This window comes from Coleofasciculus sp. B1-GNL1-01 (assembly GCF_040220235.1).
Classification (GTDB): domain Bacteria; phylum Cyanobacteriota; class Cyanobacteriia; order Cyanobacteriales; family Coleofasciculaceae; genus Coleofasciculus.
On sequence record NZ_JAVJTO010000134.1, the window covers coordinates 1 to 54,392 of the forward strand.

Here is a 54,392-nt window from a genome sequence, read left to right on the forward strand (position 1 = left end):
TTGAGCAACCGTCAGCTACTGCACAGACATTGCCACGACCAAAAAACTGCTATGGATGCCTTGAGGCAAAAGAGGCAGTTGGCACATGAAGAGTTAGCGAGGTATTTGGATGATAACCCGTTCTAACCGCCTAACCCTAACTGAGGGAAGAGGTGCCCATGACAAGGGTCAAGTCACTGAGGAGCCGTGTGACGGGAAACTGTCACGCACGGTTTTGAAAGGGAGACGGGAGGTAGCAATATCTCCCGCCGACCCAAACTATTGGCAGATTGAACAGTTAGAACAAGCTGGCTACACCGTCCACACCCAAGAGGGATGGCACACCTCAACCCTAAGACAGTACCTTGGCTTGCCCAAGTCCAAGAACAAGGCTGAAGAGTCACCTGCCGCCCATGCTGTTGATGGTATTTGCCTCGCCGCTTCCCAGTTCTTATGGTATCGCCAAATCAAAGGGAGAAGTGGCACCTTCAATGGTGGAATAGCGGTAACACCCTGTCAATTTGCGGTAATCAGCCGCCCCCCAATTTGCCGCCGCCAACTACACCTAATGATTCCCAGCAAGGGAGGGCGGCGGCGAAACTATGGTGGCACGGTTACTCGCCACAGTGGGTTAAGGAAGGGCGATTATGTCAAGGCTGAAAAAGCAGGCATCACCTACTACGGTTACGTTTCCGGTGACACCAAAACCAAAGTTTCGGTGAGTGACGCTAACTGGAAACGGTTGGGACAGTTCACTGCCAAAAAAGTCCAATTGTTGCAGCGAAATACCGGACTGGTATCAACAGTTGGATTGTCAAACCTCACCACACTGAGCGAAGTCGAAGTGAGTGGCACGGTTTGACCTCTATCCCTCCCCAACCTGCTTCGCTGAGGTTGGGGTCTCACGAGGTAAAGCGATGAGCGAAAACCAGTATAAAGCGGTCATTTTAGATCTCGATGGCGTCATTACCCAGACGGCGCGTTTACACGCTAAAGCTTGGAAGCAGATGTTTGATGATTATCTGCACCAACGTTCCCAACGCCAAGGAGATGATTACACGCCGTTTGATATTGATGCGGATTACCATGAATACGTGGATGGGAAGCCCCGTTACGATGGGGTAAAAAGTTTCTTAGCCTCCTGTGGGATTGAATTACCCCAGGGAAATCCTGATGATTCCACTGATCAGGAAACCATCTGTGGGCTGGGGAACCGCAAGAATCAGCTTTTTCTGGATGTAATGGAACAGGAAGGCGTGGAAACCTATTCTGATACAGTCGAACAGATTCATCACTGGCGAAAGCAAGGTGTGAAAACGGCGGTTGTTTCCTCCAGTCGCAACTGTGCAGCGATTTTGGATAAGGCTGGGTTAATGGATCTGTTCGATACGAAGGTGGATGGCGTTGATTCTGCACAACTAAACCTCAATGGGAAACCCGCACCCGATATCTTTTTACAAGCCGCCCGTGAACTTTCTGTGGAACCGGAAAATGCGATCGCAGTCGAAGATGCGATATCTGGTGTGAAAGCGGGAAAAGCGGGACAATTTGGGTTAGTTGTCGGTGTGGTGCGCGATGGCGGTGGTGACGCCTTACGCCACCATGGTGCGGATGTTGTGGTTCGCGATTTACGGGATATCTCGGTAACGCCAGAGAAAACGACTCAATCCCTCCCCTCGGCGCTGGAACAAATTAGCACTATTGAAACTCGGCTGCGCGATCGCCAATTGGCATTATTTACCGATTATGATGGGACACTGACGCCGATTGTACAACGCCCGGAAGCCGCCATCCTGTCTCAGGAAATGCGATCGCTACTCCTACAGTTATCTGATCAAGTGATTGTGGCGGTAATTAGTGGACGGGACTTGGCGGATGTACAAAACATGGTAGGTATCGATAAACTCTACTATGCAGGTAGCCACGGTTTTGATGTCGCTGGGGGTGGTATCCAGATGCAGCAGCAACAAGCCCAAGCCAGTCTCCCGGAATTAGATGAGGCGGAACACCAGCTACGGGAACAGCTTAAACCCATTGCTGGGGCGAAAGTGGAACGGAAACGGTTTGCGATCGCACTTCATTATCGAGAAGTGGCTGAGTCAGATGTGGAACGGATTCAAGCCATTGTCGATCAGGTGGTTCAAAACCATCCACAGCTACGCCAAAGCCGTGGCAAAAAGATATTTGAACTACAGCCAGACGTAGCCTGGGATAAAGGGCGTGCTATCTGTTGGTTGCTGGATAAACTTGACATCAACACCCCAGATGTGCTGCCGATGTATTTAGGCGACGATACCACAGACGAAGATGCCTTCCAAGCGCTGCGCGATCGCGGAATTGGTATTCGTGTGGGTATGCCAGACGAACCAACCCAGGCTAATTATTATCTGCAAAACCCCGACGAGGTGAAGCAGTTTTTCCAAGCATTATTGAAGACATTAGACGAAAGGAATTAGCATCGTGGCTGAACGGAAAACGCACGATTGGCAACTGATCTACCCCAACTGGGAACCCCAACAACAGGGATTACGGGAAGCACTCTGTACATTGGGAAATGGCTACATTGCCACACGCGGCGCTTTCGAGGAGGTGAATGCTGGGGGTTCTCATTATCCCGGTACTTACTTAGCAGGCGGGTATAATCGGCTGGAAACCAATATAGCGGGTCGTGTCCTGGAAAGCGAAGATCTGGTTAATTTTCCCAATTGGCTTCCTCTGAACTTTCGCCCCAAAGATGGTGACTGGTTTGATATTGATGCGGTTGACGTATTGGATTTTTCCTATCGTTTAGACGTACACTGTGGCGTGCTGGAACGGATGGTACGTTTCCGTGACGCCAACGAGCGCGAGTTTACTCTCACCAGCCGACGCCTAGTTCATCAAGACAACCCCCATTTAGCCGCGATTGAGTGGCGGCTAATTGCCCACAATTGGTCAGGAGAAATCGAGATTCGTTCCGCACTGGATGGGACTGTATCCAATCAAAACGTTGAGCGCTACCGACAGCTTAATAGTAAACACTTAGACATCCTGGATACAGGTTATGAGGGCGAAGACGCTATTTTTCTGAGTGTTTGCACCAATCAATCTCATATCAGCATGACTCAAGCGGCGCGAACCCAAGTCTTCGAGGGTGATGTGGTGGTGCCAACGCAGCGAGAACGTCGGGATGAGAATGGACGGATTGCCCAGCACTTAGTTGTACCCTGTCAGCAACAGAAGGAACTGCGGGTTGAGAAGATTGTCGCGATTTATACATCAAGAGACTTTGCCATCAGTGAACCTGGACTAGAAGCTAGGAAGACTGTGCGCCGAGCGTCAGGCTTTGCGGATTTATTGCGATCGCACCAACGGAAATGGCGTCATCTCTGGAGTATTGCTGATATTAACCTGGAAAACGGTGATATCGACACCCAGTTTATTTTGCGGTTACATATCTTCCATCTGCTGCAATCCACTTCACCGAATACCATTGATCGGGATGTGGGCGTACCGTCGCGAGGATGGCATGGAGAAGCCTATCGCGGACACATTCTCTGGGATGAGTTATTCATTTTTCCCTTCCTGAATCTGCGCCTACCCGAATTGACCCGTTCTCTGCTAATGTACCGTTACCGCCGCCTCACCGAAGCGCGGCATTTGGCTTGTACAGCCGGATACCAGGGCGCAATGTTTCCCTGGCAAAGTGGCAGTGATGGACGCGAGGAAAGCCAGGAATTGCACTTGAATCCTCGTTCTGGACGTTGGATTCCAGATAACTCCAATTTTCAGCGACACGTCAATGCGGCAATTGCCTATAACGTTTGGCGGTACTACCAAGCGACGAATGATATCGAGTTTCTCTCCTACTACGGTGCAGAACTATTGCTGGAACTCGCCCGATTTTGGGCAAGTATTACGGTATATAATGCAGAGCGCGATCGCTATGAGATCCGTAACGTTATGGGTCCGGATGAATTCCACACCCATTATCCCGATACGGAGACGCCGGGATTAAATAATAACGCTTACACCAACGTGATGGCAGCATGGGTATTACGTTGTGCCAGTGGCGTGTTACAGTTACTCGACGAAAAGCGCCGCGAAGAATTGACCGAGGTTCTGGATATCGAGGACGAAGAACTGGTTCGCTGGGAGGAAATCAGTCGCAAAATGTTTGTTCCGTTCCACGATAAGGGAATAATTAGCCAGTTTGAGGGGTATGAGAATCTCAAGGAGTTTGACTGGGAAGGTTATCGAGAAAAATACGGCGATATCCAGCGCCTTGATCGCATCTTAGAGGCGGAAGATGAGGATGCGAACGGTTACAAAGCCAGCAAGCAGGCGGATGTACTGATGCTGTTCTATCTGTTCTCATCAGAGACGTTGCAGGATCTATTTGAATATATGGGCTACCCCTTCGATGCGGAAACCATCCCCCGCAATATCAACTATTACATGCAGCGCACCTCTCATGGTTCCACCCTCAGCCGGATGGTGCATTCCTGGGTATTATCCCGATCAGATCGAGAAAAAGCGTGGAAATTCTTTAAAGAGGCTCTCCATAGCGACATTGATGACATTCAGGGAGGTACAACGCCTGAAGGCATCCACTTAGGGGCGATGGCGGGAACGGTGGATCTGATGCAACGCTGTTATACCGGGTTGGACATTCGCGATCAGGTCTTGTGGTTAAATCCGTGTCTGCCTAGTGAATTATCCGATATACGCCTGCGATTGCGCTACCGAGGACATTGGCTATCACTGCGGTTGACTGATGAAAATCTCACCGTTTCCTTTGATCGCGGCTGGTCACAACCGGCTTGCATTGGCTTCCAAGGTGAGGTCTATGAGATGGTTGAGGGAGAGACAAGGGAGTTTAAATTGGCTTGAGGGAGATGGGGGAGAGGATTACCAATGAACCATGAACCATAAACAATCAACAAATGACGAATGACAAATCACCACCTCTCCCTTGCCAGCAATGTAGTTTACTCCAATTTAACCTTAATCTGCTATCAATAGAAGTAGACAGAATTGAAATTGTCCTAGGGCAAGTCAATCACCCCGCCCATCAACAATATGGACGAGGCTAACATTAACCCGTACAGGGGAGATGCTTTAAACCATGAGGCAATTGGGTAGAAAGTATACTTCTTTTTACCCACCGCTTTGTATAAGTAAATTGAGTTAGGAGGTGTGGCTTTCCTCCCCGATCCTACGACCTAGTAGGCAGGAGGGAGGTGTTCAGCCACAAAGTAGGATGAGGTGAGTCTATCTTCTGCAAACCGCCCTTGCGATCGCAATCACTTTAAACGCGCCCTTAACCGCTTAGAGCAGGATGTGCTGCGGATGGGCGCATTGGTGGAAAATTCTTTCCGCCTCGGTCATCAAGCTCTATTTTATCAAAATCTGGAGGCAATCCAGGAAATCACCTCCATTGAGAAACGAATTGATCGCTACTACCGCCATATAGAAATAGAGTGTGCCTCTCTGCTCACACTTCAATCGCCAGTGGCACAAGATCTACGTCTGGTTAGTGCGTTTATGCAATTAATCCGGGATTTGGAACGTATTGGTGATTATGCTGAGGATTTAACAGAAATTGCGGTAAAATTATTCGCTTATCCGCCTCATCCTTGTATGTCCCAGATTGAAGAAATGTCCCACCATGCCCAAGCGATGCTAGCGTCGAGTTTAGCCTCATTAGCGGACTTAGATGCGACGGCTGGACAAGCGGTTAAAGTACTAGATGATAAAGTCGATAATGCCTACGACAAGTTGTATCACACGTTAGCTTTTCAGCGAGATATTCCAGGCGTAGTGGAGCCAATTGTCCTCTTGGTCTTGGCAATTCGTCATATCGAACGCATGGCTGATCATGCGACCAACATCGGTCAACGGGTGACTTATATTGTTACAGGTCATCGTTCCTAGAAAAGAAAGCAGAAGGCAGAAGATTGTAGAGGCAGGTTTAGAAACTGTAGGGGCGGGTTTAGGAACTAGCGCTAGCTTTTTACTAATAACTGAAAAACAAAACCCGCCCTGCCTCACCAATAACTGAAAAACAAAATCTACCCTGCCTCACCAATAACTGAAAAACAAAACCCACCCTGCCTCACCAATAACTGAAAAACAAAACCCGCTCTTATTCATTATCATTTCAGCCCAGCTTAACCTAACGATTACCAATACCTTACCTTTTTCTAACCTGCAAGATTTAAAGTAATATCGCATCTAGGGTATTCCTATCACGAAACCCGAAACTGAAAGGGTAAGGCAAAACTATGGCTCTCAAACGTCGTCATTTTCTGCTATTTCTGGGAGCTAGTGCAGGAACAGTAGCGCTGGGGTCTTGTAGTTCTCCGAGTCAGAAGGGTTCAGGTTCATTAACCCAAATTAACCCGAATACAGATAATCTGAGTTTTAAACCCGTTAAAGGTCCCCTACCGTTAGAAAGCGATCGCGTGCCATCAACGAAACAAATCGAAGCCTACAGCCGTTATGAAGTGGTGGATGATTTGGTACTACCCGAAGGTTTTACCTACGATGTGATCGGCGCTTGGGGAGATCCGGTGGGGGATTCTCGCTTTGGTTATAACAATGATTATTTATCATTTATAGAAACAGGTCAGGATGAAGGATACCTGACCATTAATTTTGAATATATTAGCGGTGGCACCTGGATGCAAACCTACTCTCAGGTTATCGGTGAGTCATTACCATTTGAAGAAGTTAAAGCGGTGGCGGCGAAGAGTGATGGTAAAATTAATGCCTTTGCTTTACCCGATGCTGATCCGCTAAAAGCCAAAATTCGCCAGATTTCCCAAGCGGGTTTGATTGATCAGGGATTGGGTGTGATTTCACTGCGTCGAACAGCCGATGGAACCTGGATGCGAACGAATTCTGGTGCTGATCGACGGATTACCGGAATCTCTGGATTAGCAGACGATCGCTATCTCAAAGCCACGGGACCTGCTGTCGCGGTTTTCCGCAAGACTCAAGCACAAGGATACCAGGATGGCTTAGGCGATCGCATTATTGGGACATTCCAAAATTGTGCGGGTGGAACCACCCCTTGGGGAACAGTATTCAGTGCAGAGGAAAATTTTCAAGACCAAGTGCCAGAAGCCGTTTACGCTGATGGTACGTCCTTTGACCCCGCTGCGCTTCCCTTTGTGATTAACGATTACTTTGTCGATGGACGAGGGAATGTCTTGGGTTTAGCTGGGAATAAATATGGCTGGATGGTAGAAGTTGATCCGGCTAATGCCAATGATTATGGGACAAAACACACTTGGCTGGGTCGATTTCGTCATGAAGCCGTGGCGTTTAAGGTTGTATCTGGGAAACCCTTAGCGGTATATTCGGGATGCGATCGCCGAGGCGGTCATCTGTATAAGTTTGTCAGTAAAGACACCGTTAGTGATCCAACCGATAAAACCAATTCCCGTTTAATGGCAGAGGGAATGCTTTACGCGGCGGTGTTTGCACCTGATGGCACAGGACGCTGGATGGCATTAACACCCAGTACCCCCGTTAACCCTGTGTTACCCAGTACCGTTGAAGGCAGCTTAGTCCCCTTACCCAAACGTCCCCAGGGGGGAATTGTGGAGGTGACAACCGATGCGGAAGCCTTGGCGTTTAAACAGCAGTTTGCCACACTGGGGGACTTATACCAAGGGAATGATATCGAAAAACAAGGAGCAATTTTAATCGACGCCCATTTTGCCGCCAATGCTGCTGGTGCAACCACCACCGCCCGTCCGGAAGATACAGATATGGCAGCGGATGGTTCGCTGTATATCGCCTTTACCTCTGGTAGTCCAGGGGGAGATGGCGGACCCGACAAGCGCGTTTTCCAGGGACCCAAGGGAGAAACGCCCTGGGAATATGGTTGGATTCTGCGTCTAGTAGAAAACCAAGATAATCCCGCCGCAATGACATTTCGCTGGGACTCCTTTGCCATGGGGGGCGAACCCGCTGAAGGGGGTGCCGGATTTTCTAATCCCGATAATTTAGAATTTGACAACAATGGTAATGTTTGGATGGTGACGGATATATCTACCTCCAAACACAATCAGCCCGTAACCAGTCGGGTCAATGACCAAGGTGAATCCATAAGTCAAACTGATATCCAGGGCATTTTTGGCAATAATTCGATCTGGTGTCTGCCCACATCAGGGGAAATGGCAGGGAATGCTTACTTATTTGGCATTGGACCGATGGAATGTGAAACCACCGGACCCTTTTTTAGTCCTGATCAAAAAACCCTATTCCTCGCCGTACAACACCCAGGGGAAAAATACGGTATCCGCAAGGATAACCAGACTGAGACTCGTAAGTTTGTGATAAAAACTACTACCGGAGAAGAATTTCTGCAAGAACGTCAAGTCCCCCTGGGTTCCAACTGGCCCCGTAAAGGCACAAGCGATCCACCCCAGCCAGCCGTGGTCGCGATTCGGCGATTGGATAACCAACCGATTACTATGGCATAAAATACTCTTAATAGAGATGTAATATGCTATATCTCCACATTTCTACATTAATTGATTCAGATAAATAATTCTAATCTTTTCGTGGTATCCAGCTCAACAGCTTTGATTTAGAATCTATTTCTTAGAGGATAAAAACGTGTAACAGTTAAAGCGTAAAATTAGTGATATGTTTTGAGTAAACGCAAAAAAGCTATTGCTCATTCAGTCCAATTGGTTTACAGTTTTGGCATGGAAGTAGGTGTGAGGATTGTTTATGATTATGTCAACTCTATTCTGGAAAACGGTAAAGGCAAGTCCCGTCCTGTTGGTTGCCTCTTTATTCGTCGCTAGTGGTGCATCGGCGGCTGAGTCAAATTCCCATCAGACGGCTGCTGATCTGTCTACAGCCGCGATAAATTTGGACGCTGAACCGACAGCCTCAATCAGTCCCACGTTGGATGATGCAGCACTGACTGAAGCCATCCCAGCAACGGATACGCCCAAACCCACCGTAACCGTTAGTCCCACGTTCCAACTGGCAGATAGTACCTTCCCTGAACCTGTTCCGGCGGCTGGAGATAGCTCGGTTAACTCTAATCAGGAAATTTTGCAGCAAATCCAGCGCTATGGCAACGAAGGATCTGCCTCTCTTGACCAAGTAACCAGCGTGGGTCAGTTGCGAGACGTTTCTCCGGGTGACTGGGCGTATGAAGCGCTGCGTAGTTTAGTTGAGCGCTACGGTTGTATTGCCGGGTATCCAGATGGTACCTATCGGGGCAATCGCGCCTTGACCCGTTACGAATTTGCGGCTGGTTTGAATGCCTGTTTACAGCAAATTGAACGTTTAATTGGGGATGGCGGAGAAATTCCTGATTTAGAAACCCTGCGCCGATTAATTCAGGAGTTTGAAGCAGAATTGGCAACCCTGGGTGCGCGGGTGGATAACCTGGAAGGGCGCGTAGCGTTCTTGGAAGACAATCAGTTCTCAACAACGACTAAGTTGAGAGGGGAAGTCATCTTTGGTCTGGCTGATACTTTCGGCGATACGATTGCTACTGGGGATGATGACACGAATACAGTCTTGGGTGATCGGGTACGTCTGAACTTTGAAACCAGCTTTACGGGACGCGATCGCTTGCGTACTCGTTTGGAAGCCATAAACATGGCTGAATTTGATAGTGGTGTTACTGGCACTAACATGACCCGCTTGGGGTTTGATGGAGCCGACGGTAACGACGTTGCCGTTGATGAACTTTGGTATCGCTTCCCCTTCGGTGACAACCTCCTTGTCCAAATTGATGCGGCTAACGGTGAGTTTCAGGACACCATTATCGATGTAGTTAACCCTTTCTTTGACAGTAGTGGTAGTGGTTCTATTTCCCGCTTTGGTCGCTTCAATCCGATTTATCGGACAGGAGGCGGTGCTGGTGGAACCTTAACTTATAGCTTGGGAGATGCCTTAGAGTTGTCAGCGAGTTACTTTGCTGACGAAGGATCAGATCCAGGTGAGGACAGGGGACTCTTTAACGGCAATTTCGCTGCCTTGGGTCAGATAACGTTCAAGCCGACTGAAAATATTAGCATAGCTGGAACTTATGTGCGTTCCTACTACCGGGGAGAAGACTTAAACGATGCAGACGGGAATGTGAATGTTACTGGGTCTACAGGTAGCCTTTTAGCACGCCGACCTTTTACCAATAATGTAGCAACTTCAGCCGATTCTTTCGGGTTGCAAGCGAATGCAACATTTGGTAAGTTTTCTGTTGGCGGTTGGGTCGGTTATCAAGATGTTCAAGCTGAAGATGATTTCGGCTTCAATCCATTGTTCCCAATGTTGGGTTCCGAATCCCTTGTGAAAGAAGGTGATGATGCTGAAATCTGGAATTGGGCGGTTAACTTAGCATTGCTCGATTTGGGTGGTGAAGGCAATAAGCTAGGTGTCGTGTTCGGTCAGCCACCTAAAGTTACCGATAATGATGCAGAGAATTTGGTTGTCGATGCTGATGGTAACCAAATCTTATCTGGGCGCGACGATGATGATACCTCCTACCATTTAGAGGTGTTCTACCGCTATCAACTGACCGACAATATCGCGATTACTCCTGGCGCTTTTGTCATCTTTAACCCAGAACACGAGGATGACAATGATGACATCTGGGTAGGAACTATCCGCACTGTCTTCAGTTTCTAAGCCTGTCTCGGCTATCGTTGACAATTGAATCATTTGGTGTAGGGGTACAGCATTGCTGTACCCCTATTAATCCTAACCTTATATTAATAAGCGCGATCGCTTGCGTAATTGCCTATGCTAAGGTCTAAATATATGCTGGATTAAAGCTCATGACTGCATCAACTCAAAAGATTCTTCAGACCTTTGATCAGTTGCCTGATTCAGAGCAACTTGAGATTTCCGTAGAAATCTTGAAGCGGCTCATCCATTTTGACTTTCCACCATTGGCAGATGAAGATTTTGTCTTCAATGCTGAAGAGTTATTCTTGACACTAGACCAACAAGAAGCGGATTATGAGTAGTCCTGATCGTGGTGAAGTCTGGCTTGTCGATCTGGGCTATGCGGCAAAAGTTAGACCATGCTTAGTAGTCAGTATTCCTACTCTCAACCAAGATCGTGCGCTAGTTACTCTAGTGGCGTGGCACAGCTTATTTAATGAATTAACCATTAGCCGCGAAACCGTAGGGGCGCAAAGACTTGCGCCCGATTCAATGGTAAAATCTCTTCCACAATTTTAGCTGTGCCGAGCCAATAGTTAGCGTTAACGCCCGTTTTGGATAAGAATGAGCCAATAAGCATTTTAAGTTTATTCGGTGTGAGGAAAGTGAATCGATGAAATCAACCCTAGTCTGGAAGACGCTGAAACTCAGTCCAGCCCTACTTGGACTGTCTCTATTCGCCGTCAGCCACGCTGATGCGGCGATTCCTGACCAAACAGCAAATACCAGCAAATCTACAGTAGAACTCAATCGCCAGTTATCGGAAACTTCAATAGAAATTGATCCTCTACAAATCGCTTCCGATGTCCCCCCAAGCTTGAATCCCACCAACATGACGGCTGATTCTAATCGGGAACTATTAGAACAAATCCAACGCTACAGTGGTGAAAATGATGCCGAATCCCTCAACCAAGTAACCAGCGTGGGTCAACTGCGAGATGTTTCTCCGGGAGATTGGGCGTATGAAGCGCTGCGAAGCTTAGTAGAACGCTATGGCTGTATTGCAGGGTATCCGGATGGCACCTATCGCGGTAATCGCGCCCTGACTCGTTACGAATTTGCCGCAGGTTTAAATGCCTGTTTAAACCAAATTGAACGTTTGATTGGTACGGGTGGTTTTGACGAGACTGAGTTAGAAACTCTGCGGCGGTTAATTCAGGAATTTGAAGCGGAATTGGCAACTTTAGGCGCACGAGTCGATAACCTAGAAAGGCGTGTGGCATTCTTAGAAGACAACCAGTTCTCTACCACCACCAAACTGAAAGGGGAAGTTATTTTTAACCTAGGTGGTGCATTTAGTGATGAAGACTTAAGGATTGATGGTGAAGACGACGATGACGATGGTGACGTTGATGCGTTTGGTGATAACCTCACCTTTAGTCACCGGACTCGTTTAAACTTTGACACCAGTTTCATGGGAGAAGACCGCCTGAGAGTTCGCTTACAAGCGGGAAATATTCCCGAATTCGATGAGGCGACAGGTACAGAAATGGCTCGCTTAGGGTATGAAGCAGCAACAGATAACGATATCGTGATTGATGACTTGATCTATGAATTTCCCTTGGGCGATAAAATCATGATTGCCATTGGTGCTAATGACTTTGATTTTAATGAAATAGCTAACCTACACAATCCCTATCTAGAAAGTAGCGGTACGGGAGCCTTAAATCGCTTTTATCGCCGCAATCCTTTTGTCTTCCGAAATAATGCTGAACAAGGCGTAGGCGCTAATATTATGTTCAGTGATTCCCTGAGTTTAGATGTGGCGTATGTGACGGGTGAAAGTGAAAGTCCAGCCGATAAGGATGGAGTATTCAATGGTGATTTTACTGCCATTTCTCAGTTAAATCTAGCCTTAGCAGACACCTTAGATTTAGGCTTTGCGTTTGGTTATTCTTACTATCCCGGTGAAGATGTCAACCTTTCTGGTAGTACAGGGAGTCCACGGGCAAAAGAACCCTTTGGCGAAATTGCGACTTCCGCCTTGCGCTTTGGCATCCAAGGAAACTGGCGAGTTACGCCGACAATAAACCTAGCGGGTTGGGGGGGTTACATTGATGCAGAAGCTGAAGCGGGTGACCGAGAAGGAGATGATGCTGACCTATGGACGTGGATGGCAAGTGTATCTTTCCTGGACTTAGGGAAAGAGGGGGCTATTTTTTCAGTGGCTGGAGGAATGCCACCCAAGTTAACGGATGTTGATGGCGGTGATGAGGATGATGATACTTCTTTCTTAATCGAGGCGCAGTACAAATATCCAATTACCGATAATATCCTGATTACACCGGGAGCTTATGTCATTTTAAATCCCAATCATGATGATGGGAATGATGATATTTGGGTCGGCACAATTCGCACAACCTTTAGCTTCTAATCACCTTTAATGAGATCCCCGACTTCTTCAAGAAGTCGGGGATCTGGTAGACTTTCCTTAACAAATGACCAATGACGAATGACAAATGACCAATGACAAATGACGAATAGCCTACCTTACCGCCATATCCTTAATAAACCATTGACCCTCCTGACGCACCAACTCATACTGAACCCGCAAGTTCTCATCGTATGAAAGTGCCTGATTAATTTCACCATTTTGATAGAAACGGGCTTGTTCTTTAACCGCCGCGTCCACCTTCGCTTGGTCAGAATTAGCCGGATTCGTTTGCACAGATGTTACTTTAACCTGGTGATCATACTGGGCATAAATATTCCGTTGCTGATTCGCTTGCGCCCGCCGCTGCCAAACTGACAAAACTGGATCAACTAGAATTTGATCCAATCGATCAATTTGATAATCGGGTCCGAACACTTGCGATTTCGTCGAAAGCCAGGTTTGAATCACTTGCTGGGCGGTATCTTGGGTCAGCGGACCTCCGGGTGCGATTAACTGACTATCGGCTTCAGGAATCGGAATCGGAGGCTGAGCCAGTTCCACCATGGGTTGTTCACCTTCTAAGGCTGGCGCAGAGGAACCTTGGCGGAGGTTTTGTATCCAAGCGATTAACAACCACCCGATTAATCCGATACCCACGACTCCAGCAATAACCAGCAAGATAGAGCGTCGGTTTTTAGCTGCCTTGCGGCGTTCCGGTAGTCGTTGCAGACGTCCTGGAGCTGACTGATCTAGATGTCCGGGTTCAGAGGAGCCAGTAGCCGATGTCGGTGTAGTCCGAACTCGACCAGCCGCTTCTGCTTGTGATCGGGTTTTTGGTTGACGCCCTGAGTCTGGTGATTTGACAGCCGTGTTTGTTGGCGAATCCCCAGAAGAATTAATGGCTTGAGTTGTGGGTTCTGCCACCCGACTCGTTGCTGAAGCAACCCGTTGGCTGGCGGGTAACGTCGAGACACCGGATACCGAGGCGCGATCGCTCCCCCCTGCAAAACTTGCTGTCTGAGCTGCCCGATCGCGCTCTCTGCTGCTATATGAACCCACAACGGCTGGTTCGCGATCGCGGGAATGACCATTACTCCGACCTGCGGATGCGCCTGTTGTCGTGTAGGCTTTTTTCTGAGCCGTCACTGACCATTCATTATTAGCCGTTGGCGTCGATTCCGGAAGCTGTTCTAAATAGGCTTGTACCTGCTCATCGGCAAAATAGTCTTTCAGCGAGGCGGTTTGTTCTGCCAAGTCGCGGAAATGGGGAAAGACGGAATTTTGCAGCCAGCGTTCTCCATACAGACATAATCCCGGTAACAAATCTGGAGCGCCTTGAGACTGTTCCCGAATAAAGGCTAACGGTTCGTATTCATGACTCAGTTCTAAAGCGTGGCTGGCTTCTTCCGTTTGACCCAACAGCAGCGCACAGACGGCTTGTTCTAAATGCACATCCTGACGCCGCCCCAACCGCATTAGCATTTGTTTCGCCCGGGCAATTAAAGCGGGTTGGCGCTGGGCAAATCCTCTAGCAATCAAGGCATAAACCGCCAGATAGGTGGCGACGGCGGAAGGGCGACGGGCTTCTGCCTCAAATAGGGTTTGTTGTTGCGCCGCTGTTAAGTAACCCCGTAACTGCTGGATAAACCGCAAAAAATCATCAATACTCAGCCCCGACTGGTCATCCCCGTTGCCATCAATTCCTTGGCGCTCCTGTAGCATATCTTGCAACAGTTGTAAACCCTTACGCCGTTCAGCAATCTGTTCATCGGGTAATGCCAGCAATTCCAGAATCCGGTAGGGACGCAGCTTATAGAGATCCGCTTGAATTTCGCCCCGCACCGTAGGAAATAAACCCTCACTCAGCAGTAATTCTTGACCCGTTTCCAGGGACAAGGCGGCATTTTCGTACCGACCTTGCTGCCATTGTTCCCGCCCCAGTTCCAAACACGCCAGCGCCAGGGTCAGGAAAATATCGGGTCGCACCAGTTGCGGGTCACCTAAGTGACCTTTATCCAAACTGATGCTGTCACGACTGTGTAAGTAAGGTCGTCCTAAGTCCAAGACGAGTTCATATTCCCCAAGTTCTTGCAGAATCAGCAAAGCGCCAACAAATTGTTCCTTGCTGATGTCTAAGCTGGGACTACTTGGATCAATCGCCTCCGTAGCTGTGGTTTCAGCCGTCGCCGTTGATTCCAACGGTAAAGAAGGGCTAGACTCTGGGTCGTAGGTTTTCTCCAGAAAACTAGCATCATAACTTGAGCGCTGTTCCGGGTCAGAGAGAACCGCATACGCCTCATCCAGCAACTCCTTGCGAGATGCGATCGCCACTTCCGAATATTCCCGACGTGGAAGTTGGAGAGTGCGATCGCGATAGGCGACTTGAAGCTGTTCTGGTGTTGCCTGGATCGGCAATCCTAATATTCGGTAGTAATCGAGCGGAATTCGCACGGTTCACTTCCCCAGCGCTGCAACAACTGAATTCATGTATGTTAACTCATAGAATCCCCAATGTAGTAGTCATTCTACCAAGACTCACCTATCCTAGCTGAAAAATAGGTTTGAGTTTTGAGAACAAAATACCAGTATAGTATTGCTGCAAGGATACTCGATTCGCCATGGTTCAGGAACGGACGTTACCCAAGTTTCAAGTTGAAGACGGTCAAATTAGTAGAGACGAAGGATTGCTGCTCTACGAAGATATGGTTTTAGGGCGCTTGTTTGAGGACAAGTGTGCTGAGATGTATTACCGGGGCAAAATGTTTGGCTTTGTTCACCTCTACAACGGTCAAGAAGCCGTGTCCACGGGGGTGATTCGGGCAATGCGCCGGGATTATGATTATGTATGCAGCACCTATCGCGATCATGTCCATGCTTTGAGCGCAGGTGTTCCCCCACGGGAGGTGATGGCGGAGTTATTTGGCAAAGCCACTGGATGCTCTAAAGGACGCGGGGGTTCGATGCATATATTTTCAGAACCCCATCATCTTTTGGGGGGGTTTGCCTTTGTCGCGGAGGGGATTCCCGTTGCTACAGGCGCGGCATTTACGTCAAAATATCACCGTGACGCTTTGGGTGATCCGAATGCTGATCAGGTGACAGCCTGCTTTTTTGGCGATGGTGCCTGCAATAACGGTCAGTTTTTTGAATGCTTAAACATGGCAGCCTTATGGAAATTGCCGATTATTTATGTTGTGGAAAATAACAAATGGGCAATTGGCATGGCGCACGAACGAGCAACCTCCCAGCCAGAAATTTACAAAAAAGCCAGTGTTTTTGGCATGCCGGGAATCGAAGTCGATGGCATGGATGTTCTGGCAGTACACTCCGTCGCCCAAGAAGCCGTTGCCCGGGCGCGGGCGGGTGAAGGTCCCACCTTAATTGAAGCCCTTACCTACCGCTTCCGAGGTCACTCCCTTGCTGATCCTGATGAACTTCGTACCTCCGAAGAGAAGGATTTTTGGATGACTCGCGATCCGATTAAAAGGCTAGCCGCCTACCTAAGTGAGCAAAATCTTGCTGACGAGGAAGAACTCAAGGCGATCGACAAACGCATTCAAGAGGTTCTCAATGACGCGGTACAGTTTGCTCAAACCAGTCCAGAACCTGACAAGAGTGAATTACATCGTTACATTTTTGCCGAAGATTGAGGTATAGTATTTCAACTTGGCATCGGTAAACGCCAGAGGCAAGAGGGCTTAATTTTCACCATCTCATTGAACCTCTCGCCTCGCGTTACCTGAAGTCTTGCCTTAAGACAAGGAAACGGTGATGTTCCAAACACTCTGACTTTTAACCAATCACTTCAATCGATTCGCGCTCAGAGTGAATTGGCGATCGCGCTGGAGTGTAACGAACCTCAGCAGACGGTTGAATTTGGTATTTGACCAGATCCGCTAAGTCCTGAAGTTGGCTAATCGCTTCAGCGCCTTCGAGCTTCATCAGTTCGCGATCATCGCGCATTTCCGTCCAAGTGATCCCGTAATCGGAGACCAAAAAACGAATCAGGTGACTATCGCCCAGACTAACCATGAATGAGGCACTATTCATTTGATTGCCGCAGGTATAGCATGATGCCAAATAGCCTCGGTTTTCTAGCACGATCGCCAAAGCCTGAAGATTCATGACTAAATCTCGTACAAATTGACGATGTTGCTCTGCAAGTCTTATGAACACGTTAATCCTCCAAACACCTTTCCTACGAATATTAGATTTTATACTTTCTTAAGGATTTAAGACTCTATTGTGGGAGGGGTCAGTGCAAAACATGAAAAAGCCTTGTCTTCGGCTGATTCCTCAAATTGACTAACAGAGTTAGGGATTTGAGCAATTCCAGCTTGATGATTTGGCTCCACGATTCTAGCCCACTTCAGACGAGTTGCTCTTTAGGTAGCTCAAGTCATTGGGGCAATCCTCAAGTTATCCGATACAAATTCCTAATGAGTTGTATCAGCCGTCACAATGGCGATACTCAATCTGATACCATTGCCGCCTAGTCCATCGGTGGGAATTGGCTAATTGATTTGCCACCAACCGAATGTTGGTCCAATAAAGCGCACGGTTAGCCACCAGACTACGAGGAAGCCGATGCCAATCCAAGCGCCCTTAGTCGTTAGTTTGACGAACTGCTCACCCTGACTTTTACTAATTGGGAGCCAGGGGAAGAGTCGCGCCTCTTGACCGTACTTGTCTCCAAGTGCAGTTTTACGACGTTTTGCTTCACCCATTCCTTGCATTCCTCAACTAAATGAATTCGATCTTAGCGTTATTCCTGAGATTTGGTTGGCATAAGTTTACGAAATGACAAGTAATTCTGACAATTTCTCCGGGATCGGGGATCGTTAGATTAGAAATCCTGAGCCAATTGGCAACTCAACCCTACTTAAGTTAATAATTATTTTTCATCGATAGTCTATCGGGAAACCGCCGAGAAACCCCGTACTTCAAGGCGAGAAGGGACAGGAGTGTCAGTCGAGGATACTTGGGTTGGATGCTTTCAGGTTAAGAAGGGGTTAAGAAAATTCTGGACTCTCTGTCTTTGTATAGATATTTGACGACTCCTCAGCTTACAGCGCTTTTGGTAGTAAGTGAGGTACACAGACAGATCTTACCCTGACAGATAGTCCTGTTCCTCTAGGAAGACTCTCGCCAGTCAAGCTATCGGACATCGAAGGAAGGCGATCGGTAAAACCCGCCCTTAATGACCTGAACATAAATTTTGTTAACTAGGTTAAGAATTGTCAACGTCCTCAATTCCTTGTTCCTGTTTCCTGTTTCCCGTTCCCTTTTCTTTTTCTCCAAAAGGAAACTTACCTTTGATTAAGGAATAAAAAACTAATTGACAGTTGCCTCTTCTTTCTAGCTACAATCGAGGGCGAGTGTGGTTTTTGTGAGGAGTTATAAAACCATGACGACTTATGGACGTTTGGGAAAAACGGCGTCTTCAGCCTTGATATTCGCTACCTTAGGTTGCTGGGTGACCAGCTTCTCTGCCGCGCAAGCAACGCCTGTTGAATCTTCAGAGCAACAGCCAACAGATTTGGCTCGGCGGACTGAAACGTCAGGAGTAGACCCAGGATTGTTTCTGTCAACTGAAACGGGACGGGTGAATTCTCCGGTTGAGATAGCTTTTCCAGGCACTGAAGCAGAGATCACCACTGAACTAGAGGTATCCACCACCAGTGAAGTCGGAATGATCACGTCAACGGATTCCCTAATCGAGTCCGAAGACACCTTTGTGGAAACCCAAGTTCAAGACTTAGCCCAAGCCTTACCAGAAATGGAAGACAGCAGTGATCCCACTGTCCCTGATCCGCTGTTCGTTGATCCCCTAGACGCCGTAGAGGAATCTGACCCGATGGGTCAAGTGACCAATGTGTCTCAACTAAGAGATGTTTCGCCTGGAGACTGGGCGTATGAGGCACTGCGGAGTCTGGTGGAACGGTATGGTTGTATTGCCGGATATCCAGATGGCACGTTTCGGGGGAATCGAGCGATGACCCGGTATGAATTTGCCGCTGGGTTGAATGCTTGTATGCAGCAAATTGAGCGGTTGATTGCAGGGCGTTCTGACTTTCCCACGGGGGATTTAGAGACGCTGCGGCGGTTGGTGCTGGAGTTTGAGGCAGAAATCGCGACCCTAGGGGCACGGGTGGATAATTTGGAAGATCGAACTGCCTTTTTGGAGGATAATCAGTTCTCGACAACGACAAAACTGTTTGGACAGGCGATTTTTGGGGTTCAGGGGCGCAGCGAGGATAATGAATATGAATTAGCCACTAACCAATTAACGGATCAAGACACCAATGTCACGTTCATTAACAATGTGCAGTTGAGCTTGTTTACTCAATTGAGTCCTCGCAGTCTGTTGTTAACCAGTTTCCAGGCGGGTAACGGTAGCACAACTACGGCTGCAACAAGATTTGCCTTAAGTAACTACGTAAGCTTGGGCTATGAGGGTGACAATGATAATGACTTAGAGATTACTGACCTCAATTATCGTCAGCTAATCGGCAGGAATGTTGCTGTAATTGTCGGACCTGAAGGTGTGAACCCAGTTAACGTTTTCCGGGGAGTCAACCGGATTGAAAGTGCAGGTTCAGGTCCTCTATCTCGCTTCGCTCAACGTAACCCAGTTATTAATGTAGGCAATGGCAGTGGTGGTATTGGTTTTGACTGGCAAATTGCGACTCGCCTGAGTTTGCAGGGGGTCTATTCAGCCAGCACACCAGCAGATACAGATAATGGGGGTATCTTTGGCGGAGATAGTGGAGAAACCTCAGCCGGTGCACAGTTAGTCGTCTCTCCTACGGATAATATCGATGTTTCTTTCCAGTACATTAATGCCTATTCTCCTTTTGGTCGATTAGGCACTGGTGTTGGGGATGATCAGGTAGTGATTGATTTATTTGACGATAATCTCAGAGCACCAATTAACACCAATGCCTTCGGTGCTGGTTTAGAATGGCGAGTTACGCCTCGTATTACCTTTGGGGGATGGGCAGGTTATACCGATTCAGATTTTGAAAGCGGTTCAGGAGATGTGCAGACGTTTAACTGGATGGCGTTCCTGAATTTTCCTGACTTATTTGGTGAAGGTAATATGGGGGGTATTTATGTGGGTCAGCCTCCTAAAATCACGGACAGTAATGTTACAGACAGCCAAGGTATGGGTAGAAATTTTCCTGGCTTGATTAATGAAGGAGGCAACCTAGATGATGATGGTGGTCAACCGGACACGACCACCCATGTCGAAGCGTTCTATCGCTGGCAAGTGGCAGACAATATCAGCATTACGCCGGGAGTGATTGTGATTTTTAATCCCTTGCATAACGACGACAACGACACAATCACGATTGGTGCAATTCGCACAACGTTTACCTTCTAGCTAGGAAGAGATATTCGGGTCAAGAGTTAGGAGTCAGTGATTTAGGACAGTGGGATTTCAAGTTTGATACGTCTCGCTGGAAAAGACTGACTCCTGGTTCCACAACTGATTACAGAAAACTCGGATAGTTGATGCTAAACGGTAGAGAGCATGGAGCGTGAAAGCCCACACTATCAAAGCTAACCCGATCAGTTGGGTTACTCTTCGAGAAGGCTTCGCCTACGTTGCTTAACCCAACCTACCAAGTTGACATGCATCCAAACGGTATGCCAAGTCTGGATTCTAGGTTATGTATAAAGCTTCTGTAAAGATGCCCCTGTGGGGGAACTGCACTAATTTGGAGGCGTCTTGAAAAGGAAAGGCTGAAAAAATAACCAGTAACCTGCATTGTGTAATCGACGGATACACTGACCTGGCAAAGCAGTCTTGGGGTACTTTTTCCCCTCTTCTAACCTCTACTACTTCGTGAACTGACTCTGGTCAGGATTAAATCAAGACAAGCCTAATAGTGGAGGTTGAATATCGAAGCCAGGAAAATACCTCAGTTCATTTAGTTCATTCACGGATGGAGTCTTAAGATGATTGTAAAATCACTTCGCTACATTGTTGGTTTAGGTATCGTTGGTGGCTTGGCTGTTTTACTGTCCCCGGCAGCTGAAGCGCAAATTGAAGTCACCGGGGGTAATGTAAAAGGTGAAGCGGCATTTTTTGTACCAACTACAGATGCCAACGGGAATGTTACGCTGTTTGATGCCACGGTTCAACAACTCCGCATCGAAAGTCCCAATGGTGTCACTACGAATTCTCAATTTGTACCCAATGCTGCCAGTTTCACAGATAACGGCGATGGTATGCCGAATGCAGGTGACACCGGTGTGCTTCAAGGTAGACTCTCAGGTATTGCCTTTACCCAAAATGGTGGTTTGGTGACCTTTTCAGGACGGGATACCCTGTTAAACTTTACCCTCGATTCGTTTACTGAAAGCCTGAACGTGACGGGTTCGCTGATTTCACCTGAGATGGTTGGTGATGCGCCACCCATCTTTTTACCCGGTCTTGAAGATGTTACTGTTTCTACAAGTGGTTTTGCGGCTGCTGATGGAGAATTGCAAGTTGGTGACTTTGAAGCCGGTCTAGACAGTGGTCTGATTGACCTGCCACCGACTTTAGAGTTCCGGGGAGGTGGCAGTAGCATGCCCCCAGATTCTGATCAAAGTACTCTGGTTCGGCGGATTAAGTTTAAGTTTGAAGGGCAGGATTTAGAGGCGGGTAACTACGTCTTTGATAGCACTACTGACGAAATTAGCTTTGTTGGTAACGCCAACCAGAAATTTGAAATTCAGACCGTTGGCTCTTCCGGCACAACCCAAGAATTTAAATTTAAGATTGAAGGTGAAGGCGGTATTGTCGATGCGAGGCTCTCAGATTTAGAGAGTTTAAAGCTTGAAGGGTCAGGTATCGATACTGAGGTTGCTTTAGACAGCTTCGAGATTAAAGGGAAAGACGAAGGAGAAGTTTCTGGTATTGCTTCAGTATTTAGTGCTGATGGATTAGCCTTCGCCAGCACAGGCGATAGTGACAAAACTAAGTTCAAATTTGAGCAAGAAGGCGCTAAAGTCGAAGGTGAAGCTAGAAGTATAAGTTTCCGCGCTTTTGGTGGAGTCAGCAATATCGATGATGTCGATACAGATTTCGACGGAGATATTGATGACGATGACATGATGGATATGGATGATGATGCCGGCTTTGAATATGATGATGACTTTGGTGATGGAACTAACATTGATTTAGTCTGTGTGATTTGTGACAGTGCCACACTGAATGTTAGTAACATCACATTCGGCGGCAGCACCATTTCGATTGAGAATAACAACGAAATTAATTTCCGCAGTGGTGACACCCTCATCGTTTTCACAGGAGATGGTTCGGGACAATCCCAAGTCTCATCGACTGCTTCGGCTTCAGCTACCGCCTCTGCTACAGCATCAGCAAGTACTACAACCACAGCAGCAGGTGCTAGCTCGGCGAATACTAACCTGATTGCTTTCTCTAACACTTCCAGTACGGCGGAAAGTCAGTACGAAATCTCCAACTCTATCCGCTTTACCAGCGCCAGTGCTGCTCAAGGGCGAGTAAGAGTTAACTATACAGAACGTGGCGGTAATCGTTACCTTGTCGCCACTCGCCGCAGTCGCGGTGTAGCTTTAGGTCGCCAAGGCTACAAGATGGTTGGTCCGAGCAGTCGTTGCTTCCCAGGGTTGGTTGGTTTGCGCCAGATTTCTGATGAGGAACTCGACACCATTGTCGATGAAGATGATACTGCGATGGATATGGACGATCAGGATACTAGCGTCGATGAGGATACCGACGATGAGATGGATCTAGACATGGACGATGACGATGATGACGATGATGACGATGATGACGATGACGATGATGACGATGACGATGATGACGACGATGACGATGATGACGACGATGACGATGATGACGACGATGACGATGATGACTAAGCTTGGAGTCAGATAAATCGTCACTACGGGGTTGGCAAGGATTCAGAAGGGGGAATCCCAGTAACTTCCAACCCCATGGAGATAACCATCTAGTCATCCAGTCAATCGTTCAGGGCGGTTAAAGAATAAGTGTCTTCTGAGATAGGTTTAGGGGTAGCAATACCCCTACCTATGTCGTTTAAGTCAAAAAACACAGCCTTGGGTTTAAACCCAAGGCTAAAAGTTCTAGTCGTCTTTAGACGACTACAAAAGAATTCCAGTCGATTTCAATCGACTTGCGCTATAAGCCAAGAACTTGAGTTCTTGGCGGCTGTCGGCGCTGACTAAAAATGGTGCAAGCTATCAGTTTTAACTGACGCGGATCATATCTCTATGACTGCGCCCATTCGGTATGGAAAACCCCTTCCTTGTCGGTTCGCTGATACGTGTGAGCGCCAAAGTAGTCGCGCTGTGCTTGGGTCAGGTTTTGCGGTAAGCGATCGCGCCGATAGCTGTCGAAGTAATCCAACGACGCACTAAACGCTGGAACCGGGATTCCTAACTGGTTAGAAGCCACCAGCACCTCCCGCCATGCATCTTGGCGATCCAGAATGGTTTGCTTAAACTCTGGCGCTAATAATAAATTCGGCAATTTTGGATTCTCATTGAAGGCATTTTTAATCTTATCCAGGAATCCTGCCCGAATAATACAACCCCCTTTCCAAATCCGGGCAGTTTCTGCCAAATTCAGGTTGTAATTAAACTCCTCCGAAGCCTTACCCAACAATGCCATGCCCTGAGCATAGGAACACATTTTGGAGCAATAAAGCGCATCACGGACTTTATTGATAAACGCTTGGCTATCTCCCTCATAGTTGCCCGTCGTCCCGATTAGCTCCTTCGCCGCCGCGACTCGTTCCTGTTTATAAGACGAAATCACCCGCGCATTCACCGCCGCATAAATCGTGGGAATCGGTACACCCAATTCCAGAGAACTAACCACCGTCCAGCGTCCAGTTCCCTTTTGTCCAGCAGAATCCAGAATTAAATCAACCAGAGGCTGATTCGTATCCGGATCAATGTACTTAAAGATATCCGCCGTAATTTCAATTAAAAAGGAATTTAGCTCATCAGTCGTGTTCCATTCGGAAAACACCTGATGAAGCTGCTTGTGATCCAGTCCTAAACCATGTTTGAGCAAATCATAAGCTTCGGCAATGAGCTGCATATCGCCATACTCAATCCCGTTATGCACCATCTTCACATAATGACCTGCACCCCCAGGACCAATATAGGTGACACAGGGTCCATCATCCACCTGAGCGGCGATTTTGGTCAAAATTGGTTCTAACTCTTGATACGCCGTATCCGTGCCTCCCGGCATCAAGCTAGGACCATGGAGCGCTCCTTCTTCGCCACCACTGACCCCCATCCCAACAAAACCGAGTCCGGTGGCTTCTAAGTCTTTAGTGCGGCGTTCGGTTTCTTCGTAGAGGGAGTTCCCGCCATCGATAATCATATCGCCCGGTTCGAGCAGGGGTTTGAGTTGATCGATAACAATATCAACAGGTTTCCCAGCTTTAACCATAACCAGGATTTTGCGGGGACGTGCCAAGGTTTTGACAAACTCTTCCAGAGAATAGGCGGCGGTAACATTTTTATCCGAAGCCCGCTTTGCCATAAACTCTTCCGTTTTTGAGCTAGTCCGGTTATACACCGCCACCGGAAACCCGCGACTTTCCACATTGAGCGCCAGGTTTTCCCCCATCACTGCTAAACCGATGACTCCGAAGCTTGGTTGTGTCATATATCTCTCGTCAGAATGTAGTTGAACGTGTACTCGTGTTTATTTCCCCTACAGGGTAGCCTGCTCTGCGGCGGAATCTTGTAAACTTTGCATTACGAGTATGCCCCAACTAGGATACATAAAACCTCAAACCGGATAATCTCGCTAGAGGTGGAAACAAGGCAGAAGGCAGGATTTTTGTAGGGGCTGGCGCATTCTTGCCAAAAATTAAGTACAAAGCCCAGAAGCTTTATCTAAGAATGTGTCGCCCAGCGCTCAGCACCAAAGCGACAAAATCGATTAATTCGAGGGTGAAGTTTGAGGAGTCGCAGACGGTTGAACTCCAGGCGGGGATACGGTAGGGGAGGGTTGGGTGACGGGTGATGTTTCCACGGGAGATGGTGTAACCGCAGGAGATTCTTCCACCAAAGGTACAGGTTGAACCACAGGAGATGACTCGGCTGGGGGAGGAGGTTCAGTCGGAAGAATTTCTTTTTTGGGAACCTCTTGTTTGTGAACCGCTCGTTTGACACAATCACCAAACTCAACGGCTGTATCTTTGAACCGAGTGGCGTCTTTGACGTTAAATTGAAAGGCTGTACAACCAGAACGATGCAAGAACTGGTACAACACGATACTGTTAACTGTGATTACAGTAATCGATGTGAGGATTTGCAGTAAAAGGATGATTCGCTTCACGCTGATGTCTTCCGAAGAGACTCCCGTTCTTATATGTTAAACGGTGGCGAGGGAGACAGGGAGTTAGAGTATCGGTTCCGTATCGCATCGTTCTTTGAGCGCTTCAATTTGCCCATAGTCTTGACTCAGTAGTTGTTGATAGCGTCTTAAGGATTTTTCAGGGGTAAGCTTTTCTCGTTTACTAGGCAAATACTAAGTAGGTGGACACAATAAAAGCTAACGGTGGAGAACTCGCTTTCGTGAGAAGCAAGCTACGTCATTCGTCATTTTTAAGGGTTTGAGGCTTGTTTACAAAACTTAGTACGGTGTTGTTTTCTTTTGTACGACTACTTAGAGGCGTTGTGGTAGAACGTCTGGAAAAAAATTAAATTAGAGCTTATCCGAGCAGTCTTGGGTTAACTCCTGACTATTGAGCTTACCCGAAAGTATGAGCCGGATGGGGGAAGTTAAATTCCTGGAGAAACAGATAGCCTCATAATCAAATCATTCTTCTTATACTCAAATTGAATCTGACATTAGTTTGCCCTGAGTTCAGTTGAGTCCAGATGGAGAATTATTAGTAGTCGTTGCGCCAACGACGAAGATTTGGCGACATTAAACCTTTTACCCGGTTCGAGTATGAATAAGTCTATTGTTTTGATAATTAGTCTGTGCAGCATTCTCTTTTGTGGATGCTCTCAAGCCGATACAGTGTCTAGTCAAGGGGAAACAGTACCACCAAAAACCATAACTCAAGTTCCCGACGCTCAAACGGCTAAACCCCTAACACCCGCAGACGCTGATGTGTTAATTGCTGCCACAATTCAGGCAATTAATCAGGAAAATGTTAACTTCTTTATGCCCTACTTGATGGAACGCGATCGCGCCACCGAAAATGTGCAAGCGGCACTCAACCATTATCAGACTTATTTTCAAGGGGAAGAGATAACTGATTTTGAGCGTCTGGGTGTTGAACAACTGGGTGAAACAGGCAATCAAACCCCGATTCAACGCTTTAATTACCGCATCGCTAACAATGGTGGGATTAGTAAACAGATTGCTGTTTATCAAGACCAAACCATTCGGTTAGATGATCCATTTTTGCTCTATTCTGTTTACGCTAACCGTTTAGTAGAACGGTATATAGATGCCATTCAAAACCAAGACATTGAGAAGCTAAGCCGAGTTTTGAATAGTGAGGAAACCTTGTTTAGTCAAGACGAGTTGAGGGTAATCATATCACAATACAAGGATTTATTCTCTTTAGACTCACTCAATTATCAGTTTATTGGTTTAGAGTCTGAGCGTCAGCAGTTTCTTTATACTATTTCTGGACAAAATGGACGTGAGCATGAAATCAAAGTTATCTATGGTGACGGGTTAGTCAGTCTCCATGATAATTTTATTCCTCTAAATAGATAACCGATTACTTCTATTGACTGCCCTAGAACTCGGTTGACAGATTCTTAGGGGCGGGAAGAGGGGCAACCCTCAACCCCTCACCCCCAGCCCCTCACCCCCAGCCCCTCTCCCAAGCTTGGGAGAGGGGAGCAAGAGGGGAGTAAGAGAATTCGGTTCCCCTTCTCCCATGCAACAAAAGCGAAGCATCCTCTGTCATCCCTCCTCGCTTTCTACCTTAAGTTGACACCAATGCCCTCAACCCTTACCCACCCTTCTTTTTCGGTGACGCTGAGGATGAACGAGACCCAGATCCGCCAATCCCGTCTTTATCTTGCGGTTGTCCGGGTGGTACATCCTGGTAAAGTTGCTGACGCCCATTGCGAATTACCCTCAGCATGTCAGTAAGCTGTTGCTCGATACTATTGAGTACAGAATCAGCATAATCATCCGCACCGTTTTGAATGTCTTCGCATTCTTCGAGTGCGAGTTGGCGCAGTTGTGCCAATTCCTGCTGGGCTTGTCGGCGCATCTGTTCAATGTCAGTCCGGGTTTGTTCTTGCAGCGTTTCACACTCTTGCTGAACCCGTTGCCGGATTTGCTTGGCTTCCAGTTCTGCTTGTTGCACAATCCCCATGTCATCCAGAATCTGTTGAGCTTGTCGTTCAGCGGCTTCTAGGATTTCTTGGGCATAGTCTTCCGCTTGTAGGAGAATATCTTCCCCTTGCTGAACAATCTTTTGAGATTTTTCAAATGCCTCTGGTAGACTCGCCCGCACTACATCCAATTGGGTTAAGAACGCTTCTTCATCAATCAAAGTGTACTTGGTTAAAGGGATGTGTGGGCTATCAAACAGCATCTCCTCTAGCTTAGTCAGTTCTCGCTGAATATCTACATCGGGGGTTCCAGAGGAAAGGGGTTTCTCTGGGGGGTTGGGTTCTGAGAGTTGGTTGGGTTCGATGCGGGATGACTCTGGGCGTAACATCGGCAAATATCTAGGGCAACCTGCGGGGGAACAAGATGGTTAACAGATCCGCCAAATTTGGCAATCTCTTTCACTACGCTACTACTTAAAAAACTGTACTCGTTAGACGTGGCGAGAAAAACGGTTTCTATTTCATCCCAGAGGGTTTGATTGGTATGCGCCATCTGGAGTTCTTTCTCAAAGTCTGAAAGCACCCGTAGTCCCCGCAGTAAGACTTGAGCATTTTTGAGTTTGGCATAGTCCACAGTCAAACCTGTGAAGCTATCGATTTCGACATTCGAGAGATGTTGGGTACAGCCGCGAATCTGTTGTACTCGCTCTTGTATTGTAAACAATGGCGATTTACTCGGGTTGCGGAGTACGGCAACAATGACGGTCTCAAAGAGCTTACAGCTACGCTCAATGATATCGAGGTGTCCTAGAGTGATCGGATCGAAGCTGCCTGGATAAATTGCAATCACGACAGAGACATCTGGAGGGGTACTGAGGAATTATAAGCTGTTATGTATTTAATTTGATCGTTGAGGCTTTATAGCAGGAGGCAGAAGGCTCCAGGGCAGAGGGCAAAGGAGACAGAAGCTGGATGGCAGATTAAGTAGGGGCTGCTGCAGGGAGTGTTGTGGTGAGGGGGAGCGGGGGAAGCTGGGGAAGCTGGGGAAGCTGGGGAAGATGGGGAAGCTGGGGAAGATGGGGAAGCTGGGGGAGCTGGGGAAGCTGGGGAAGATGGGGAAGTTAACTCGAAATTCTACCTTACCTGTTCCCTGTTCCCTGTTCCCTGTTCCCTGTTCCCTGTTCCCTGTTCCCTGTTCCCTGTTCCCTGTTCCCTGTTCCCTGTTCCCTAATCTCAACCGTTAACTTTAATTGTCCCCACCTAGTCTACTCCCACTCTCGCCATTGATCGATCCAATCTTGAAAAAGGTCAAGAATTGGCTCACGTTGCTTGACAATGTTAGCGGTTATGCTGATAAAAATAATGCCAGCAATTATGAGCATAATCCACTTAGAGAATGGGTAGCGAAAACCAAAATAGACTAACTGGTAAAATACTGTAAAAATAAATGTGATCGTTCCAACCATTAAAAATGCCCGGACTTGCAGTCCTAATCCAGCACCAATAGCAACCAGACTAATAATTCCCGGAATGAGTCCAACGTCTTGATGAAACCCTAACGCTACCCAACAGATTATGCCGCTACCCAGTAAGCGGATGTAGTGACGCCAATTCCGTTTTTGCGGTAATCTTAATTCTGGATCAATTTGGGCGATGTAGAGGAAAAAATAACCAATCACGGCAGCATAGGCTAAGGGTTCATTAACCTGCTGACTTTGCAAAACACGCCAAATTGCCCAATCGATGAAAAATAAACTTAAGTAAGTCCAACGTAAATTAGATTGGCGATTGGTGACCCAGGCATAAAAACCTGCAAGAACCAATAAATTAAAAGAAGAGAGGGTTTGAGGATTGATTAGAATGCTCAAAAGAGGCAATATCGTGGCGTATCTTTGCCAAGGTTGCTCATTCCATCCCCACCGCCACCAGGACGTTTGATAAACAGCGATCGCGAATAGACTTGCAATAATGGCTCGCCACGGATCAAATAGGCTTAACGGTGTCCATATCAAACGCGCATAAATCCCAATGGCGACAACCTCGGTTAATCCGGCGTATATCCAGATGTGAGACTCTGGGAAAAATGGGGAAGATGAGAGAAATGGGGAAGATGAGGGAAATGAGGGAGAAAACTGGCGTTGTTGAATTCGTAAATTTCCTTGGAAAAACGCATAACTAGCAAGGATCAAACTGAGAACAAGTCCAACAAATCCCATCAGGTTAGGGGGGGTTCCCACAGACATCCCAGCCGCTATAACCATCAAGACACTACCCATTGCCCAATGAATGTGGGCGGTAATTTCGATTTGGGTGACGCTGATATGGAAAAATGTAGCCTGATCGCGCGACCGCAAAAACCAGGCGAGTGAACGATAAATACAGCAGAGTACAGCCGTGACTAACGCTAAAATAATCAAGCCATCCCCAGGATTTCCCCCATCGCTTTGCAGTATCTGATAAATTACCAGTTCATACCAAGCCAGTGAAATACCTGCCAGAGAAAGATAGATAATACCTTTGGCTTGAGTACGGTGATACGCTACGCTGATACCGATTAAAGCTGCACCTAGGGTGAGCAACCCCGTATAAGGGGTGAAATAAAAAAAGCGTAAACTAATGCCAATCAGAGAATAAATTACCAATTCGTACCAGGCAAGGGAAATACCTGCCAGGAAAAGATAGGTGATACCTTTGGCTTGAGTACGGCGACGCCCTAGAATAATGCCCGTTAAAGCCGCACCTAGGGTGAGCAATCCTGTATAGGGAGTGAAATAAGAAAAGCGCAAGTTAATGCCAATCATGGCATAGACTAAGGATAAAGATTCCAGTATCTCTTGCCAATTTTCTCTCCACTTTCCAGACGTGCCATGGTACGTCTCTAAATGCTCCCTGTCTTCCCTACCCAAAGGGGCAAACCACCAACGGTTGAGAATTAGTGTTATAAATGCCAGGATAATGTTCGCAGCACCGAGGATTAAGGATGAACCATTAAGCAGTACAATAGCATTAGCGATTGTCAATTCTATTGCCCAACTAATGCCATAAATACTGAATTTGGGAAAAGAATGCCAATATCGGTAAAGAATAGCACCACCAATGAGCATTGATGCAGTCAGGTACTGCCAACTGGATGGAATGAATTCTAGATACATATTGGCGCTTTGCAGCGTCAGTAGTCCTAGTTCCGTAGTAGACAAAGCAATTGCCCAGCGATCGCAGGCTTGAGCGTACAATTGAGCTAGCTTGCTAGACTGGGGCGTTAAGCCAGCCCGTAGCAGCCATAATCCGAAAATGGCGATCGCGCCCACCCAATACCAATCAGCAGAAGACACTGGGGATAATCCGGCAATGCCTTGTGCCAGATACACTGCACCAAAACTTAGGCTAAATCCAATCGCGATCGCGGCGGCTAAGGGTTGCTTGAGATAGCAGCTATTGATGAACATCACGAAAGTGGCGACACCCAAACCGATGAGACTGATATCCGGTTGGAATAGGGTTAGCCCTTGGACGAGAAATAAGGCGATCGCACTCCACCAAAATACTTGGATTTGCTTTGAGTTTAGCTCCTGATCAGAAGTAGTATCCGAGTCTAACTCAGCATCTTCTACCGATGACCAAAGACTCATTTGAGAATCCCTCAACGATGCTCTGAGAAAGGAATTAGCCTCTTTGTTCCCTTGGCGCGATCGCGTACTTCGGCTGGCAATGTCAGTTAAACTTAACGGGGTTAACAGCCATAAGAGTCCCCAAGGTGGCATAGAAGCGGGAACAAAAAATAGGTCAATAAAGATCTCATCGGCTAGCAAGACATAACTGAGTCCGGCTAGCACAAAACCCAAATGCCAGCAACTGCGATACCAAATTTGTTTAATGCTAGGGAATGGGGGATTCGGCTCAACAGTTTGCCCTTTGCTCAGATTCCATTCTGCCACCATCAGCGCCAAGAATAGAGTCGCCCAGAGGGGTTCCCTGAGAGTCGGTATCCATCTGTGAATCAAGAAACAGATGGTCAACAATCCACCAATATGGGTGAGGTAGACGAGAACAACTCGCACAAAATTAATCCGTTGACCGGGTGGCTGATATTTTTTATTGTGACTTAACTTGTCACGCCAGACTACGATAACGGGTTTATCCTGCGCGAATACATTGAGATAGCGATGGTTATTCAGCCGCACTGATCAAGCCATCTTTTAAACCATAGACTACCTGCTGCTGTTCGGAGAAGGACAATTCTGGAAATATAGGTAGAGACAAAACTTGGTGACACACTTGCTCAACAACTGGAAAATCACCCACTTGATACCCTAAGCTCTGATAAACCGACTGCAAGTGCAACGGTAGAGGGTAATAAACCATCGAAATAATGCCCATCTGTTGCAGATTTTGGCGGACGTGATCTCGATAGTCACTGCTGCGACTGTTTTTAGTTAGACGAATCGTGTACTGATTCCAGACAGCATGGCTTCCTAGAGTTTCTTGAGGTAAGGCGATTTCTGGAACAGGTTGTAATAACTGATGATACCGATTAGCAATCTGAGAGCGTGCTTGATTCCATTGATCGAGATAACCGAGTTTGATTTGTAAAATGGTCGCTTGTAGGGCATCTAAACGGCTATTGATCCCTGTCGCTTCGTGATGGTAGCGATCGCGCATTCCATGTTCCCGCAACATTCTGATTGTAGCTGCCAAGGTTGGGTCATTGGTAATCACAGCACCACCATCCCCACAAGCCCCAAGATTCTTGGTGGGAAAGAAGCTAAAACAGCCAATATGTCCAATACTACCCACCTTTTGTCCTGCCCATTCCGCGCCCGTTGCTTGAGCGCAGTCTTCAATCACCGCTAAACCCTGCGCTTGGGCGATGTCCATAATCGCCGTCATATCCACAGGCTGTCCAAACAAATGAACGGGTAGAATCGCCTTTGTTTTCGGAGTAATCGTCGCCGCAATCTGATTAACGTCAAGATTAAAGGTTTGGGGATCAATGTCCACAAAAATAGGTGTCGCCCCCACCCGGGTAATCACTTCCGCCGTAGCGATAAACGTGAAGGGCGTGGTAATCACCTCGTCCCCTTGTCCAATTTGTAAGGCTCGCAGCGCCAGATACAAGGCGTCTGTGCCAGAGTTACAGGCGACGCATTCGCTGGTATTCATATACGCCGCAAATTGCTCCTCAAAGCCTTGAACCGGAAGCCCACCCACGTAACGTCCAGAGGTGAGTATCTCCTGAACAGCCGCACTGACTTGTTTTTCAATGCGCTGATACTGTCGTGCCAGATCAATAGGGGGAATGTGATTCACTCGCTTACACCTAGAAGTTTTTATCCAATCCAATAAATCAAATTTTGCGGAAAAAGGGAATCCTGCTGATGTGTACTCTCCTCAATCCATCACTTTGAGGGTGGAAGTGGGCAATCCTGATAAGTCTTGAGACGCTCAATAATGCAGCTAAACCTAGTACAAGAAGGCAGAAATAACGCCAACAGCTAACATCTTTCCCAGCTTCCCCAGCTTCCCCAGCTTCCCCATCTCCCCCAGCTTCCCCATCTCCCTTATTTCCCCCCTCCCCCCATGCTTCACAAACTCTTCAAACCATCTTTATCATAGCTACACCTAAAACCGCGCTGGAACAGGCAAACTAAGAAAAGCAGATGCACCCTGCTGAACCCTGAGTAAAACCCACATTATCGCTTAAATTTCAAAATTAGGCGATATGTGGGTCTTGTATTTATTTCCCGCGATCGCTCTTCCTCTATCCGGAGGGTTTAGGTTGACTGATATAGCGCTACGCGCCAGGGAATAGGGAATAGGGAATAGGCAATAGTGAAGACAAAAGCTTGCCTGACAAGGGATTGAGCGATTTGAATTTTTCTTTTATGTCCTAACTTGAGTGCGTAGTGCTATAACGGTGCAAGATTGCAATGAAGCGGAGTATCCTGAAGTTGGATTCACGGCTATAGTTCCATTTCAGATAGTCCAATGAGCGCTACAGGAAAACGATTCAAGCAATTCCTCAAGTATCTAGGCTTAGTGGGTTTGACTACGGTGTTGACGGTTGCATTGGCGTGGCAAGATTTCCCTAGCCGAATGGGAATCCGTGAGGTGAAGGCGGCGATTCCCCATACTTCCGTGGTTCAGGTTTCTCCCTCAAATGCGGCTGAATTGGTGCAAGTGGGTTTACAACGATATAAATCGGGGGAATTTGCCCACGCTATCACCGCTTGGCAACAGGCAGCCGATCTCTTTGCCAGTCAAGGGGATTCCCTGAATCAAGCTATGGTACTGAGCAATTTAGCACTCGCCTATCAGCAGTTGGGACAGTGGACGCCAGCAAATCAGGCAATTGAGAAGAGTTTACACCTTTTGCAAACTGAAACAGCTAGTCGCGATCGCACGAGGATTTTGGCGCAGGTGCTGAATACGCAGGGGAAGCTGCAATTGGCACAGGGACAACCGGAACAGGCGCTGAAGACGTGGGAGGAGGCGACAGAAACCTATCAGCAGGTGGGCGATGACATTGGGGTGGTGCGTAGCTTGATGAATCAGGCGCAAGCCTTGCGAGTTTTGGGGTTTTATCCGCGAGTTAGGACGACTTTAGAACAGGTGAACCAACTGCTGCAAAATCAGCCAGATTCGGCGATAAAGGCGGCTGGATTATTGAGTTTTGGTGATACGTTGCGCTTGGTGGGTGACTTGGGAGAATCGGAGACAGTGTTGCAGGAAAGTTTAACTATTGCCCAAGAGTTAGACTTATCTTCAGGGATTCCGGCGGCGTTTTTGAGCTTGGGGAATACGGCGTACAGTCAGGGAGAATTGAAGGCGGCAATTGAGTTTTATCAACAGGCGATCGCGTCTTCAACTTCAGCCACGACAACCCTACAGGCACAGTTAAACCAACTGCGTTTATTCATAGAACTAGAAAATTGGGAAGACGCGGAAAAATTAGCCGAGAAAATACAGTCAAAATTTGCTAATTTACCCATAAATCGTAGCAGCATTTATGCTCGAATTAATTTTAGCCAAAGTTTCCTCAAACTGTGGCGTCAGCAAGCCGGAATTGTAGGGGCGGGTTTAACTAATAACCTTTCAGAGAAAACCGCTAACGTAACTAAACCCGCCCCATTCCCCATCCTAGGGGTGGATTTAACTAATAACCTTCCAGAGAAAACCGCTAACGTAACTAAACCCACCCTGAACCCACAAACGGTGGCTCAAATTCTAACCACAGGAATTGAGCAAGCCAAAGAGTTAGGAGACAAACGGGCGGAATCTTACGCTTTGGGTTATTTGGGTCAGATTTACGAGTATATTCAACAATGGTCGGAAGCAAAAACGCTAACCGAACAGGCGTTACTTTTGACGCAATCGGTCAATTCTCCTGATATTGCTTATTTGTGGCAATGGCAGTTAGGACGACTGCTGAAAGCTCAGATAGACCGAGGGATTGCCGATAATTCTGCTTATCCTAGCGCTGTTGCTGCTTATCAAGAAGCGATTCATTCTCTCAATTCCCTACGGAATGATTTAGTGGCGACAAATTTAGAATTACAGTTCTCATTTCGAGAGAGTGTAGAACCAATTTATCGCCAACTTGTTAGCTTATTGTTGCAACCGGGTGATCAAGGGATTAGCCAGAAGAATTTAGTTCAAGCCCGTGAGGTAATTGAATCGCTACAGTTAGCCGAATTAGATAATTTCTTCCGTGAAGCTTGTTTGACGGCGCAACCGGAACCGGTTGACCAAGTTGATGGGAATGCGGCGGTAATTTATCCGATTATTTTACCGGATCGAGTAGAGGTGATTATCGCGATCGCCAATCAACCGCTACGACATTACGCGACTAATATATCTGAGACAGAAGTAGAAACGGTTCTGGCTCAAACCCGCCGTTCTCTGCGACGAGTAGCAAGCGATCGCGAACGATTACCTCTGTTTTCTCAATTGTACGATTGGTTGGTGCAACCGATTGAGACGGAGTTAGCCGCATCTGAGATTAAAACTTTAGTATTTGCTTTAGATGGTTCCCTGAAAAGCCTGCCCATGGCAGCATTATATGATGGTGAAAACTATCTGATTGAAAAATATAGTGTCGCCCTGACTCCAAGTCTACAAATCCTGGAACCCCAACCGTTAAGCCGTACTCCAATTAAGGTGTTAGTTGGCGGATTGAGTGAAGCCAAGCAGAACTTTCCCGCGCTACCGGGTGTGGAGTCGGAGGTGCAGCAGATTCAGGCGGAGATTCCGGCGCAGGTGTTGCTGAATCAGCAATTTACTAGCGCGGCGTTGCAAGAAGAGATTAGCGCTGCGCCATTTCCAGTGGTTCATTTAGCCACTCATGGTCAGTTTAGTTCTGATGCTGAAGATACCTTTATTTTGGCGTGGGACGATCGCGTCAATGTGAAAGAGTTAGGGGAAGTTCTCCAGGTGCGGGAGGAGAGGGAACGTCAACCCTTGGAATTGCTGGTATTGAGCGCTTGTCAAACCGCCGCAGGTGACAAACGGGCGGCGTTAGGAATAGCGGGAGTCGCGGTGCGATCGGGGGCGCGGAGTACGTTGGCGACGTTATGGTCAGTGGATGATCAGTCTACGGCGATGTTGATGGTGAAATTTTATCAGGAATTGGCACAAGCCAATGTCACCAAGGCGGAAGCGTTGCGTCAGGCTCAGTTGGCGCTATTGCAGCAGTCGAGATTCAGACATCCTTACTATTGGGCACCGTTTGTGTTGCTGGGTAATTGGCTTTGAATATGTTAACTTAAATCCTTTCACCGAGAAATAATTTATTTCATTTTGTAAGGCTTTGTGTCAAAGTTCAATTTTTTTAGAAGAAATTTTGAGATTTTTTTGAACGGAAACAGGGCTAAGGTATTATTTAATAGAGGCAGCGATTATCTTTTTAATCAACAGAGCAACTGAGCCAAGATTACCATCTAAATGCGGGTAATCTAGGGTCTTGATAGATTTTGTATAGCTATTAACTGATTTTAAACTTCGGTAATACGTTACTAAAGCATCAGTTCAGTAACCAAAGTTAGTGGTTGCAAAAAGTAAAAACTATACCTTTTAGGAAAGTAAGGAGTAAAAAATGGAAAATAACAATGGTAATTTGGGTGTCGTATTATTCTAGTGGGGTAGATTTGAAGTAGATAGTCTGATTATAAATCTGGTGTTATAGCGTTGTAATCATTCAACGCAAAAATGCCTTAAAATATGCGATGTGAGTTCATTAATTATGATTAGGAGAGGATCATGGTTTGTACAAAACTCTCTCGGTATATCACCATTCTGTCAGCATCAGTGTTATTAGAACTAGGGATAATTCCTAATTTTTACCTAATTACACAAGCACAGATCGAAATACCCTCTTACATTAAATCAAAACGAGTAATTTTTCAACCCAACCCTGACCAACCTGCACCGGAGATCACCACAGGTGCAGGAAAGCGCAATGATGGACGATGTTTTCAGGATCAAAGTATTGAAGATGATGCTACAGTATCTCACTCTCTAACAGTACTTGTACCAACGGTTTTAGTGAACCCAGAGTTTCAGGAATCAGAGCCATCCCCGGTTGGAGTTAATTTTCAGTTAACGGTCTCAGAGCAACCGACATTTCTGGTTTATGTTCCTCCCACCTCTGCTAACTTCCTAGAATTGAGAGTGGAAGATAACCAAAATCAGCAAATTGGTGAAACAGTGAGACTAAATTTAACAGAAACTCCAGGAATTTATAGTATTAGTGTACCTGAAAATGCACCCCCATTGGACATCGGTAAGGATTATAAATGGTTGGTGTCGATGACTTGTCAAGCTGGTGATCCTAACGATCCCTTGGTCGAGGGATTAATCCGCCGCATCTCAATGGATTCAAGCCTAACACTTTCATTAGACTCAGTAGAAGATCTGGATAAAGTGGCGGTGTATGCTGAGGCTGGGATTTGGCAGAATGCAGTCGTTAATCTAGCGGCGCTTCGTCAAAGCAAACCCAATAATCCAGATGTGGTATCGGCATGGGAAAATTTGCTGGAGTATGCTGAGTTGGAAGACATTATTAATGCACCTTTGATATCAACTTTTGAAGACATACATATTGGTGAAAACCAAGCCGAGGGTAGAAATGATAGAGAAGAATAAAAAGTGACGTAACCTTCGACCCAGTTAAGGCACAGGGTTGACGAAAAAATTTATTTCCCGCAATAAAAACCGCAACTATCAGGGAAAAAACCATGCAACATTTAATCAACCGCTTTTTGATTAGCAGCGTGACTCTCAGCTTTTGGACAAATGTCACAATAGCATCGGCTCAAATTGTCCCCGATAATACACTTCCGGTTAATTCTCAGGTCGATACATTTCAGGTGACGGGGATTCCGGTTCACCTAATTACAGGAGGAACGGAAATACAGGGAGTTAATCTGTTCCATAGTTTTGAAGATTTTTCCGTACCGACAGGAAATGTAGCATTTTTTAATAATGGCTTGAATATTGAGAACATTTTGAGTCGGGTAACGGGTGATAATCTATCGAATATCGATGGGTTGATTCTGGCAAATGGCACAGCTAATCTGTTTTTAATTAATCCGAATGGGATTATTTTTGGTGAGAATGCTCGGTTAAATGTTGGCGGTTCTTTTGTCGCATCTACAGCGAATGCCATTGGTTTTGGGAATCAAGGTATTTTTAGTGCAACTGATCCAGAGGCTCCGCCTTTACTCACGGTTAACCCAGATGTGCTTTTCTTTAATCAATTGGCGGCTCAAGGAGTGAGTTCGATTGAGGTGAGAGGTTCTCTATCTGTACCGTCGGGGGAAACTTTGTTACTTGTGGGGGGAAATGTTGCCCCTTCTTTGACTTCAACGGGGGAACTATTAATCGATGGTGGCAGTTTAACTGCTCCCGGTGGTCGAGTGGAATTAGCGGGAGTCGGCGCACCAGGAGAGGTAGGATTAACAGTTGATAAGGGGAATTTAAGATTAGATTTTCCAGAGGATTTGGCGCGGACGGATATAGCAATTTTTGGTAGTACTATCGATGTGGTAGGAGTCGATGGTGGTGATATTGTCATTTATGCCAGAGATTTAACCATCGGTAGCAGTATTGTCGGCAACCAACCTGATTTAGGGGAAACTTATACGCTGCACATTTCGATTGAAAATCAGGCAATAGATTCCCAGAATCCGAGCCAAGAAACTGAACCCAATAACTCAATTCATCGAGCGCAAAGCCTTGATGGTTCGTTCTCACTCGCGACTAATCCTAATATTGAATCTTCGACGACAATTCCATTTGTCTCGATTTCCGGTACAGGAGATGGAACATTTGACTACTACTCATTTACGGTGGAAACGGCTGGGAGTCGGGGTATCTTTGATATTGACCAAGGCGATACGGGTGGAGCAGGTAGCTTAGACACAGAGATTTTTTTGTTTGATGCTCAGGGAGGGTTACTGGCAAGTAATGATGATGCACCCACTACTCAGGGAGCCGACGGTAGCATCAGCATAGCAGATTCCTATATAAGTTTTAATTTTGATACGCCTGGCACTTATGTAATTGGGGTGGGTAAGTACAATTCCAATTCAAAATTTAGTCAATTGACGGCTGGAATCGCTTCAGGTTTGGGTTCAGTAGATGCTCAAGCGGGGGATATTACCATTGATGCAACTGGAACCGTGGCTTTAGCCGAAGGGGTGATTGGTAATAATGTTGAAAATGGAGCCACAGGAAGCGGAGGAGATATCAGGATTGCAACTTCCTCAGTTTCTCTAACGAATGGCGCTAGAATTGACGCCTCTACCTGGGGAGAAGGAAATGTGGGTCAGGTCGTAATTCGGGCAACGGATAGCCTCTTATTGGATGGGGAAGATAGTCAAGGATTTGTGAGTGGAATTTTTAGTCGAGTGAAATCAGGAGCTATGGGAAATTCTGGAGGAGTAGAAATTGAGACTGGCTCTTTAAGTTTAAGTAATGGCGCTCTAATTAATACCAGCACTGAAGGAGAAGGAGATGCTGGCCAGGTTATCATTCGAGTAACGGATAGCCTCTTATTGGATGGGGAAGATAGTCAAGGCTTCGGCAGTAGTGTTTTTAGTCGAGTGGAATCAGGAGCCAAGGGAAATTCTGGAGGAGTAGACATTGAGAGTGGTTCTTTAACCGCTACTAATGGCGGTCGAATTAATGCTTCTACTTTTGGAGAAGGAAATGTCGGTCAGGTTGTCATTCTAACAGATAGCCTTTTAATTGATGGAGAAGATAGTCGAGGATTACCCAGTGGTATTTTGAGTACAGTCCAGCCAGGAGCCAAGGGTAATTCTGGCGATGTGGACATTGAAAGTGGCTCTTTAATCGTTACTAATGGCGGTCGAATTAATGCCTTTACCTTTGGAGAAAGAGATGCGGGTCAGGTGGTAATTCGGGTGACCGATAGCCTCTTGCTGGATGGAGAAAATAGTCAAGGATTACCCAGTAGTGTTGTGAGTCAAGTGGAATCAGGAGCTATGGGTAATTCTGGGGGTGTGGATATTGAAACTGGCTCTTTAACTGTAACTAATGGGGCAAAAATTTCTGCTTCTATTCTTGGAGAAGGAGATGCGGGTCAGGTGGTAATTCGGGTGACCGATAGCCTCTTGCTGGATGGAGAAAATAGTCAAGGATTACCCAGTAGTGTTTTGAGTCGAGTGGAATCAGAAGCTAAGGGAAATTCTGGAGGAATAGAAATTGAAAGTAGATCTTTAACTGCAACTAATGGCGCTCTAATTGATGCTAGTACTGAAGGAGAAGGAAATGCAGGTCAGATGGTCATTCGGGTAACCGATAGTCTCTTATTGAATGGGGAAAGCCGTCAAGGATTTCTCAGTGGTGTTGTTAGTCGAGTGGAATCAGGAGCTAAAGGCAATTCAGGGGGCGTGGACATTGAGAGTGGTTCTTTAACTTTAAGTAATGGCGCTATAATTGATGCTTCGACCTGGGGAGAAGGAGATGCGGGTCAGGTGGTAATTCGGGCAACCGATAGCCTCTTATTGGATGGGGAATTTAGTCAAGGATTCGGCAGTAGTATTTTTAGTACCGTACAGCCGGGAGCTAAGGGAAATTCTGGAGGAGTAGACATTGATACTGGCACTTTAACTTTAAACAATGGCGCTATAATTGATGCTTCGACCTGGGGAGAAGGAGATGCGGGTCAGATAGTAATTCAGGTAACAGATAGCTTTTTATTGGATGGGGAAGATAGTCAAGGATTACCTAGTGGTGTTTTGAGTACAGTGTTCTCAGGAGCCAAGGGAAATTCTGGGGGTGTGGATATTGAGACTGGCACTTTAACTGCAACCAATGGTGCACGAATTATTACCTCGACTTTTGGAGGAGGAAATGCGGGTCAGATAGAAATTTGGGCAATAGATAGCCTCTTGTTGGATGGGGAATCTAGTCAAGGATTTCTCAGTGGTGTTTTGAGTCGAGTGGAAGATGGAGCCAAGGGAAATTCTGGGGGTGTGGACATTGAAACTGGCTCTTTAACCGCTACCAATGGCGCACTAATTGATGCCTCGACCTTTGGAGAAGGAAATGCGGGTCAGATAGAAATTCAGGTAACGGATAGCCTCTTATTGGATGGGGAATCTCGTCAAGGAGACATCAGTGGCATTTTTAGTCAAGTGGAATCAGGAGCCAAGGGGAATTCTGGAGGAGTAGAAATTGAGACTGGCTCTTTAACCGCTACCAATGGCGCACTAATTATTGCCTCGACCTTGGGAGAAGGAAATGCGGGTCAGATAGAAATTCAGGCAACGGATAGCCTCTTATTGGATGGGGAATCTCGTCAAGGATTACCTAGTGGTGTTGCTAGTCAAGTATTACCAGGAGCTAAGGGAAATTCTGGGGGTGTGAACATCGAGACTGGCTTTTTAAGTGCGACTAACGGCGCTCAAATTACTGCCAGTACGGGAGGAGAAGGAGATGCGGGTCAGATAGAAATTCGGGCAACAGATAGCCTCTTATTAGATGGGGAATCTCGTCAAGGATTTCTCAGTGGTGTTTTTAGTACAGTGGAATTAGGAGCTAAGGGAAATTCTAGGGGTGTAGACATTGAGACTGGCTTTTTAAGTGCAACTAATGGCGCTCAAATTACTGCCAGTACGGGAGGAGAAGGAGATGCGGGTCAGATAGAAATTCGGGTAATGGATAGCCTTTTATTGGATGGGGAATCTAGTCAAGTATTCTCCAGTGGTGTTTTTAGTACAGTGGAATCAGGAGCCAAGGGAAATTCTGGGGGTGTGGACATTGAGACTGGCTCTTTAACCGCAACCAATGGCGCACTAATTGATGCCTCGACCTTTGGAGAAGGAGATGCTGGTCAGGTCGTAATTCGGGCAACGGATAGTATTCTATTGGATGGGGAAGATAGCCAAGGATTCGGCAGTAGTATTTTTAGTACAGTGCAGCCAGGAGCTAAGGGGAATTCTGGAGGAGTAGACATTGAGAGTGACTCTGTAACCGCCACTAATGGCGCTCAAATTTCTGCCGAAACCCAAAGTACGGGTATGGCTGGAGGGGTAAGAATTTCTGCTACAGATTTTATCCAATTGATTGAGGATAGTTCCATCCGTGCTAATGCCACGGCGACAGGTGCTGCTGGAGATATTATCTTAAACACTCAACAATTGACTCTGGAAAATAATGCACAGATACTAGCATCCAATATCTCCAGTCGGAGTGAGGGTATTACCCTAGAAGGCTTGGATACCTTGAGTGTTAGCCAGAATAGTGCAATTTCGGCTTCAACTCAAACAGGTGCAGCTGGAAATTTAAGAATTAATTCTAACTCCCATCCGGCTAATTCGGTGCAAGTGAGTCATGATAGTCGCCTATCTGTAGAAGCGATTCAAGGTGGCACAGCCGGTGATTTAACTGTGAAAACCTCTCAGATGTCTGTCGAAGATGGGTCATCTGTAACTGTGAGTAGTTCATCGGGACGAGCCGGAAATTTGACGATTTGGGCAAACTCCCTGGTTCTTGATGACGGTCAACTTACGGCGGAAACCGGAACCAGTGGTGTAGAAGCTGGGGCGAATATCAGTTTGGACGGCTTAGACATATTACTCATGAGGGATGACAGCTTGATTTCTGCCAAAGCCTCTGGTGATGCCAATGGCGGTAATATCGACATTAACACCCTTTTTCTGTTAGTCCTACCCCCAGAAGGTGTCAACGGCAGTGATATTATTGCTAGTGCTGAACGGGGTGATGGGGGTCGCATTATTATCACGGGTGAAGGCATTTTTGGCATTGAGGAACGTCCAGCTATTCCCGGCAATCGGACTAACGATATTGATGCCAGTTCTCAGTTTGGCAATCCGGGTCAAGTCATAACCAATGTACCCCTTGATCCCAGTCGAGGTCTGATTCAATTACCTAGCACTTTTATTGACCCCTCTGGACAAATTAATCGGACTTGTGCCCCTAGTAATCGTCAGAATCAATTTATGGTCACGGGACGGGGAGGTTTACCGGAAAACCCGACGGATTTAGTTAGTCCTGACTGGGTACAAGATGATTTTGGTACGGTGATACCCAGGGAGGAAGATGAGGAAATAAAAGAACCAGCGGACGAGGAGAATTCTTCTATTTCTCATCCTCCCAAACAGATTATTGAAGCTCAAGGTTGGATTATTGATGCTGAAGGTAATGTGGTGTTGACGGCTAATGTTCCCAATGGAACGCCTCACGGCGGTTGGCAAAATTCGGTCAATTGTCAGGTTTCTGCCCCGTAGAGACTCCTCATGCTACGTCTCTACAATTGACAGGATTGCTGATTCTTTCTTTAGAGGCTGCTGAATAAGTCTTGTGGTGGGAATAGGGAATAGGGCATAGAGAATAGACAACGGCTATAAATGGTGCGTTAGCGAAGCGTAACGCACCCTACAATTTCGCAATGATTTGGTGGGTTGCGAAGAGGACACCCTGACAAACATTGAAGATAATAAAATATAGATTAGTCAATCTGAAGAAAACTGACGCAAATAATAAAACATCGCTGCGATTTCAGGAGTAATCCCAGTAAACCGAATACTGAAACATCTGGGATTATCTACCGATTTCTCAACAACTTTCGCGTAAATATCTCCTAATTCCTTTGCCTTGTGGGTTCCTGTGACTAAGTTAATCTTGAGGTTACTGAACAATTCTACAGACTTTTGGGTGTGAATCTCAGCCCCATGAGTCGATAATTTTAAAATCGCCCCGTGACCGACTGTTTCCCCTAAATACTTCCCCTCTAAAACCGTGTACTGGATTTTAATTTCCTTCACTAAGACGACAAAATTTGAGTCTGATTTCGGCAAAAATAAATTAAACTGACCGCCAATCCCACCAATCTCATAAACCATAATCAGTTCACAAAAGCCTTTCGGGTGAACTTTAAATTTCCTATCAACCCTGAGAAGTGAACCCACCTGTTTAAACAGATACTCAGAAATTAAAATTTGTCCACCAACGGTATAGGATTCAATCCGAGACGCCAAGTTAACCGGATTACCAACAATCGCATACTTTGCCCGTTTTTGTGACCCAATATTCCCCGCTAATACATCTCCCCCATGAATGCCAATCCCCATTTCTAAGGTTGGCAAATCTAGGGTATCATTGTACTGATTAACATCCGCCATCGCCAATTGCATCGCAATCCCACAAGCGATCGCGCGTTGGCAATCGTCCTCTCGCTCAATCGGCGCACCAAATATAACCAGCATCCCATCACCCATAATCTCACTAATCACACCCTGATAGTGATCAATCACATCCGTCATCACTTGCAAGTAATGGTTAATGACTATCATGCCTGTCTTCGGCGACATTCGTTGGGAAATTGCTGAAAATCCCCTTAAATCGGAAAATAAAACCGTAACCTGGCGGTTTTCTCCACCTAACTGCAATCCTTGAGGCGTCTCCAGCAAATTCGCCACCACTGCATCCGTGACATAGCGACCAAATATGCGGCGCATCTGATCCGCACCGTAAGCCACATACCCGATAATCGCGATCGCAGACCCCGTTAACCCCAGAATCGGCGGTATCACGGGAATCCACCACCCCTGCAAAAACGCCCAGTAACAGCCGCCAACCAAGCTACCGCCCACTAAAATCAGACTCACCACCTTAACAGGCGATCGCCCAGTCACACCCCCCCGATAACGTTGTCTCCAGGTCAATATCGCCCCGACTACCGTCCAAGCTACGATCCACAGGATTTCCCAGGGTTCCGACCAAACCTGAATCAGCGGACGCCCTTCTAACGCCGCACTCAGTATCTGACTCACCACATCTGCATGAATTTCCACCCCCGTTGATTGATTCACCAACCCGCGACTATAGGGGGTGAAAAAGTGATCAGCAACACTTTCAGCGGTGACTCCAATCAAGACAATGCGTCCTGCCAAAGCAGCGCCGGAGGCATCGCGTCCCCAATCTTTTGGTATTGTTCCCTCTAGGACATCCGAAATCGAAACCGACTCAAACCCTTGCCTGAGATTGCGAAAATTAGAGATGATCTGAAATCCACCCGCATCTGTCCGGACATAGCCCCCATCATGCTGATTGAAACGAGTAAAAATAGCTTGACCCAACCGATACTGAGTTCCCGCCTCATCGACTTGCTCAAGCGTAATCCCTTCTGCCTCTAAATAAGTCAACGCTAACATCGTGCTAAAACTAGGGATAATGTCCCCCGATGGAGTTCCCAGAGACAGTAAACTGCGACGAACTTTACCATCACTATCCACAACCAAATCATTCGCGCCAATCTGACCCAATTCGTTCAATACTGGTGGTGGATTAACTGCCGTTCCCGACCCATCTCCGGCTACCTTACGAATGCCAATCAAATTCGGAGTCGATTGAAATACCTCAACCAATTCCTGATACCCAGGTTCTACAGGTAAATCGCGATACAGATCCAAACCAATGGCTCTGGGTTGTTGTTGTTTGAGTATTTTTAGTAATTGGGCAAGTGTCCGATCTGAGGGGGGCCACTTGCCGAGTTTTTGGATATCCTGCTCATTAATTTCAACAATCACAATCCGCGAGTCCACCGCTTCAGGGGGACGCCAGCGAAAAAATTGATCCAGAGCGGCGAGTTCCAGTTCTTGCAGCCATCCCGCCCAGCGTAACCCGATGACGATTCCCGCTACAGTCGGAGCCGCAATAAACACACCCCGCCATTGCCAGAGTTGTTTTCTCAGTGTTGCCCACATAACCTCAATCGACCCCCGCAAAGAAACAGGTTTAGCTGTTATCTTACCTGTAAGTCGTCGGATAAAATTATGAGACGAGGGAACAGGGAATAGCGAACAGGGAATGGTTGTAGTGCGAGCGTCTCGCTCGCTATTGTGTATTTGTCTTCCTCGTGTGAGGTTACTCCACCTTTCGGGTTCTCCTCTAAAGTACGAGAAGGCTTCGTCTTAAACTGATAAGTAGATTGGTGAAAATAAATTCAACCATATTAAGTTATGCAAACCCAACTCAAATCCTTACATAAACGTAGCTTGCTTGGCGCTCCCTTGAGTAAGCTGTCATGCATTTAAATTGGGTATTAGTAGCGAGCAAGATGCAAAGCCTGCGGCATGGCTTCGCTAAAGCCTGCGGCATGGCTTCGCTAAACGCACTACAAGGATTGCGCCATTATTGATATTAAGGTTTAAATGCCGAACAGCTTATGACGAATGACGATTACCACCGTTAACTTTAACAGTCTCTACCTACTTAAAACTGATGCCAATCAACCAACAGGAAACCCAAATCCCCCTATACCTGTGGACAGTTGAAGACTATCACCGGATGGTAGAAGTGGGCATTTTATCACCTGATCAACCCGTCGAATTAATAGCCGGACAGATTATCCGAAAAATGAGTCCCCAAGGAACACCCCATGCGACAGCCATTACCCTAACCCGATTGCTGTTAGAAGATAACTTAAGACAACAAGTGCTAGTCAGGACGCAACTTCCCGTAACATTAAGCGATCGCTCAGAACCGGAACCTGATGTGGCGGTGGTTATGCCCGATGTTTTACGCTACATTGATCATCACCCTCACCCCTCAGAAATCTATCTGATTATTGAAGTTGCCGATAGGACACTCAATACAGACTGCGGTATCAAGGCAAATGATTATGCCAACTCGGACATTCAAGAGTATTGGGTGCTAAACCTCAAGCAACGTCAACTGCACGTTTTTCGAGAACCGACTCCACAAGGGTATCAGCGAGAGGTAATCCTAGCGGAAAATGATCGGATTTCTCCATTACAGTTTCCGAATTTGAGCATCGCAGTGATGCAGATGTTACCACCTAGGTTCTAGGGTAGGGGTTTGGTTGCCAAACTCCTAACGGTGAGGATGTCAAGAATCTAACGTTTCACGCGAAGTCTATAAACCTGAGTCGGGGCGGGTGTAGGGTGCGTTAGCGTAAGCGTAACGCACCACAAAAGATAGTAGTGAAACCCGCCCCTACACACTTAACACTCACGTTGCACCACATACCGTGACAAGTCAGGTCAAGAATAGGGTTAAACTAGGAAAACTGGCAGCCACTATACTCTGCTAGCTGTTCATCCTATTCACACCCAACCCTTGTCCACGAAGCGCGATCGCATTATGTCCACATTCTTATTGGAAGTCGGTACAGAAGAATTACCTGCAAATTTCGTCGAGAGTGCGATTAAACAATGGCAGTCGCGCCTGTCACAAAGCCTTGATCAATACCTACTGACTCCTGACAGTATCCAAGTGTACGGCACACCCCGCCGTCTAGCGGTACTGATTCAGGGATTACCCCGTCAACAACCCGATCGCGAAGAGGAAGTTAAGGGTCCACCTGTCAAAGCTGCATTTAAAGACGGGAAACCCACCAAAGCCGCCGAAGGGTTTGCCCGTAAACAGGGCGTTAGCCTTGATGATCTGGAAATCCGAGAGACAAAGAAAGGGGAATTTGTCTTTGTTGTCAAGAAAATCATCGGTCGTTCAGCGATTGAAATTCTCCCCGAAGTCATCCCCCAGTGGATTTTTGGCTTAGAAGGAAAGCGGTTTATGTGTTGGGGGGATGGAGACTTGAAGTTTTCTCGCCCAATTCGCTGGTTGGTGGCGCTGCTGGATGATACGGTGTTGCCAATTGAATTAGTGAATGGTTCGGAAACGATAATCAGCGATCGCCTATCTCGTGGACACCGTATCTTACACCCAGAATCGGTAACCCTTGCCAAAGCTGAGGACTATGTAAAATCCTTAGAATCCGCCTTTGTGATTGTAGAACGCGATCGCCGTAAGCAGATCATCCAAGACCAAGTTCAGTCAGCCGCACAAAAACTCAACGGTCATACCCTACTCTATGAGGAACTATGGGATGAAGTCACGGATTTAGTCGAATATCCCACCGCCATTGTCGGCAAATTTGATGCAGAATACTTAATCTTACCGCCAGAGGTGGTGAAAACGGTAATGGTAACGCATCAGCGCTATTTCCCAGTATTCAAGGATGAAACAGCGACTGAATTACTGCCTCATTTTATTACCTTGTCCAATGGTGATCCGGCAAAATCTGAGATTATCGCCGCCGGAAATGAACGAGTGATTCGCGCCCGTTTAGCGGATGGCGAGTATTTCTATAAAACAGATTTAGCCTCACCCCTAGAGAGTTATTTACCCAAATTAGAAACTGTAACCTTCCAAGATGAATTAGGGTCAATGCGTCAGAAAGTCGGGCGCATCGAAAAAACCGCATCCCGGATTGCAGAGCAATTGGCAGTGTCACAGACGCAGTGGACAGATATTATTCGCGCCGCCGCCCTTTGTAAAGCGGATCTTGTCACCCAAATGGTCTACGAGTTTCCTGAATTACAGGGTGTAATCGGACAAAAGTATGCGGTGGCGAGTGGTGAATCTGAGGCGGTAGCTACGGCGATTTTTGAGCATTATTTACCCAGAGGTGCAGGGGACAAGTTACCGGAAACGTTAATCGGTCAAGTGGTGGGATTGGCAGATCGCTTAGATACATTAGTGAGTATCTTTGGCTTAGGCATGATTCCCACAGGTTCCTCTGACCCCTTTGCCTTGCGCCGTGCAGCAAATGCTGTAGTTAATATTACCTGGGAAGGGAATTTAGGGATTAATTTAGATCAGCTATTGCAGGATGTTTCTGCCGATTTTGTCGCCACCTATTCTGAGAAATCATCGCCCGTTGAAGTTTTGCAAGAGTTTTTCATTCAACGGATTCGCACCTTGCTGCAAGACGAACAGATGATTGATTATGACTTGGTAAATGCGGTTTTGGGTGAGAATGATCAGGAGTATACGCAACGGGCATTAAAAGACGTGTTAGATGTTCGCGATCGCGCTTTGTTCTTGCAAGGAATTCGGAAGAACGGCAAGCTGGATGAAATCTATGAAACCGTGAACCGTTCGGCGCGGTTATCGATGCAAGGAGATTTAGATTTCCAACAGTTAGATCCCAAAGCAGTTGTGCATCCCGATTTATTTGAAAAATCGAGTGAACCTGCTTTTTATGAAGCATTAGTTGCATTAGTGCCCCGCACTCAAACGGCACAAAAAGAGCGCAATTATCAGCAAATTGTTGATGCCTTGGCAGAGGTGACGCCAATTGTGAGTACCTTCTTTGATGATAAAGAAGCCGGGGTGATGGTGATGGACGAAAATCCAGAGATTCGCCGCAATCGGCTGAACCTATTGGGGTTACTGCGAAACCACGCACGGGTACTGGCAGAATTTGGCGCGATCGTCAAGTAGTGACGTGGCACACCTAATTTGATGGATTAGATTCGGCTTGTAGTAAGGGCTTTAGCCCTAACGGTTAAAAAACTTTGCTTGTGTAGTCGTGCTAACCAACACTCACTGTCTAGTCGTTTACCTCAAACTAGATCCCGACACCGTACAAATAGAAGAAGGATTCAGTCGAGATATGCGAGGAATTGGACATTGGGGGACGGGTGACTTAGAATTGACAATTAAGAATTTAGAGGGTTTAGAGAAAGCCAAACCCTTAATTGTCAGAAGCCATGAGGGAAACTGAAGCCTAACTGCAAATTAAATCCAATTATAAAATTAGATTTAAACTTATCACATTCAATATAGTTTTACTTGACAAAACATATCAGTCTAAGTAGGCGGCGATATAAAACATTTACAAGTCATCCAGTTCCAAGGGTTCTCGTATTTGTCGCTGGAATAATTGCTGTTGTAGCGATGGCGGCTGTTGCAACGTTTGTCGAATTTCTTGTTCGGCTTTCTGTTGCAAGTTTTCAGTTTGAGCCGATTCTAACTGTAAAAATAAATACAAAAGGGGCTGTTCTCGCTGGAGGCGTTGTTGAAATCGTCGGAGTTGTGCCGGATTGGTGAGTTGATCAATACTGGAGGGAAGTTGTTGCTCCGATAAGGGTTGCGCTTTCGCGGGTAGCGTCCAACTCAGTAGGGTTAAACCCATTGCTGCTGCCAGACGTTTAAAAGAAATGTTGGTAGTCAGCGCTTTAGCGCTTCTGGCACTAAAGTGCCTACTACGAACCCAGCTTAAGTCAGCGACATTCATTTTAAGAATCATGATGCTAAGCCTTGTTTGATGTCAACGAAAATTATTCGATGACCTTCGACATTATACATGTAGAGAGGTTCCCAGGGAACGTCCCTACAAAATTTGTAGAGACGTAACCAAATCCTAATTCATAGTCGGTAATAATTCCTGATGTTCAGGCAGTTTCCCGGTTCGTAACCATTCATCAAGTCCCTTAGGTCGCTGCATCTGATCTAACTTTTCCAGAAGGGCTTGGGCTTCTAAGACTTCTTCTTGGAGCAACACTTGGGCAGTTTGTTCCAAAATCTCTCGATTATCGTCAAGAATCTTAAGTGCCATTTGGTGGGCACCATCCACCATCGCTTTCACTTCTTGGTCAATCGCTTCGGCGACTTGGGGACTGACTGAACGACGCGGACTGCCCATTCCAGCTAGGAACTGAGATTGGGGCTTGTCAAAGGCGATGGGTCCAAGTTTATCACTCATGCCATAGATGGTGACAAACCGTTCTGCCATATCTGTCGCCTTCTGGATGTCATCACTAGCACCCGTCGAGACTTTGCCAAATATTAACTCTTCGGCTGAACGTCCCGCTAGCATAATCGCAATGCGACCGCGAATTTCATCTTCACCGACTAAAAAGCGGTCTTCTTCTGGTAGTTGCAAGGTGTAGCCTAAGGCACCAACACCACGGGGTACAATCGATATTTTCTCGACAGTACCTGCGCCCGGTATCAGGGAACCGACTAAGGCATGACCCGTTTCGTGATACGCTACTGTCTTTTTCTCGGTATCCGTCAGCACACGCGATTTTTTCTTCAATCCAGCGATGACTCGCTCAATCGCTTCATTAAAATCTGCCATGGTCACGGTATCCTGGTCTTGACGTGCTGCCAGTAGCGCCGCTTCATTAACTAAGTTGGCTAAATCAGCCCCAGCAAAACCGGGAGTCCGAATCGCCAGCTTCTCTAAGTCCACATCGTCGGCTAGTTTCACATTGGGAACATGCACCGCTAAAATTGCCTTGCGTCCAATCTTATCTGGACGGTCTACGACAACCTGTCGGTCAAAACGCCCCGGACGCTGAAGTGCTGGGTCGAGGACTTCGGGACGGTTGGTGGCGGCAATCAGAATGATACCGATATTCGGCTCAAACCCATCCATCTCATTTAAGAGTTGGTTCAGGGTTTGTTCCCGTTCATCATTGCTGCCACCAACCATTGAATTACCACCCCCACGGGATTTTCCTAAGGCGTCTAATTCGTCAATAAAGACAATACAAGGGGCATTTTCTTTTGCCTGCTTAAACAAATCGCGTACACGAGACGCACCAACCCCGACGAATAATTCAATAAACTCGGAACCGGAGAGACTGAAAAAGGGAACATTGGCTTCACCGGCAACGGCTCTGGCTAATAAGGTTTTGCCTGTCCCCGGAGGACCAATGAGTAAAATTCCTTTGGGAAATTTGGCACCCAAGCGGGTGTATTTTTGGGAATTCTTGAGAAAGTCGATGACTTCTTGCAGTTCGGCTTTGGCTTCATCAACTCCGGCTACATCGTCAAACTTGACACCTGTTTTACCTTCCGAATAAATACGGGCTTTACTTTTGCCCACATTGAGAGCGGCTGGTCCCCCAGCACCTCCTCCCGCCGCCGCACGGCGCAATAGCCATATCCAAAAGCCGAAGAATAAAAACAGCATGAACAGCCAACCTAAGATGCCTCCGTCATCGGTGTCAGACAGTGAGCCGGTAAACTCTACATTATGCTGTCGTAAAATTTCGACTAATTTCTGATCTTGGGGAACAGCGGTTGTCTCGAAACTACGAGACTCTTGGGATTCAGATGTTGCACCTTCTTTAAGTTGATAGCGAATTTGCTCTCGACCAATCGTCGCTTGCTCAACTTTATCAGCTTGGACTTGTTCCAGAAATTGACTGTAAGGAACCTGTCGGCGGTTAGCACCGAGATTGGGGAGCAGACCAAAGTTTATGAGTAAGACAGTGGCGGCGAGGAGAAATAAGCTCGTACCATACTTTTTAACCCAAGAGCGTTTGGGTTCAGATGGTTTATTGGTATTGTCGTTGGAGTTGTTATTGTCAACGGGCATAAGAATTCGCTAAAACAGAAGTTGTCATCAATGATACGATTGAAATTACAATCGGACATGATTAAGAGAGTCAGGAAAATAGGTCACGATAACCTGTAATTCGTAATTTATGAGGGCGGATGTCTCTTTCAATCTCGCACTTCATCCGGAATCTGACAGCTATCTTCTGGTAGAATTGTTAGTCCCTGGACTGTAGAGACGTTGCATGGAACGTCTCTACATGGTAATTAGATTTAAGAACAAACCATCATCAGGTTATGCCCAACGCTCACGTCATTGGTCTGGGACGCTCCGGAATAGCCGCCTCACGACTCCTAAAACAGGAAGGGTGGACGGTAACAGTCAGTGATAGCAAAACGTCTGAATCTCTGCAACAGCAACAACAAGTCCTTAATGTTGAGGGAATTACGGTTAAACTAGGTTATTCGCTCACTCTTGGCGATGCGGATTTACCTGAACTGATTGTGGTGAGTCCTGGTGTTCCTTGGGATATTCCGGTTTTAATTGAAGCCAGGAATCGAGGGATTGATACGATTGGTGAGATGGAACTGGCTTGGCGTTATCTCAAGTCCTCTCCGTGGGTTGGTATCACGGGGACCAATGGAAAAACCACGACAACGGCTTTGATTGCGGCTATTTTTCAAGCGGCTGGTTTCCATGCTCCCGCCTGCGGTAATATTGGCTATGCGGCTTGTGAATTGGCTCTGGCGCAGCCCGACAAGACGCGCCATGGCGCGTCTCTACATGAGAAACTACCCCAATCCAAAATTGACTGGGTGATTGCAGAAATTAGTAGTTATCAAATTGAGTCGTCACGGGAGTTAGCCCCAACAATTGGGGTTTGGACAACCTTTACCCCTGATCACTTGAATCGCCACAAGACGCTGGAAAATTACTACACTATCAAGGCTGACTTACTGTCGCGATCGCACGATCAAATCTTTAACGGGGATGACCCGTATTTGCGTCGGTTGGGGACAACCCATTGGTCAAAGGCGTACTGGACAAGTGTTAAGGGGCGTGACGCGACGCCTCGTCCCTGGGTGTATATTGAAAATGGCTGGGTGATGGTAGAATCGGAACCGATTGTGCCTGTGGATTCGTTGCGGATGGTGGGGAATCACAATCAGCAGAATTTACTCATGGCAGTCGCCGCCGCCCGGTTAGCTGGGATTGAGAAACAGGCAATTGTTGAGGCAATTACCAATTTTCCCGGTGTTCCTCACCGCCTCGAACATATTATCACCTGGAAGGGGATTGACTTTATTAATGATAGTAAAGCCACTAATTATGATGCGGCGCAAGTGGGATTAGCGGCGGTTGATAGTCCGGTTATTTTAATTGCTGGGGGTGAAGCGAAAGCCGGAGACGATACGCAATGGTTGAACATAATCCAAGCGAAAGCGGCGGCTGTTTTACTGATTGGTGAGGCGGCATCAGCATTTGCCCAACGCTTACAGGAAGTGGGTTATTATCGTTATGAAATTGTGGAAACACTGGCAAGAGCCGTTCCTAGAGCAGCCGAATTAGCACAACAAGATAATGCGCGTGTGGTTTTGTTGTCACCTGCTTGTGCTAGTTTTGACCAATATCAAAGTTTTGAACATCGGGGTGATGATTTCCGTCAGCAGTGTTTACAGGTTTTAGCTTAATCTTTTCAGAGGCTATGTGCCAATCGGTCGATGCGTTCGGAATAACTTTTCATCACATTCAAGGCAAACATTGGTGTTTCCTGAACCGCAAACAGAAATCGCTGTTGATCCAGAAAAGCCAAGGTACAATCTGTTTTTGCGATCGCGCTATAGGTTCTGTCACTGACTCCAATCAATGTTCCGGTACCAAACACCTCAACCTTGCCGATGGTTTCGACAATTTTACCATTGACCGAGATGTTGACTTCTCCATCTAATATGCCATACATATAGTTCGCTGGATCACCTTCTTGAAAAATAACCTGATCGGCAGAAAATGTCTTAGGTTCAGCCTGTTGTTGTAAGATGCTGACTGTGTTTGCGGGTTCTAACATGGTCTGTATGCCAGATCATTTTATGTTGGGTCATTATACCGCAAGGAGGCAAAATACCAGATGTAGCCAAAGGCAGAAGACAGAGGGCAATGGCGTGTGATTGTGTAGGGGCGGGTTTAGGGGGAGCAGGGGGAGCAGGGGGAGCAGGGGGAGCAGGGGGAGCAGGGGAAGCAATGATACATTTTCCCTGATAATGGTGCAAAGGTATGAAAGGGTTTTATCCTTTTTCTTTGAAGATGAGCCAATGTTCATGCTACTCAAAGCTTTGGTAGCCAAGGGTTTCGGTCTTGTGCAGCAAGCCCTAA

Annotated in this window: 34 protein-coding genes and 2 pseudogenes; 21 read left to right on the forward strand and 15 right to left on the reverse strand. The window is 46.8% G+C overall.

All coding sequences use genetic code 11. The annotated features are described in order from the left end of the window. Positions 1 to 238: 238 nt before the first annotated feature. The 9 genes and pseudogenes from RID53_RS31215 to RID53_RS31255 all read left to right on the forward strand — a co-directional run. Positions 239 to 900 (forward strand): annotated as a pseudogene (locus RID53_RS31215) (RRXRR domain-containing protein); the annotation flags it as partial. Continuing rightward, a complete protein-coding gene (gene otsB, locus RID53_RS31220) occupies positions 897 to 2,435 on the forward strand; it encodes a trehalose-phosphatase (RefSeq protein WP_446391798.1) in 1,539 nt (512 codons plus the stop codon). The pseudogene RID53_RS31215 and the gene otsB, both read left to right, overlap by 4 nt. Before the next feature lie 4 nt (positions 2,436 to 2,439). Further along, on the forward strand, positions 2,440 to 4,851 hold the full coding sequence (locus RID53_RS31225; protein ID WP_446391799.1) for a glycoside hydrolase family 65 protein: 2,412 nt from the start codon (positions 2,440 to 2,442) through the stop codon (positions 4,849 to 4,851). Between the two features lie 53 nt (positions 4,852 to 4,904). Further along, complete coding sequence (locus tag RID53_RS31230) at positions 4,905 to 5,054, forward strand: hypothetical protein (protein WP_446391800.1); 150 nt, start codon at positions 4,905 to 4,907, stop codon at positions 5,052 to 5,054. Positions 5,055 to 5,226: 172 nt separating this feature from the next. Continuing rightward, the gene (phoU, locus tag RID53_RS31235) at positions 5,227 to 5,895 is read left to right on the forward strand and encodes a phosphate signaling complex protein PhoU (RefSeq protein WP_446391801.1); all 669 of its coding nucleotides are present in this window, start codon (positions 5,227 to 5,229) and stop codon (positions 5,893 to 5,895) included. A gap of 350 nt (positions 5,896 to 6,245) precedes the next feature. Continuing rightward, positions 6,246 to 8,456: a PhoX family protein gene (locus RID53_RS31240; RefSeq protein WP_446391802.1), complete on the forward strand. Its 2,211-nt coding sequence runs from the start codon at positions 6,246 to 6,248 to the stop codon at positions 8,454 to 8,456. A 259-nt stretch (positions 8,457 to 8,715) separates the two neighbouring features. Then, positions 8,716 to 10,626 carry an iron uptake porin gene (locus RID53_RS31245; RefSeq protein WP_446391803.1) on the forward strand — a complete coding sequence of 637 codons (1,911 nt, stop codon included), beginning with the start codon at positions 8,716 to 8,718 and terminating at the stop codon, positions 10,624 to 10,626. Positions 10,627 to 10,775: 149 nt separating this feature from the next. Next, positions 10,776 to 10,967 carry a hypothetical protein gene (locus RID53_RS31250; RefSeq protein ID WP_446391804.1) on the forward strand — a complete coding sequence of 64 codons (192 nt, stop codon included), beginning with the start codon at positions 10,776 to 10,778 and terminating at the stop codon, positions 10,965 to 10,967. After that, positions 10,960 to 11,082 (forward strand): annotated as a pseudogene (locus tag RID53_RS31255) (type II toxin-antitoxin system PemK/MazF family toxin); the annotation flags it as partial. The gene RID53_RS31250 and the pseudogene RID53_RS31255, both read left to right, overlap by 8 nt. Before the next feature lie 31 nt (positions 11,083 to 11,113). Here RID53_RS31255 and RID53_RS31260 read toward each other — a convergent pair. Continuing rightward, complete coding sequence (locus tag RID53_RS31260) at positions 11,114 to 11,245, reverse strand: hypothetical protein (protein WP_446391831.1); 132 nt, start codon at positions 11,243 to 11,245, stop codon at positions 11,114 to 11,116. A gap of 33 nt (positions 11,246 to 11,278) precedes the next feature. Here RID53_RS31260 and RID53_RS31265 point away from each other — a divergent pair, with 33 nt between their 5' ends. Further along, positions 11,279 to 13,039 carry an iron uptake porin gene (locus RID53_RS31265; protein WP_446391805.1) on the forward strand — a complete coding sequence of 587 codons (1,761 nt, stop codon included), beginning with the start codon at positions 11,279 to 11,281 and terminating at the stop codon, positions 13,037 to 13,039. 111 nt (positions 13,040 to 13,150) lie between these two features. Here RID53_RS31265 and RID53_RS31270 read toward each other — a convergent pair whose 3' ends face one another. Continuing rightward, positions 13,151 to 15,490 carry an IMS domain-containing protein gene (locus RID53_RS31270; protein ID WP_446391806.1) on the reverse strand — a complete coding sequence of 780 codons (2,340 nt, stop codon included), beginning with the start codon at positions 15,488 to 15,490 and terminating at the stop codon, positions 13,151 to 13,153. 167 nt (positions 15,491 to 15,657) lie between these two features. Here RID53_RS31270 and pdhA point away from each other — a divergent pair, with 167 nt between their 5' ends. After that, positions 15,658 to 16,689 (forward strand): pyruvate dehydrogenase (acetyl-transferring) E1 component subunit alpha, encoded by a 1,032-nt coding sequence (gene pdhA / locus RID53_RS31275; RefSeq protein WP_446391807.1) that lies wholly within the window; start codon positions 15,658 to 15,660, stop codon positions 16,687 to 16,689. A gap of 142 nt (positions 16,690 to 16,831) precedes the next feature. Here the strand turns inward: pdhA and RID53_RS31280 are convergent, their stop codons facing one another. Further along, complete coding sequence (locus RID53_RS31280; protein ID WP_446391808.1) at positions 16,832 to 17,215, reverse strand: DUF1815 family protein; 384 nt, start codon at positions 17,213 to 17,215, stop codon at positions 16,832 to 16,834. A 338-nt stretch (positions 17,216 to 17,553) separates the two neighbouring features. Further along, on the reverse strand, positions 17,554 to 17,766 hold the full coding sequence (locus RID53_RS31285) for a DUF2839 domain-containing protein (RefSeq protein ID WP_446391809.1): 213 nt from the start codon (positions 17,764 to 17,766) through the stop codon (positions 17,554 to 17,556). Positions 17,767 to 18,446: 680 nt separating this feature from the next. Here RID53_RS31285 and RID53_RS31290 point away from each other — a divergent pair. Both RID53_RS31290 and RID53_RS31295 read left to right on the forward strand, forming a co-directional pair. Next, entirely contained in the window at positions 18,447 to 20,426 is a 1,980-nt protein-coding gene (locus RID53_RS31290) for an iron uptake porin (RefSeq protein ID WP_446391810.1), read from the forward strand. A gap of 578 nt (positions 20,427 to 21,004) precedes the next feature. Next, positions 21,005 to 22,939 (forward strand): hypothetical protein, encoded by a 1,935-nt coding sequence (locus RID53_RS31295; RefSeq protein WP_446391811.1) that lies wholly within the window; start codon positions 21,005 to 21,007, stop codon positions 22,937 to 22,939. A gap of 370 nt (positions 22,940 to 23,309) precedes the next feature. On the opposite strand, the gene gndA is transcribed toward RID53_RS31295, so the two are convergent. The 3 genes from gndA to RID53_RS31310 form a co-directional block, all read right to left on the reverse strand. Continuing rightward, positions 23,310 to 24,725 carry an NADP-dependent phosphogluconate dehydrogenase gene (gene gndA, locus RID53_RS31300; protein WP_446391812.1) on the reverse strand — a complete coding sequence of 472 codons (1,416 nt, stop codon included), beginning with the start codon at positions 24,723 to 24,725 and terminating at the stop codon, positions 23,310 to 23,312. Between the two features lie 279 nt (positions 24,726 to 25,004). Beyond that, on the reverse strand, positions 25,005 to 25,403 hold the full coding sequence (locus tag RID53_RS31305) for a hypothetical protein (RefSeq protein WP_446391813.1): 399 nt from the start codon (positions 25,401 to 25,403) through the stop codon (positions 25,005 to 25,007). Between the two features lie 63 nt (positions 25,404 to 25,466). Continuing rightward, positions 25,467 to 25,592, reverse strand: coding sequence for a hypothetical protein (locus tag RID53_RS31310; protein WP_446391814.1), 126 nt, complete (start codon positions 25,590 to 25,592; stop codon positions 25,467 to 25,469). 429 nt (positions 25,593 to 26,021) lie between these two features. On the opposite strand from RID53_RS31310, the gene RID53_RS31315 reads away from it, so the two are divergent. After that, positions 26,022 to 26,804: a hypothetical protein gene (locus tag RID53_RS31315; protein WP_446391815.1), complete on the forward strand. Its 783-nt coding sequence runs from the start codon at positions 26,022 to 26,024 to the stop codon at positions 26,802 to 26,804. 241 nt (positions 26,805 to 27,045) lie between these two features. On the opposite strand, the gene RID53_RS31320 is transcribed toward RID53_RS31315, so the two are convergent. The 4 genes from RID53_RS31320 to RID53_RS31335 form a co-directional block, all read right to left on the reverse strand. Then, positions 27,046 to 27,765 (reverse strand): ATP synthase F0 subunit B, encoded by a 720-nt coding sequence (locus tag RID53_RS31320; protein ID WP_446391816.1) that lies wholly within the window; start codon positions 27,763 to 27,765, stop codon positions 27,046 to 27,048. Further along, complete coding sequence (gene coaD / locus RID53_RS31325; RefSeq protein ID WP_446391817.1) at positions 27,672 to 28,226, reverse strand: pantetheine-phosphate adenylyltransferase; 555 nt, start codon at positions 28,224 to 28,226, stop codon at positions 27,672 to 27,674. The genes RID53_RS31320 and coaD overlap by 94 nt, the downstream gene beginning before the upstream one ends. 415 nt (positions 28,227 to 28,641) lie before the next feature. After that, positions 28,642 to 31,557: a hypothetical protein gene (locus RID53_RS31330; protein WP_446391818.1), complete on the reverse strand. Its 2,916-nt coding sequence runs from the start codon at positions 31,555 to 31,557 to the stop codon at positions 28,642 to 28,644. Continuing rightward, complete coding sequence (locus tag RID53_RS31335; RefSeq protein WP_446391819.1) at positions 31,544 to 32,683, reverse strand: DegT/DnrJ/EryC1/StrS family aminotransferase; 1,140 nt, start codon at positions 32,681 to 32,683, stop codon at positions 31,544 to 31,546. The genes RID53_RS31330 and RID53_RS31335 overlap by 14 nt, the downstream gene beginning before the upstream one ends. Before the next feature lie 678 nt (positions 32,684 to 33,361). Between RID53_RS31335 and RID53_RS31340 the strand changes: the two genes are divergently transcribed. The 3 genes from RID53_RS31340 (at position 33,362) to RID53_RS31350 (ending at position 43,149) form a co-directional block, all read left to right on the forward strand. Further along, on the forward strand, positions 33,362 to 36,127 hold the full coding sequence (locus tag RID53_RS31340) for a CHAT domain-containing protein (RefSeq protein WP_446391820.1): 2,766 nt from the start codon (positions 33,362 to 33,364) through the stop codon (positions 36,125 to 36,127). 504 nt (positions 36,128 to 36,631) lie between these two features. Next, a complete protein-coding gene (locus RID53_RS31345) occupies positions 36,632 to 37,516 on the forward strand; it encodes a DUF928 domain-containing protein (protein WP_446391821.1) in 885 nt (294 codons plus the stop codon). Positions 37,517 to 37,608: 92 nt separating this feature from the next. Next, positions 37,609 to 43,149: a two-partner secretion domain-containing protein gene (locus tag RID53_RS31350; RefSeq protein WP_446391822.1), complete on the forward strand. Its 5,541-nt coding sequence runs from the start codon at positions 37,609 to 37,611 to the stop codon at positions 43,147 to 43,149. A gap of 225 nt (positions 43,150 to 43,374) precedes the next feature. Here RID53_RS31350 and RID53_RS31355 read toward each other — a convergent pair whose 3' ends face one another. Beyond that, a complete protein-coding gene (locus RID53_RS31355; RefSeq protein ID WP_446391823.1) occupies positions 43,375 to 45,627 on the reverse strand; it encodes a CHASE2 domain-containing protein in 2,253 nt (750 codons plus the stop codon). 517 nt (positions 45,628 to 46,144) lie between these two features. On the opposite strand from RID53_RS31355, the gene RID53_RS31360 reads away from it, so the two are divergent. The 3 genes from RID53_RS31360 (at position 46,145) to RID53_RS31370 (ending at position 49,454) form a co-directional block, all read left to right on the forward strand. After that, positions 46,145 to 46,732 carry a Uma2 family endonuclease gene (locus tag RID53_RS31360; RefSeq protein ID WP_446391824.1) on the forward strand — a complete coding sequence of 196 codons (588 nt, stop codon included), beginning with the start codon at positions 46,145 to 46,147 and terminating at the stop codon, positions 46,730 to 46,732. A 294-nt stretch (positions 46,733 to 47,026) separates the two neighbouring features. Further along, on the forward strand, positions 47,027 to 49,171 hold the full coding sequence (gene glyS / locus RID53_RS31365) for a glycine--tRNA ligase subunit beta (RefSeq protein WP_446391825.1): 2,145 nt from the start codon (positions 47,027 to 47,029) through the stop codon (positions 49,169 to 49,171). Between the two features lie 88 nt (positions 49,172 to 49,259). Beyond that, positions 49,260 to 49,454, forward strand: a complete 195-nt coding sequence (locus RID53_RS31370) for a hypothetical protein (protein WP_446391826.1) — start codon at positions 49,260 to 49,262, stop codon at positions 49,452 to 49,454. Between the two features lie 111 nt (positions 49,455 to 49,565). On the opposite strand, the gene RID53_RS31375 is transcribed toward RID53_RS31370, so the two are convergent. Beyond that, positions 49,566 to 49,979 carry a hypothetical protein gene (locus RID53_RS31375; protein ID WP_446391827.1) on the reverse strand — a complete coding sequence of 138 codons (414 nt, stop codon included), beginning with the start codon at positions 49,977 to 49,979 and terminating at the stop codon, positions 49,566 to 49,568. Between the two features lie 114 nt (positions 49,980 to 50,093). Beyond that, entirely contained in the window at positions 50,094 to 52,061 is a 1,968-nt protein-coding gene (ftsH, locus tag RID53_RS31380; RefSeq protein WP_446391828.1) for an ATP-dependent zinc metalloprotease FtsH, read from the reverse strand. A 257-nt stretch (positions 52,062 to 52,318) separates the two neighbouring features. Here ftsH and murD point away from each other — a divergent pair, with 257 nt between their 5' ends. Further along, positions 52,319 to 53,713, forward strand: a complete 1,395-nt coding sequence (gene murD / locus RID53_RS31385; RefSeq protein WP_446391829.1) for a UDP-N-acetylmuramoyl-L-alanine--D-glutamate ligase — start codon at positions 52,319 to 52,321, stop codon at positions 53,711 to 53,713. Positions 53,714 to 53,718: 5 nt separating this feature from the next. Here murD and RID53_RS31390 read toward each other — a convergent pair whose 3' ends face one another. Then, positions 53,719 to 54,087 (reverse strand): Crp/Fnr family transcriptional regulator, encoded by a 369-nt coding sequence (locus RID53_RS31390; RefSeq protein ID WP_446391830.1) that lies wholly within the window; start codon positions 54,085 to 54,087, stop codon positions 53,719 to 53,721. Between the last annotated feature and the right edge of the window lie 305 nt (positions 54,088 to 54,392).

Bases quoted from the DNA above. Each gene is read 5' to 3' on its own strand.
- otsB (WP_446391798.1), top strand. From the start codon at position 897: ATGAGCGAAAACCAGTATAAAGCGGTCATTTTAGATCTCGATGGCGTC.
- RID53_RS31230 (WP_446391800.1), top strand. From the start codon at position 4,905: ATGACGAATGACAAATCACCACCTCTCCCTTGCCAGCAATGTAGTTTA.
- RID53_RS31240 (WP_446391802.1), top strand. From the start codon at position 6,246: ATGGCTCTCAAACGTCGTCATTTTCTGCTATTTCTGGGAGCTAGTGCA.
- RID53_RS31245 (WP_446391803.1), top strand. From the start codon at position 8,716: ATGTCAACTCTATTCTGGAAAACGGTAAAGGCAAGTCCCGTCCTGTTG.
- RID53_RS31250 (WP_446391804.1), top strand. From the start codon at position 10,776: ATGACTGCATCAACTCAAAAGATTCTTCAGACCTTTGATCAGTTGCCT.
- RID53_RS31260 (WP_446391831.1), bottom strand. From the start codon at position 11,245: ATGCTTATTGGCTCATTCTTATCCAAAACGGGCGTTAACGCTAACTAT.
- RID53_RS31265 (WP_446391805.1), top strand. From the start codon at position 11,279: ATGAAATCAACCCTAGTCTGGAAGACGCTGAAACTCAGTCCAGCCCTA.
- pdhA (WP_446391807.1), top strand. From the start codon at position 15,658: ATGGTTCAGGAACGGACGTTACCCAAGTTTCAAGTTGAAGACGGTCAA.
- RID53_RS31285 (WP_446391809.1), bottom strand. From the start codon at position 17,766: ATGGGTGAAGCAAAACGTCGTAAAACTGCACTTGGAGACAAGTACGGT.
- RID53_RS31290 (WP_446391810.1), top strand. From the start codon at position 18,447: ATGACGACTTATGGACGTTTGGGAAAAACGGCGTCTTCAGCCTTGATA.
- RID53_RS31295 (WP_446391811.1), top strand. From the start codon at position 21,005: ATGATTGTAAAATCACTTCGCTACATTGTTGGTTTAGGTATCGTTGGT.
- gndA (WP_446391812.1), bottom strand. From the start codon at position 24,725: ATGACACAACCAAGCTTCGGAGTCATCGGTTTAGCAGTGATGGGGGAA.
- RID53_RS31315 (WP_446391815.1), top strand. From the start codon at position 26,022: ATGAATAAGTCTATTGTTTTGATAATTAGTCTGTGCAGCATTCTCTTT.
- RID53_RS31320 (WP_446391816.1), bottom strand. From the start codon at position 27,765: ATGTTACGCCCAGAGTCATCCCGCATCGAACCCAACCAACTCTCAGAA.
- RID53_RS31340 (WP_446391820.1), top strand. From the start codon at position 33,362: ATGAGCGCTACAGGAAAACGATTCAAGCAATTCCTCAAGTATCTAGGC.
- RID53_RS31345 (WP_446391821.1), top strand. From the start codon at position 36,632: ATGGTTTGTACAAAACTCTCTCGGTATATCACCATTCTGTCAGCATCA.
- RID53_RS31350 (WP_446391822.1), top strand. From the start codon at position 37,609: ATGCAACATTTAATCAACCGCTTTTTGATTAGCAGCGTGACTCTCAGC.
- RID53_RS31355 (WP_446391823.1), bottom strand. From the start codon at position 45,627: ATGTGGGCAACACTGAGAAAACAACTCTGGCAATGGCGGGGTGTGTTT.
- RID53_RS31360 (WP_446391824.1), top strand. From the start codon at position 46,145: ATGCCAATCAACCAACAGGAAACCCAAATCCCCCTATACCTGTGGACA.
- glyS (WP_446391825.1), top strand. From the start codon at position 47,027: ATGTCCACATTCTTATTGGAAGTCGGTACAGAAGAATTACCTGCAAAT.
- RID53_RS31375 (WP_446391827.1), bottom strand. From the start codon at position 49,979: ATGATTCTTAAAATGAATGTCGCTGACTTAAGCTGGGTTCGTAGTAGG.
- ftsH (WP_446391828.1), bottom strand. From the start codon at position 52,061: ATGCCCGTTGACAATAACAACTCCAACGACAATACCAATAAACCATCT.
- murD (WP_446391829.1), top strand. From the start codon at position 52,319: ATGCCCAACGCTCACGTCATTGGTCTGGGACGCTCCGGAATAGCCGCC.
- RID53_RS31390 (WP_446391830.1), bottom strand. From the start codon at position 54,087: ATGTTAGAACCCGCAAACACAGTCAGCATCTTACAACAACAGGCTGAA.